The 57,671-nt window shown below is 59.7% G+C and carries 47 protein-coding genes (2 of these 47 cut by a window edge); 25 read left to right on the forward strand and 22 right to left on the reverse strand.

What is annotated here, in order from left to right:
* The 3 genes in view from HU806_RS10495 to HU806_RS10505 are tightly spaced (at most 57 nt apart) and all read left to right on the forward strand, a layout consistent with a single transcriptional unit that may run on beyond the window.
* Positions 1-359, forward strand: the 3' end of a protein-coding gene (locus HU806_RS10495; protein ID WP_186611308.1) for an iron-containing redox enzyme family protein. It extends 388 nt beyond the left edge of the window; the window shows 359 of its 747 coding nt (coding positions 389-747); its start codon lies off the left edge, out of view; its stop codon occupies positions 357-359.
* Positions 356-1,285, forward strand: a complete 930-nt coding sequence (rarD, locus tag HU806_RS10500; RefSeq protein WP_186611309.1) for an EamA family transporter RarD — start codon at positions 356-358, stop codon at positions 1,283-1,285. Before HU806_RS10495 ends, rarD begins: the two co-directional genes overlap by 4 nt.
* 57 nt (positions 1,286-1,342) lie before the next feature.
* A complete protein-coding gene (locus HU806_RS10505) occupies positions 1,343-2,332 on the forward strand; it encodes an aspartate-semialdehyde dehydrogenase (protein WP_186611310.1) in 990 nt (329 codons plus the stop codon).
* Between the two features lie 59 nt (positions 2,333-2,391).
* On the opposite strand, the gene HU806_RS10510 is transcribed toward HU806_RS10505, so the two are convergent.
* Positions 2,392-4,596, reverse strand: a complete 2,205-nt coding sequence (locus HU806_RS10510; protein WP_186611311.1) for a sulfatase-like hydrolase/transferase — start codon at positions 4,594-4,596, stop codon at positions 2,392-2,394.
* 230 nt (positions 4,597-4,826) lie between these two features.
* On the opposite strand from HU806_RS10510, the gene HU806_RS10515 reads away from it, so the two are divergent.
* The 4 genes from HU806_RS10515 (at position 4,827) to HU806_RS10530 (ending at position 9,914) form a co-directional block, all read left to right on the forward strand.
* Complete coding sequence (locus HU806_RS10515; RefSeq protein WP_186611312.1) at positions 4,827-5,729, forward strand: LysR family transcriptional regulator; 903 nt, start codon at positions 4,827-4,829, stop codon at positions 5,727-5,729.
* A gap of 125 nt (positions 5,730-5,854) precedes the next feature.
* Positions 5,855-6,481: a glutathione S-transferase family protein gene (locus HU806_RS10520; protein ID WP_186611313.1), complete on the forward strand. Its 627-nt coding sequence runs from the start codon at positions 5,855-5,857 to the stop codon at positions 6,479-6,481.
* A gap of 102 nt (positions 6,482-6,583) precedes the next feature.
* Positions 6,584-7,777 (forward strand): DUF3142 domain-containing protein, encoded by a 1,194-nt coding sequence (locus tag HU806_RS10525; protein WP_186611314.1) that lies wholly within the window; start codon positions 6,584-6,586, stop codon positions 7,775-7,777.
* Positions 7,764-9,914 (forward strand): hypothetical protein, encoded by a 2,151-nt coding sequence (locus tag HU806_RS10530; RefSeq protein WP_186611315.1) that lies wholly within the window; start codon positions 7,764-7,766, stop codon positions 9,912-9,914. Before HU806_RS10525 ends, HU806_RS10530 begins: the two co-directional genes overlap by 14 nt.
* Positions 9,915-9,978: 64 nt before the next feature.
* Here HU806_RS10530 and lpdA read toward each other — a convergent pair whose 3' ends face one another.
* Positions 9,979-11,379: a dihydrolipoyl dehydrogenase gene (lpdA, locus tag HU806_RS10535; RefSeq protein ID WP_186611316.1), complete on the reverse strand. Its 1,401-nt coding sequence runs from the start codon at positions 11,377-11,379 to the stop codon at positions 9,979-9,981.
* A 219-nt stretch (positions 11,380-11,598) separates the two neighbouring features.
* Between lpdA and hflK (HU806_RS10540) the strand changes: the two genes are divergently transcribed.
* The 5 genes from hflK (HU806_RS10540) (at position 11,599) to cfaB (ending at position 18,926) form a co-directional block, all read left to right on the forward strand.
* Complete coding sequence (gene hflK, locus HU806_RS10540; protein ID WP_186611317.1) at positions 11,599-13,563, forward strand: protease modulator HflK; 1,965 nt, start codon at positions 11,599-11,601, stop codon at positions 13,561-13,563.
* Positions 13,560-14,600: a protease modulator HflC gene (gene hflC, locus HU806_RS10545; RefSeq protein WP_186611318.1), complete on the forward strand. Its 1,041-nt coding sequence runs from the start codon at positions 13,560-13,562 to the stop codon at positions 14,598-14,600. The genes hflK (HU806_RS10540) and hflC overlap by 4 nt, the downstream gene beginning before the upstream one ends.
* The gene (gene hflK, locus HU806_RS10550; protein ID WP_186611319.1) at positions 14,597-15,649 is read left to right on the forward strand and encodes a protease modulator HflK; all 1,053 of its coding nucleotides are present in this window, start codon (positions 14,597-14,599) and stop codon (positions 15,647-15,649) included. The genes hflC and hflK (HU806_RS10550) overlap by 4 nt, the downstream gene beginning before the upstream one ends.
* Positions 15,646-17,541 (forward strand): heavy metal translocating P-type ATPase, encoded by a 1,896-nt coding sequence (locus HU806_RS10555; protein WP_186611320.1) that lies wholly within the window; start codon positions 15,646-15,648, stop codon positions 17,539-17,541. The genes hflK (HU806_RS10550) and HU806_RS10555 overlap by 4 nt, the downstream gene beginning before the upstream one ends.
* A 197-nt stretch (positions 17,542-17,738) precedes the next feature.
* On the forward strand, positions 17,739-18,926 hold the full coding sequence (gene cfaB, locus HU806_RS10560; RefSeq protein ID WP_186611321.1) for a C17 cyclopropane fatty acid synthase CfaB: 1,188 nt from the start codon (positions 17,739-17,741) through the stop codon (positions 18,924-18,926).
* Here the strand turns inward: cfaB and cls are convergent.
* Positions 18,923-20,362, reverse strand: a complete 1,440-nt coding sequence (gene cls, locus HU806_RS10565; RefSeq protein WP_186611322.1) for a cardiolipin synthase — start codon at positions 20,360-20,362, stop codon at positions 18,923-18,925. The two genes, cfaB and cls, sit on opposite strands and share 4 nt — an antisense overlap.
* A 140-nt stretch (positions 20,363-20,502) precedes the next feature.
* Here cls and HU806_RS10570 point away from each other — a divergent pair, with 140 nt between their 5' ends.
* The gene (locus HU806_RS10570; RefSeq protein WP_186611323.1) at positions 20,503-21,024 is read left to right on the forward strand and encodes a DUF3617 domain-containing protein; all 522 of its coding nucleotides are present in this window, start codon (positions 20,503-20,505) and stop codon (positions 21,022-21,024) included.
* A gap of 68 nt (positions 21,025-21,092) precedes the next feature.
* On the opposite strand, the gene HU806_RS10575 is transcribed toward HU806_RS10570, so the two are convergent.
* The 5 genes from HU806_RS10575 to HU806_RS10595 form a co-directional block, all read right to left on the reverse strand.
* Complete coding sequence (locus HU806_RS10575) at positions 21,093-21,968, reverse strand: metal ABC transporter substrate-binding protein (protein WP_186611324.1); 876 nt, start codon at positions 21,966-21,968, stop codon at positions 21,093-21,095.
* Positions 21,969-21,979: 11 nt separating this feature from the next.
* On the reverse strand, positions 21,980-22,846 hold the full coding sequence (locus HU806_RS10580; protein ID WP_186611325.1) for a metal ABC transporter permease: 867 nt from the start codon (positions 22,844-22,846) through the stop codon (positions 21,980-21,982).
* The gene (locus tag HU806_RS10585; RefSeq protein WP_186611326.1) at positions 22,846-23,514 is read right to left on the reverse strand and encodes a metal ABC transporter ATP-binding protein; all 669 of its coding nucleotides are present in this window, start codon (positions 23,512-23,514) and stop codon (positions 22,846-22,848) included. Before HU806_RS10585 ends, HU806_RS10580 begins: the two co-directional genes overlap by 1 nt.
* Positions 23,511-24,407: a GTP cyclohydrolase FolE2 gene (gene folE2, locus HU806_RS10590; RefSeq protein ID WP_186611327.1), complete on the reverse strand. Its 897-nt coding sequence runs from the start codon at positions 24,405-24,407 to the stop codon at positions 23,511-23,513. The genes HU806_RS10585 and folE2 overlap by 4 nt, the downstream gene beginning before the upstream one ends.
* A gap of 116 nt (positions 24,408-24,523) precedes the next feature.
* The gene (locus HU806_RS10595) at positions 24,524-24,880 is read right to left on the reverse strand and encodes a glutamine synthetase (RefSeq protein ID WP_527251143.1); all 357 of its coding nucleotides are present in this window, start codon (positions 24,878-24,880) and stop codon (positions 24,524-24,526) included.
* A 202-nt stretch (positions 24,881-25,082) separates the two neighbouring features.
* Here HU806_RS10595 and zigA point away from each other — a divergent pair, with 202 nt between their 5' ends.
* Together zigA and HU806_RS10605 are read left to right on the forward strand one after the other, a co-directional pair.
* A complete protein-coding gene (gene zigA / locus HU806_RS10600; RefSeq protein ID WP_186611329.1) occupies positions 25,083-26,291 on the forward strand; it encodes a zinc metallochaperone GTPase ZigA in 1,209 nt (402 codons plus the stop codon).
* A complete protein-coding gene (locus HU806_RS10605; RefSeq protein ID WP_186611330.1) occupies positions 26,291-26,932 on the forward strand; it encodes a DUF1826 domain-containing protein in 642 nt (213 codons plus the stop codon). Before zigA ends, HU806_RS10605 begins: the two co-directional genes overlap by 1 nt.
* On the opposite strand, the gene HU806_RS10610 is transcribed toward HU806_RS10605, so the two are convergent.
* Positions 26,929-27,282, reverse strand: a complete 354-nt coding sequence (locus tag HU806_RS10610; protein ID WP_186611331.1) for an NADH:ubiquinone oxidoreductase — start codon at positions 27,280-27,282, stop codon at positions 26,929-26,931. The two genes, HU806_RS10605 and HU806_RS10610, sit on opposite strands and share 4 nt — an antisense overlap.
* A gap of 29 nt (positions 27,283-27,311) precedes the next feature.
* Between HU806_RS10610 and HU806_RS10615 the strand changes: the two genes are divergently transcribed.
* Positions 27,312-28,277, forward strand: coding sequence for a CobW family GTP-binding protein (locus HU806_RS10615; RefSeq protein WP_186611332.1), 966 nt, complete (start codon positions 27,312-27,314; stop codon positions 28,275-28,277).
* Positions 28,278-28,289: 12 nt separating this feature from the next.
* Here HU806_RS10615 and HU806_RS10620 read toward each other — a convergent pair whose 3' ends face one another.
* A complete protein-coding gene (locus HU806_RS10620; RefSeq protein WP_186611333.1) occupies positions 28,290-28,712 on the reverse strand; it encodes a DUF3301 domain-containing protein in 423 nt (140 codons plus the stop codon).
* A gap of 118 nt (positions 28,713-28,830) precedes the next feature.
* Between HU806_RS10620 and pdxY the strand changes: the two genes are divergently transcribed.
* Entirely contained in the window at positions 28,831-29,703 is an 873-nt protein-coding gene (gene pdxY, locus HU806_RS10625; RefSeq protein ID WP_186611334.1) for a pyridoxal kinase PdxY, read from the forward strand.
* Positions 29,704-29,759: 56 nt separating this feature from the next.
* On the opposite strand, the gene HU806_RS10630 is transcribed toward pdxY, so the two are convergent.
* Positions 29,760-30,245: an acyl-CoA thioesterase gene (locus tag HU806_RS10630; protein ID WP_186611335.1), complete on the reverse strand. Its 486-nt coding sequence runs from the start codon at positions 30,243-30,245 to the stop codon at positions 29,760-29,762.
* 257 nt (positions 30,246-30,502) lie between these two features.
* Between HU806_RS10630 and HU806_RS10635 the strand changes: the two genes are divergently transcribed.
* Positions 30,503-32,266, forward strand: coding sequence for a cation:proton antiporter (locus HU806_RS10635; protein ID WP_186611336.1), 1,764 nt, complete (start codon positions 30,503-30,505; stop codon positions 32,264-32,266).
* Between the two features lie 22 nt (positions 32,267-32,288).
* On the opposite strand, the gene HU806_RS10640 is transcribed toward HU806_RS10635, so the two are convergent.
* The 3 genes from HU806_RS10640 to uvrD form a co-directional block, all read right to left on the reverse strand.
* Positions 32,289-32,696, reverse strand: a complete 408-nt coding sequence (locus HU806_RS10640) for an SMI1/KNR4 family protein (protein ID WP_003187120.1) — start codon at positions 32,694-32,696, stop codon at positions 32,289-32,291.
* 140 nt (positions 32,697-32,836) lie between these two features.
* Positions 32,837-33,712, reverse strand: coding sequence for a Tim44 domain-containing protein (locus HU806_RS10645; RefSeq protein ID WP_186611337.1), 876 nt, complete (start codon positions 33,710-33,712; stop codon positions 32,837-32,839).
* 229 nt (positions 33,713-33,941) lie between these two features.
* On the reverse strand, positions 33,942-36,125 hold the full coding sequence (gene uvrD, locus HU806_RS10650) for a DNA helicase II (RefSeq protein ID WP_186611338.1): 2,184 nt from the start codon (positions 36,123-36,125) through the stop codon (positions 33,942-33,944).
* Between the two features lie 261 nt (positions 36,126-36,386).
* Here uvrD and HU806_RS10655 point away from each other — a divergent pair, with 261 nt between their 5' ends.
* Positions 36,387-39,260: a putative bifunctional diguanylate cyclase/phosphodiesterase gene (locus tag HU806_RS10655; RefSeq protein WP_186611339.1), complete on the forward strand. Its 2,874-nt coding sequence runs from the start codon at positions 36,387-36,389 to the stop codon at positions 39,258-39,260.
* A gap of 72 nt (positions 39,261-39,332) precedes the next feature.
* On the opposite strand, the gene HU806_RS10660 is transcribed toward HU806_RS10655, so the two are convergent.
* Positions 39,333-39,647 carry a hypothetical protein gene (locus HU806_RS10660; protein WP_186611340.1) on the reverse strand — a complete coding sequence of 105 codons (315 nt, stop codon included), beginning with the start codon at positions 39,645-39,647 and terminating at the stop codon, positions 39,333-39,335.
* 437 nt (positions 39,648-40,084) lie between these two features.
* Between HU806_RS10660 and HU806_RS10665 the strand changes: the two genes are divergently transcribed.
* Both HU806_RS10665 and HU806_RS10670 read left to right on the forward strand, forming a co-directional pair.
* Entirely contained in the window at positions 40,085-40,951 is an 867-nt protein-coding gene (locus tag HU806_RS10665) for a transcriptional regulator HexR (RefSeq protein WP_003187110.1), read from the forward strand.
* A gap of 123 nt (positions 40,952-41,074) precedes the next feature.
* Complete coding sequence (locus tag HU806_RS10670; protein ID WP_186611341.1) at positions 41,075-41,284, forward strand: PA3496 family putative envelope integrity protein; 210 nt, start codon at positions 41,075-41,077, stop codon at positions 41,282-41,284.
* Here the strand turns inward: HU806_RS10670 and HU806_RS10675 are convergent.
* Positions 41,226-42,188, reverse strand: a complete 963-nt coding sequence (locus HU806_RS10675; RefSeq protein ID WP_186611342.1) for a LysR family transcriptional regulator — start codon at positions 42,186-42,188, stop codon at positions 41,226-41,228. The two genes, HU806_RS10670 and HU806_RS10675, sit on opposite strands and share 59 nt — an antisense overlap.
* A 188-nt stretch (positions 42,189-42,376) precedes the next feature.
* Here HU806_RS10675 and HU806_RS10680 point away from each other — a divergent pair, with 188 nt between their 5' ends.
* Positions 42,377-43,792, forward strand: coding sequence for an acetyl-CoA carboxylase biotin carboxylase subunit (locus HU806_RS10680; RefSeq protein WP_003187105.1), 1,416 nt, complete (start codon positions 42,377-42,379; stop codon positions 43,790-43,792).
* Between the two features lie 102 nt (positions 43,793-43,894).
* Positions 43,895-45,703, forward strand: coding sequence for a sodium-extruding oxaloacetate decarboxylase subunit alpha (gene oadA / locus HU806_RS10685; protein WP_186611343.1), 1,809 nt, complete (start codon positions 43,895-43,897; stop codon positions 45,701-45,703).
* A gap of 66 nt (positions 45,704-45,769) precedes the next feature.
* Here the strand turns inward: oadA and HU806_RS10690 are convergent, their stop codons facing one another.
* From HU806_RS10690 to HU806_RS10700, 3 genes are all read right to left on the reverse strand, one after another.
* Positions 45,770-47,866, reverse strand: a complete 2,097-nt coding sequence (locus HU806_RS10690) for an autotransporter outer membrane beta-barrel domain-containing protein (RefSeq protein WP_186611344.1) — start codon at positions 47,864-47,866, stop codon at positions 45,770-45,772.
* Positions 47,867-48,074: 208 nt separating this feature from the next.
* Positions 48,075-48,908 (reverse strand): amino acid ABC transporter permease, encoded by an 834-nt coding sequence (locus HU806_RS10695; RefSeq protein ID WP_186611345.1) that lies wholly within the window; start codon positions 48,906-48,908, stop codon positions 48,075-48,077.
* Positions 48,905-49,726, reverse strand: coding sequence for an ABC transporter substrate-binding protein (locus HU806_RS10700; protein WP_186611346.1), 822 nt, complete (start codon positions 49,724-49,726; stop codon positions 48,905-48,907). Before HU806_RS10700 ends, HU806_RS10695 begins: the two co-directional genes overlap by 4 nt.
* A gap of 114 nt (positions 49,727-49,840) precedes the next feature.
* On the opposite strand from HU806_RS10700, the gene HU806_RS10705 reads away from it, so the two are divergent.
* Together HU806_RS10705 and HU806_RS26470 are read left to right on the forward strand one after the other, a co-directional pair.
* Positions 49,841-50,740 (forward strand): homocysteine S-methyltransferase family protein, encoded by a 900-nt coding sequence (locus HU806_RS10705; protein WP_186611347.1) that lies wholly within the window; start codon positions 49,841-49,843, stop codon positions 50,738-50,740.
* A gap of 189 nt (positions 50,741-50,929) precedes the next feature.
* Positions 50,930-55,909, forward strand: a complete 4,980-nt coding sequence (locus HU806_RS26470) for an OTU domain-containing protein (RefSeq protein ID WP_238350153.1) — start codon at positions 50,930-50,932, stop codon at positions 55,907-55,909.
* Between the two features lie 60 nt (positions 55,910-55,969).
* Here HU806_RS26470 and HU806_RS10715 read toward each other — a convergent pair whose 3' ends face one another.
* The 3 genes in view from HU806_RS10715 to HU806_RS10725 are tightly spaced (at most 10 nt apart) and all read right to left on the reverse strand, a layout consistent with a single transcriptional unit that may run on beyond the window.
* Positions 55,970-56,641 (reverse strand): GNAT family N-acetyltransferase, encoded by a 672-nt coding sequence (locus HU806_RS10715; RefSeq protein ID WP_186611348.1) that lies wholly within the window; start codon positions 56,639-56,641, stop codon positions 55,970-55,972.
* A 10-nt stretch (positions 56,642-56,651) separates the two neighbouring features.
* A complete protein-coding gene (locus HU806_RS10720) occupies positions 56,652-57,098 on the reverse strand; it encodes a GNAT family N-acetyltransferase (RefSeq protein ID WP_186611349.1) in 447 nt (148 codons plus the stop codon).
* A 2-nt stretch (positions 57,099-57,100) separates the two neighbouring features.
* On the reverse strand, positions 57,101-57,671 hold the 3' portion of the coding sequence (locus HU806_RS10725) for an FMN-binding negative transcriptional regulator (RefSeq protein WP_186611350.1). The gene runs 71 nt beyond the window's last position; the window shows 571 of its 642 coding nt (coding positions 72-642); its start codon lies off the right edge, out of view; its stop codon occupies positions 57,101-57,103.

Consider the following 57,671-nt stretch of genomic DNA (forward strand, 5'->3'; position numbering starts at 1 on the left):
AGTGCCTGCCCAGCACCCAGGCATTGAACGACGGTATCTGCGCGCTCTACAGCAAACCACCGCTGCAAAAGGCCCTGGGCGGGTTGTTCGCGGACGAGGCGATGTCGGCATCGATGGTTTCCAAGTACAACGATGGATTGATCAAGGAAGGCGTCAGCGACCGTGGGCGGTTCTTCTGGACGCTGCACATGGAGGTGGAAGTTGGCCACTCCAACGCAGTGTTCAACGTCATGGAAAAGCATCTGCAAACACCGCAAGAGCGTCGCCTGTTCGCTGAAGGGATTGAACAGTACTTGCACCTGATGGAAGTCTACTGGGATGGCATCGAGCGCAAACTCAATGCTGGAGGACGCCAATGACCGCCAAGAACGAATCCGGACAAGGCGTCGCCTTCGGTCTCGGCGCCACGCTGCTCTGGGGCTCGTATCCGCTGTGGTACAAGCCGCTGGCTGGGCTCGACGCCTATCATCTGCTGTCTTGGCGGGTCGTGTTCGCCGAGTTGTTTCTCTTGGCGCTTGTGCTACTGACTGCGCGGGTAGGAACGCTGCGTTCGACCCTCAAGACGGTTCGCCCGGCCAATGTACTTACCGTGTCCGCCGTGTTGGGGTTGTGGTGGTTGATGTACATCTACGGGATCATGACCGGACGCGTGCTGGAGGTGGCTTTCGGCTATTTCCTCAGCCCGATCATGAGCATGCTGGTGTCGCGGGTGATCTTCAAGGAACGCCTCACTTCATTGCAGACCTGGGCGATCTTCCTGGCCGTCACCGGTGTGACATTGATGGCGTTCGAACTGCTGAACCTGCATTCCTTCCCGTGGATCGCACTGGTCATTGGTTTCTGCTATTCCTTCTACGGCATCTTCAAGAAGAAAGTACCTGGCGATCCGGTGGTCATCCAAACCCTCGAGATCGCCGTGCTGCTGCCGTTTGCGGCGCTGTTCCTGCTGCTCGCGCAGGCCCAGGGCGTGGGGCACCAGTTCCTGCAATCGGGCACCCGCGACCTGCTGCTGGTCGCGACGGGACTGATCACGGTGCTGCCGTTGTGGTGGTACAGCTTGGCGGCCAAGCAGTTGTCGATGATCACGCTGGGCTTTTTGCAGTTCGTCCCGCCAATTTGCAACTTCTTGTTGGCGGCATTCGTTTATGGTGAACCGGTCTCGTCGTTGAAACTGGCGGCGTTCTCGTTCATCTGGCTGGCGCTTGCGTTGTTCACGTTGAATTCCATTCGGGTCCAGCGTGCAGCGGCAGCCGCCAGATTGTCCGTGCAAATGCGTACGGCATGACCTACCCGCCCGCGCCGCCTTGAAACGGCGTGGGTTTTTCAGGATAAAGGAATTGAAATGAAGAAAGTCGCCGTAGTGGGCTGCACCGGTGCAGTGGGCATGACCATGCTGCAATTGCTTGAAGACACCGACTATGAAGTGGTCTGCATGGCCTCTGAACGTTCGGCCGGCAAGCGCTTGAAGGCGGGTAATACCGAGCACCTGATCGAGCCTTTTTCGGTCGAAGGCTGCGCTTCGTGCGATATCGTGTTCCTCTGTGTTTCAGGCTCATTTGCCTTGGAGTATGGCGAGCGTCTGGCTGAAAACTCCTACGTGATCGATAACTCATCGGCGTTTCGTTACCACCCGAACATTCCGCTACTGGTTCCGCCAATCAACGGTCAGCGCTACAAGGGCGAAAAGCTGATTGCCAATCCCAACTGCTCCTCAGCCATTGCACTGATGGTACTGGGGCCGTTGCACGATGCCTTCGGGTTGGAAAGCGCGATCATTTCCACCTATCAGGCCGCCAGCGGCGCGGGGCAACCCGCCATGCTCGAGCTGCGGGAGAAGGCCAAGGCGTTCAGTGACTACGGCGATCAGGACGACAGCGAAAACTTCGCCCATAACCTGGCATTCAACGTCATCCCTCAAGTCGATTCGTTCGAAGACAACGGTTATACCCGCGAAGAAATGAAAGTGGTCTGGGAGTTGCGCAAGGTCTTGGACGAACCGGACCTGGCCATCAGCACCACAGCGGTTCGGGTACCGACCCTGCGTTCCCATGCCGAGAGCCTGAGCCTGCGATTCAGGCAACCGGTGCATTCACTGGCCCAGGTGCGCGAGCTCCTGGCGGCTGCGCCGGGCGTCGAGGTGGTGGATGAGCCCAAGCAGGGCATTTATCCGATGCCAATGACCTCCACGTACAAGCATGCGGTGGAGGTTGGACGGATCCGCTATAACCTGATCTACGGGGAACATGGACTGGACCTGTTCATCAGCGGTGACCAGTTGCTGCGTGGCGCGGCGCTGAACGCGTTCGAGATCATGCAATTGGTCAATGACTGACCCATCGAGGCATAGCGTAAAAACGCGCAATCGCTTTTCGGCGGTTGCGCGTTTTTCATTCAGCTGGACTGAGGCTCGCTGTCGTCTTGCATGTCGTCCAGGTATTCCGGCTGGTCGGGCAGCTCCGTGATGACGCTGAAGTCACTGATTTCCACGGCACCCATTCCGTGACCGAGCAAGTGGAAAGAGAACGCCTTGCGCGGTTGCGGGTTATCGAAGTGGATGTCCATTACCAGCGGTTGATCAGCGGTCACCGCCACGTCAGTGGGCAAGTCCATCGGCACGTCCCGCTCGAATTCCTTGGCCTTCAGGGAGATATAGGCGGCGTGGTCCGTATCCACGGCGCGGATGGTCAAGCTCACACGCGTGCGGGTGCCTTTGGGCATTTCCAGGTATTGGGCGCCGATGAGGTTGTCGGTCCAATCGTTGGTGACCTGCGCGGGAAGGGGGATCTTTTCAGCACTGCCGAACTGATAGTGCTGGTTCAAGGGCGTGGTGAGCAACGTCTGGTCCAGTGCCGTCGCCCGTGCGTTGATCAGCCTGGCGCGCTGGCCGCTGTATTGCCCGGCGTAGGTGGCGCGATCGGCGATGAAGCCTTCGCTCTTGTAGTCGCGGCAACGCTGGAGGAAATCGCACTCGGTGAAGGTGCCTTTGCCATCGTGATAGCGCAGCTTGCCGTTGGTGAACGACATGATTTCACGGCCCGTCGCATAGTCCCGGAACATCGAGCGACCGGACAACGATGCCGGCACCGTGTAACCGAAGTAGTCGAGAATCGAGGCGGTCAGATCCACGTGGCCGTAGACGCCTGGCTTGATCCTGGGCAGTGGCTCGGGCGCCAGCGTCAGGTTGAATCCCCAGGACGATGCCAGGCGTACGTCGTCGATGCCATGGGACTCGTCCGAGGTGATGACCACCAGCGTGTTTTCAAGAATCCCCTGGCGTTCCAGGCCCGTCAGGAAGCTGTCCAAGGCGTCGTCCAGATAGCCCACGGCGGCCTGCTTGGCGGTGTCGTAGCGTTCCAGATAGTCTTCCGGCGCGGAATAGGGCTGATGCGTGCCCACGGTCAGCAGGGTCAGCATCCAAGGCTTGTCGGCCTGTTGCAATTGCCCGACATAGTCCAGCGCGCCTTCGAAGAAGGTCTTGTCATCCTTGCCCCAAGGAAACTCCAGATAGGCAGGGCGGGTGAACCAGTCCATGCCCAAGGTGGTATCGAAGCCGATGTGCGGCATGATCCGGTCCTTGGCCATGAACCGCAGGCCAGCGCCTTGCAGGAAGTGCGTGGAGAAGCCGTTCTTGCGCAACTGAGCGGGTAGGCAGGCTTGGTTGCGTTGGGTCTGATTCAACATCTCGACACCCTTGGGGGTGCCATCGTCGAGTTTGTCGTAGTCGCCACACAGCATCGCGTACAGGCCTCGGATGGTCTGGTGACTGTGCAGCACGTAATCAGGCGTGTTCATGCCGCGTTCGGCCCAGGCACTGAGGCGCGGCATGAGGTTTTCCTGATAACTGCTTTTCAGGGCCTGGCGGTTGGTTTCCAAGTAGGCGCCGGGGATTCCTTCCAGAGCGATGACGAGCACGTTGCGCGCTTGGCCCGGTGCAGCCAGCAGCTTTTGTCCATCAAGGTCCAGCCGGGTGAGTCCTTCCATGGGCGGAAGCTGATCCGGCACATCGCCGGCAAACCGTTGCTCGATATGCTCCTGACCGGCGGCGAGGCCTGCGGTGATGAGTTGATGGGGCAGGTTGAACAGGTTCCATTGGTCCGCCTCGTTGGGCCGCCAGGTTTGCACGGTGCCGTGGGCCAGCAAAAGCACGATCGGCAGCGCCCAGGCGCGGCGCGGCAACGGCGGCGCCTGGCGGCGCCGATTGGTCCACTGGACGATCAGCCACAGCGCCAGTGCGGCCAGCACGATGGCGGCAAGCCAAGGATATGCGAAGCCACCGCTGGTGGAATTCTCGACGAATTGCGGGTCGATCAGATACTGGATGTCCGCCGGTGTTGGCATCCGGCCCACGGCATTGACCAACTCGATGCAAGCCAGCGTCAGCGCACACCAGGCCAGCAGCACGGGCAATGCCAGCCACCAGGGGCGTCGATACAGCAGCGCGATCAACAAGGCACCAATGGCCAGGTCCGAAAGATAACCCAGCGGGTCGGACCAGCCCAATGCAAGCCGCAAGCCCATGGGGACCAGGAGAACGGCTACGGCCAGGGCGCTGAGCGGCGCGAATGGATGGGTGAGTGCGCGGTAAAGAGTGTTCACGGAAACGGGCCTTTCGGTTGAAGCCAATCGATCGGATAACCCACGGGATTTTCCTTTCGGTCATGAAAGTGTCATGACATCGTGCGTGATGGTACCAAGCGTAGCGGCCGGCGACCGCTCAACGTCCATGTGCCTGGCTGTGGTTCACTTGCAGGGCCTCTACAATGGCCATACGGCGCGGCTTCGAGGCGTGCGCAAAACTTGTATCAGGATTTCTCATCGGGGAATGGATGGACAGGTTCCAGGAAATGCAGGTATTCGTCGCCGTCGCCCAGGACTCTGGGTTTTCCTCGGCTGCGCGGCGGCTGGGGCTGTCGGCCGCCAGCGTGACGCGGGCAGTGGCGGCGCTGGAGCAACGCATCGGGACGCCGCTGCTGGTACGTACTACGCGCAACGTCTATCTGAGTGAAGCCGGCCAGCGCTTTCTCGACGACTGTCGGCGGATCCTCGGCGATTTGCAGGAAGCCGAGGATTCGGCGGCCGGCAGCCACGCACAGCCTCGCGGGCAACTGACCATTACCGCGCCCGTACTGTTCGGCCAACTGTTCGTCACGCCGGTGCTGGTGGATTACCTGGAGCGATTTTCCGAGGTTCGTATCAACGCCCTGCTGCTGGATCGCACCGTCAGCATGGTGGAGGAGGGCATCGACGTCGCCGTGCGCATCGGCGAGTTACCCGACAGCAGCTTGCACGCTGTTCGTGTCGGCGAGGTGCGGCGGGTGGTGTGCGGTTCTGCGCTATTTTTCGCCCGCCATGGCCGGCCCCAGCATCCACAAGACCTGGAGCGGATGCCCGTGGTGTCGTCATCAGCCATTGGCCAGATCAGGAACTGGACTTTCGTCGAGGCAGGCCAGCCGCTGTCAGTCCGGCCCGCGCCTCGGCTGGTGGTTACGGCCAACCAGGCGGCGATTGTTGCAGCGTGCCAGGGGTTGGGGATGACGCGGGTCCTGTCCTATCAAGTGGCGGCCAACGTTGCCGCTGGCGAGCTGGAAATCGTCCTGGCTGACTTCGAGCTGCCGCCGTTGCCGATCCATGTGGTGTACCAGGGCGGGCGCAATGCGCCGGCGCGGGTTCGCAGCTTCGTCGATTTCATCGTCAGCGCGTTGCGCGAACACCCGGCCTTGAAAGGCTGACGCATTGTTGCGCCGGCAGAAATGATGGATTGCGTTTTCAGGTGATTCTATAGATTCGGACTTGGGCAGAAGATGAAGCCATCGACGCCGCTTACCGATGGCGTCATTTCCCAGCGGAGTCGACCATGAACCCTATCAAGCTCTATCACTTCCCCCTCTCTGGCCACGCGCACCGCGTGCAGCTGATGCTGTCGCTGCTCGAGTTGCCTGTCGAAGTCATCTTCGTCGACCTGGCCAAGGGCGTGCACAAACAGGCTGATTTCCTCGCGATCAATCCGTTCGGGCAAGTGCCGGTGATTGATGACGATGGTGTGGTGCTGGCTGATTCCAACGCCATCCTGGTGTACCTGGCGCAAAAATATGGCCAAGGCCGTTGGCTGCCAACGGACCCGGTCGGCGCCGCTCGCGTACAGCGTTGGCTGTCGGTAGCGGCCGGACCTCTGCATGCCGGACCGGCCACGGCGCGGTTGATCACTGTATTCGGCGCGTCCCATAACGCCGAGGATGTTATTGCCCGTTCCCACAGCCTGCTCAAGGTCATCGACCATGAATTGAGCAACAGCGCTTATCTGGCCGGCGACACGCCAACCATCGCCGACATCGCTGGCTACAGCTACATCGCCCATGCACCAGAGGGCAATGTTTCGCTGCAGGACTATGCCCATGTGCGCGCATGGCTGGCGCGGGTCGAAGCCTTGCCCGGGTTCGTGGGGATGCCACGTACCGTGGTGGGCCTGCAAAAGGAGGCTTGAGCACCCGGCCGCTCGTGGAGGGGGCAAACGCCCTCGCCACGGTTTCTGTTGGACCTCGAAAGCGCTAATCTGCCAGCCTTTTCCCGCGGGTGGCTGCGCTTCATGACTTTTATCCACAGGCTGTCGCTGGCCCTTGCCGCGCTGTTCCTGAGTGGCTGCGATCAGCCGGCACCTCTCGTTCTCGATCAGCAACTCTACATCTGGCAACGCCAATGGACGCCGGCTCACGCGTTGGCGCTGCGCCAGAGCCGTGACGACTTTTCCAGTGTTCGGGTGTTGGCGTTGCAAGCATTTCCCGGCGCCGGCTGGAGCCGGGCGCGAATCGATCCGGCGATGCTCAAGGCTGACGGTCGGCCGCTGGTGGCTGTGATTCGCCTGGACGGTCAGCTTAAATCCCTCAACCAAGACGATGTCATCGCGCAGATCCAACGCGTGCTGGACGACTGGCAAGCCCAAGGCCTGGCACCGGTGGGAGTTGAGATCGATCACGATGCCGGTAGCGCACGACTGCCGGCCTACCGGACGTTCCTCGCACGATTGCGCCAAATCTTGCCCACCACGTTGCAGCTAAGCATCACGGCATTGCCGGCCTGGCTCGACAGCCCTGAACTGACCGAGTTGTTGCAGACGGTGGACAGCAGCGTGTTGCAGGTTCACGCGGTCAGCGATCCGCGGCAAGGACTGTTCGATGCCGGCCAGGCCAGGCGCTGGGCCAAGCGTTGGGGGGCCGTGACCACGCGGCCTTTTTATCTGGCCTTGCCGGCATATGGCGTAGCGCTTTTGACTCAGCAAACCGGTGCGCCGGTGGTGGAAAGCGAAGTGCCCATCGACCGGGGCGGCGAGCGCCGGGAGTTGTTGGCCGATCCGCAAACAGTGGCCGGGCTTGTTGCCGACCTGCGCGCCGAACCGCCAGAGCATTTAGCCGGGTTGATCTGGTTTCGCCTGCCGCTGGCGGGGGACCGACGAGTCTGGAGCCTGACTACGCTGGGCGCGGTCGCCCGTGGAGACAGCCTCGACAGTCGCTTGGGGCTGAACGTTAAAGAGCAAGACGGCCTGTACGATATCCGGCTGGTGAACCAGGGCAATCTCGACAGCCCCTGGCCCCAGCGCGTGACTCTTGCGGTAGGCGCCTGTGACGGGGTCGATGCCTTGGCGGGTTATACGTTGCAACAAACCCCCGGACTGCTTACCTTCACCCGCATTCAGGAAGGCCGCTTGGCTGCCGGTGCCCAACGGGCTATCGGCTGGGCGCGCTGTACGAAAATTGACCAAGGAGGATTCAATGTCTACCCGTAACTGGCCTCGTCGCCTGCTGTGCCTGAGCCTCAGCCTGCCGCTGGGCCAGGCACTGGCTTGTGGGCCGGATTTCCCGATGCGCCTGCTGGATAACCGTGCCCAGTCATTGGCTGAACTGCCCGAAGGCAGCTTTCGCTTTGAAGTCAGCCGCCTCGGCCAGGCCATCGCGGGGTTGAAGCCAGTGACCGAGGCCACGCGCAACCCGGATTACAGCTACGACGATGTTTCTTCCTACGTGGAACAACGCAACAAGGCCGAACAACTTGGCCTCACGCCACCGCAACAAGCCGTGGTGGAGCGTTTGCGGGCATCAAGCGATGTCGAGCTGGTCGTTGCCGAAGCGGCGAACCTGCCCGCCGAGTTGCGGTTGTATGCGATCGGCGCGGCGGCCTTCAATGCGGGCGATTTTCCGCGCGCTGTCGAATCGTTCCAGCAATTGCTCGCGTTGCCGGCCGACGAGCGCCGTTTGCGCAGCACCTGGGCCGCCTATTCCCTGGGACGTGCCTTGTTTGCCATGAGCGTCGAGGCCGGGCGCGGCGAACCGGCGGTGATGCAAGATCAGGCTCGCCAAGCGTTCCGCCAGGCTCGCGAGCTGAGTATCGCCGGCTTCAGCGATCCGCTGGAATTGGGTGTCGCCAGTCTTGGCGAAGAAGCCAGGGTCGCCTACACCGCCGACGACTGGGACGCCGCCATCGGCCTGTATGCGAGCCAGAACGCTCAGGGCTCCCCGGTCGGCTACAGCTCGTTGCTGCAGTTGGCGGGCGGCCTCAGCGTCGAGTCGGAAGAGCGCCTGGGCGAATTGCTCAAGGCAAAAGCGGTCCAGCGCTTGGTAACCGCCTATTTGCTCAGCCGCGTCGGCTGGTGGGACGGCGAAGAGCCGTCCGGTGAGAAAAAACTCGTCAAGCTCTTGCAAGCCAGCGCCCAGAGCAACCTGGAAGACGCTGATCGTTTGGCGGCGGTGAGTTATCAACACGCTGATTACGCCGGCGCAAAGGCATTTGCAGACAAGGCTGGCGACACCGGATTGGCCTGGTGGGTGCGGGCCAAGCTCGCCTTGCGCGAGGGCGACAAAGTCGCTGCGGCGGCGGCTTATGCCAAGGCCGCCCAGGCTTTTCCGCAAGACGAATCCTGGGGCGACCGCCGCACGCCGGACTGGGACTACGAGACGGTACAGCCCAAGTGCAGGATCGAGGGCGAAAGCGCGATCCTCGCGTTGCAACGGGGCGACTACCTGCAAGCGTTCGATCAGCTATATCGTGGCCAGAACAATTATTGGTATGACGCCGCGACGGTTGCCGAGCGCGTACTGACCGTCGAAGAGCTCAAGCAGTATGTCGATGCCCAGGTGCCGGCACCGCCGCCGTTGAGCCAGGAGGATCGAGACAACTACGTGCAGTTGTCGGTAGCCGCGAACCTGCGCAACCTGCTGGGGCGTCGCTTGCTGCGTGAGGGTCGCTACGATGAGGCACCGGTTTATTTCGATAACGCCGAGCTGCAGGACAAGGCTCGCGCCTACGGAAAATTGCGCCAGGATGCCGAGTCCAAATGGTTGCCGACCAGCCGTGCCGAGGCGTATTTCAACGCGTCCGTCATCGCGCGCAAGTCCGGCATGCAATTGCTGGGCTACGAGATGGCGCCGGATTACGCGAGCCTGGATGGCAACTACAGTTTTGAGTCGGTGGAGCTGAAAATCGGTCCGCTGGTAGCCGAAGGCGAAGTGCAACGGCAACAGGCCAGCGCAGCGCAACCAGACGTGCGTTATCACTACCGTTTTGTCGCCACGGCGTTGGCGAGCCAGGCTGCCGATCACTTGCCGCACACCAGCCAGGCGTTTGCGGCGGTGCTGTGCAAGGCGGTGGGGTACAACTCGAGTCTGGAAGAGCAAAGTGCGTTGTATCAGCGTTATGTGAAGGAAGGCCCCTACGTGGAATGGGCGTGGGACTTCGGACATCAATGTCCGGAGCCGGCGTTCGACCAGGCGAATAAACGCTACGTCACTCAGGCCCTGGCACCGATTCGCTCGGTCCTGCGGCCTTTCAAGGCGTGGTTGGAAGTGGCTGGCGCGGTGCTCGTGGTGGCCGTGGTGCTGGCACTCATCAGCCGCCGCAAGCGCAAGGCGCGGATGGCCGCCGAGTAGATCGATCAACCTGTGGCGAGGGAGCTTCCCCGCCGCAGGAATCTACCGCAATGCTCTTTGTTGCCTACATCTGCGTAGCCATGCCTTCCACATTCATCGCCGCCTGACGCAGTGCTTCCGAGCGAGTGGGGTGGGGGTGGCAAATCAGGGCGATGTCCTCGGCCGTTGCGCCGAATTCCATCGCGACGCAATACTCGCCGATCATCTCGCTGACACTCGGGCCAACCAGATGCACGCCGAGAATCTGGTCGGTGTGTTCGTCGGCCAATACCTTGGCGAACCCTTCGGTTTCGTGATTGATTTTTGCCCGGCTGTTGGCCGTGAACGGAAATTTGCCAACCTTATAGGCGCGACCTTCAGCCTTGAGTTGCTCTTCGGTTTTGCCGACGCTGGCCAGTTCCGGACGCGTATAGATGACGTTGGGGATCAGCTCGTAATTGACCTCGCCCGCCTTGCCGACGATTTGTTCAATGCACGCCATGGCTTCATCTTCCGCCTTGTGGGCCAGCATTGGCCCGGAGGTGACATCGCCGATCACCCAGACGCCCGGCACTTCCGTGCGGTGGCGCTGGTTGGCGAGCATGCCGCGTTTGTCGGTCGCCAACCCGACGTTCTCCAGCCCCAGCCCCTGGGTATAAGGGCGGCGACCGATGGCGACCAGCACGTAATCGGCGTCCAGCGTCTGCACCTCGCCGCCTGCGGCGGGTTCGACGTGCAACTGCACGCCGTTCGCCGAGGACACGGCGCTGGTGACTTTAGCGCTCAACTTGAACTGAATCCCTTGTTTGGCCAGGGCCCGTTGCAGGGTCTTGCCTGCTTCGCCATCTACGCCTGGGCAGATGCGATCGAGGTATTCCACCACGGTCACCTCGGCACCCAGGCGCCGCCAGACCGAACCCAGTTCGAGGCCGATGACGCCGGCGCCGATCACCACCAGATGCCGGGGCACTTCGTCCAGGGACAGCGCGCCGGTGGAGTCTAGGATTCGCCGGTTATCGATGTCTACGCCGGGCAGCGGGGTGGGTTCCGAGCCGGTGGCAATGATGATGTCCTTGGCGCTCAGTTCGGTCGTGCCGCCGTCCTCGGCGGTGACGGTCACTTTGCCCGGCCCATCGATATGGCCCCAGCCCTTGATCCAGTCGACTTTGTTCTTGCGCAACAGAAACTCGATGCCCTTGGTCAGGCCAGTCACGCTGTCGTCCTTCTGCTTCATCATCTGTACGAGGTCGAGGGTGGGGCTGACGTTGATGCCCAGGTTGGCAAACTCAGAACCCTTGGCCGCTTCGTACAGTTCCGAAGCGTGGAGCAACGCCTTGGAGGGCATGCAGCCGACGTTCAGACAGGTGCCGCCCAGGGTGGCGCGCCCCTCGACACAAGCCGCTTTCAACCCCAGCTGGCCGGCGCGAATCGCCGCGTTATAGCCGCCAGGACCGCCGCCCAGAATGATGACGTCGTAATTGCTCATACCGTTTCCCCGCTTGGCCTGATAAAAAATTATGCACGTAATATGAGCGTTTCCGAAGAATTCGGTCAAGGCTTACGTCAAGTGGCAGGCTTGTGCATTCCGTGAACAATTCAAAACAGAAATTTCACAGAAATGGTTATAAGGTAACGCCACGTAACGGAGCAGCATTGGGCGTCGGTTGCCAATGCAGATTTTGATCGCCACAAGCGCTGGGGTGACATGCAAGTCGATCTTGATATCCAAGGGGCACAAGTGGCTGAGTGGCCGCGCTTTCAGCAGGCGGCGTTGCAAGCGCGTCGCTTGACGCGGGTCGTTTTTGTGCTGGGCGGCCTGGCAAGCGTTGGGCTGCTACTGGCGTTTTTCACTGGGGTGTTTTCGCCGCAGTCGATATGGCCTGCGCTGTTGGTTAGCCAAAGTGCCGGCTTGATTGTGCTGGTGGCGGGCCTGCAATCGTCTGGCTGGGTGGCCAAATGGCGCAGCCAGGCGCTATTGCCTCAGGTCGAAACGCCATTTCTTGCCGCCACCGAGCCTATGGATAACGTGGGCTGGTATGAGCAAATGCTCGAGCGAATCAGCGCCCGCTCGATTGGTTTGCTGACGCATATCGGGGCGCCCGTCCTGTGGCTCGCCGGTTGGTCGCTCTTGGCCCTGTTGAGTCTGGAGCAGGCTTGGAACCTCGATCTTCCGGCTGCTTCGCTCGGCATATCGGCCAGTGTCGGCGCCGTGCTCGCATTGTCGTTGGCGTTTGGCTTGCTGGTGTTTGAGCGGCAACTGGCTCAACAATCTTCCCTCGAATGGCCGGAAGCATTGTCGCTGGCGCAACTGTCACGAGTCGCCATCACCGTTCTTGTGCTGACAGCCTTGTGCTTGCTCTTCGCCGGGGAATCGTCGATATGGCCGGTGCGCTTGGCGGTGCTGACCGGGGTCTTGCCAGGGCTGGTAGCGGTGGAGTTCCTGCTGCGCGCCGCGCTCTCGTTGTTCAGCCCGCGCCGGGACTCCCTGGAGCCGAGGTGGTTGGGGCGAAGCGTCGTCGCCGCCCTGCTGCGCTGGCCGCCGCAACCGTTGCTGGCCCTGCAACATGAGCTGCACAACCGCTTCGGCATCGACTTGCGCCAGATCTGGGCGTTCAGCTACATGCGCCGGGCCTTCTTGCCGGTCGTGGCGCTGGTGGCATTGGTGGGTTGGCTGCTGACGGGCGTGCATGAGGTGCCGCTGCAAGCACGTGGCATCTATGAGCGGTTTGGTAAACCGGTGGAAATCTTCGGCCCGGGCCTGCATGCCGGGCTGCCTTGGCCGTGGGGCAGGGTGCTCAGTGTGGAAAACGGTGTTGTGCATGAGTTGGCGACCAGTATTGGCGATAACAAGGCGGCCCCGGAAGCTGAGCCCGCGGAAGGGCCTGCCCCGACGGTTGCCAATCGCTTATGGGACGCCAGTCATGTGAACGACAAATCCCAAGTGATTGCCAGCCGGCGCGGCGATCAGCAAAGCTTCCAAATCGTCAACATGGACGTGCGCTTCGTATATCGCATCGGCTTGACGGACGCTGCCGCACTGGCGGCCACTTACAACAGTGCGGATGTGCCGGCGTTGATCCGCAGCACCGCCAGCCGCATCCTCGTGCACGAGTTTGCGTCGCGCACGCTGGACGGTTTGCTCGGTGCGGACCGTGTCAGCCTGGCGGATGAAATCGGCCGTGCGGTGCAGGCCGACTTGCAATCACTCGACAGCGGCGTTGAGATCCTCGCGACGGTGGTCGAGGCGATTCATCCACCGGCCGGTGCGGCCAATGCCTATCACGGCGTGCAGGCGGCGCAGATCGGTGCCCAGGCACTGATCGCCCGGGAGCGTGGCGCCGCTGCGGAACAAACCAACCAAGCGCAATTGCAAGCGAGCGTTGCCTATGACCGGGCCCAGGGCGCCGCCCGGGAAATCAGCGCCACCGCCCAGGCCGCGGACCTGCGCTTCAACGCCGAGCGCAAAGCCTACGCGTCGGCGGGGCGCGCCTTCGTCCTGGAGCAATACCTTAGCCAAATGAGCCAGGGACTTGGCCAGGCCAATCTGCTGATACTCGATCATCGCCTGGGCGGCAGCGGCAACGCGCCGACCATTGACCTGCGTAACTTCACGCTGCCGGCGGACCCCGCGTCGCCACGTAACCCTGTCCAGCCAGGAGCTGCCCATTGAGCCAGTCTTCGTCACACGATCATCCTGACCACGCCGGTCACGATCACGGCCATGCCGGTCATCACCACGGACATCATCACGCCCATCACGGCGATCCGCAGGAAGCCGGGCCGTTTCCCTGGCGACGGATGAGCTGGGCAGTGTTGCTGGTGGCCTTTGCCATCGCGGCCGCGAGCCTGGTGCAAGTGCGGTCAGGTGAAGCCACCGTCATCACTCGTTTTGGCAATCCGGCGCGGGTGTTGCTGCAGCCGGGCCTGGGCTGGCGCTGGCCAGCGCCTTTCGAAGCGGCGATCCCGGTGGATTTGCGCCTTCGTACCAGCTCCAGCGGTTTGCAGGACGTCGGTACGCGCGACGGGTTACGGATCATCGTCCAGGCCTACGTAACGTGGCAGGTGCAGGGTGACACGGATAATGTGCAGCGTTTCATGCGGGCCGTGCAGAACCAGCCGGACGAAGCCGCGCGGCAAATCCGCACGTTTGTCGGTTCAGCCCTGGAGACCACGGCCGCCAGTTATGACCTGGCAAACTTGGTCAACACCGATGCCAGCCAAGTGCGCATTGCTGATTTCGAAGCCCAGTTGCGCCAGCAAATCGAACAACAACTGTTGGCCACCTACGGCGTACGCGTACTTCAGGTTGGCATCGAGCGCCTGACGCTGCCGTCAGTGACGCTCACTGCAACGGTCGACCGTATGCGTGCGGAGCGCGAAACTATCGCTACGGAGCGCACGGCTATCGGTAAGCGTGAGGCCGCGCAGATTCGGTCTGCCGCCGAACGTGATGCACGAATCCTGCAAGCCGATGCAACGGTTAAAGCAGCTGAAATCGAGGCGCAGTCTCGGGTAGAGGCGGCTGAAATCTATGGCAAGGCCTATGCGGGTTCGCCTCAGCTTTACAACCTGCTGCGTTCACTGGACACCCTGGGCACCATTGTCAGCCCGGGCACCAAGTTGATCTTGCGCACTGACGCCGCGCCGTTCCGTGTCTTGGTAGACGGTCCCCCGACGGCGGAACTCAAGGGTGGAACACAGCCATGAGTTTGGTTCCACGTGGAACAAACGAGTTGTCCAGCCCGTGGATCCAGGCCGGGCGCTTAGCGTTTCTTGCACTTTATGCCGTTACGATTTTGGCTGCATTGGCTTGGGTTTTTTCCAATGTTCGGCAGATCGACCCGCAGAACCGGGCGGTGGTGACGCACTTTGGTGCCCTTGATCGAATCCAGAACGCCGGGCTCTTGATCGCCTGGCCTCGTCCCGTGGAACAGGTGATTCTATTGCCCGCTGCGGATCGCGTACTGGAGCGAAGGATCGACAATCTGTTGCGTTCGGACGCGGCTTTGCAAGCTGATCGTGTCGCCAGTTTCGCTTCCCCGGTCAGCGACGCATTGGCGGGCTCTGGTTATTTATTGACCGGTGACGCGGGTGTGGTGCAACTGGATGTGCGAGTGTTCTACAAGGTCACCGAGCCTTACGCCTACGTCCTGCAAGGTGAACATGTATTGCCGGCGCTGGACCGACTGGCGACCCGCAGCGCCGTGGCGCTCGCCGCCGCCCGGGACCTGGACACCATTCTGGTGGCCCGGCCTGAACTGCTGGGCACCGACAACCAGGCTGCGGAGCGCCGCGAACGCTTGCGTGGTGACTTGGTGCAAGGTATTAACCGCCGCTTGGCTGATCTTGCAGCGACAGGGCAGGGATTGGGGATCGAAGTGGTCCGGGTCGATGTGCAATCGAGCCTGCCGGGTCCAGCGGTGGGGGCGTTCAATGCGGTATTGACTGCCAGCCAGCAAGCCGACAAAGCCGTCGCCAATGCTCACACCGAAGCCGAGAAACAAACCCAGGCCGCCCGCCAGGATGCCGACCGTACGTTGGAAGTCGCCCATGCGCAGGCCGGCGAACGGCTCGCCAAGGCTTCGGCGGACACGGCTACGGTGTTCGGGTTGGCGAAAACCCAAGGCCAGGATCCTCAGATGTTGCTGCGTCTTTACCGCGAACGCATGCCTGACATCCTCCGTCGGGCGGGGTCAGTCACCACGGTCGACCCGAAAGACGACAGCCGTCTGATCATCCAGGGAGCAGGCCAATGAGCGCTCAAAACACAGCCATGCCGATGTTGTCTTCCGCCGAGCAGCGTACCGCCGCACGGCAACTGACGCTGGCTATGCTCGCCCTCGGCCTGCTTGCCTTGGGCCTTGCATGGCGCGGCTGGTCGCCGGAGCAAAGCGGGGTCAGCCAACTGCTGTTGGGGTTTGCCTCGCTGTTGGTGGCGGTGCCGGTGATGCGTTCCGCCTGGTACAGCTTGCGTTATCCAAGCCTGCACGGGATCACCGATCAACTGATCGCCCTGGCGATGCTCGGCGCTTGGGCCACTGGCGATCTGCTGACCGCAGCTCTGCTACCGATCATTATGATTTTTGGTCATGTCCTGGAAGAGCGCAGTGTCATTGGCTCCCAGGAAGCGATTCACGCCCTCGGCCAGTTGACCCGCAGCCAGGGCCGCAAGGTGCAGGCCGACGGCTCGATTGTCGAAGTCGATAACGGCACGTTGCGACCTGGCGATGTGGTGGAGGTTCGTGCTGGAGATCGGGTGCCTGCCGACGGTCGGGTTTTGTCCGGTCAGGCGAGTCTCGACACCGCGCCTATTACCGGGGAGTCAGTGCCATTGGAAGCGGTGGCCGGCGTCGAAGTGTTTGGCGGCGCGATCAATCTTGATGGCCTGCTGCGTTTGAAAGTGACGCGCACCGGCGAGGAATCGACGCTAGGCAAGGTGATTGCCTTGATGCAAAACGCCGAGCGCTCCAAGCCCCCGATTACGCGTTTGCTGGAACGATACGCCGGCAGTTACCTGGTATTGGTGTTGTTGCTGGCGGCGGTGACCTGGTTCGTGACCAACGACGCCCAGGCGATGCTCGCGGTTCTGGTCGCGGCGTGTCCCTGTGCCCTGGTACTGTCGGCGCCGGCCACGGCGATTGCCGGCATCGCGGTGGCGGCGCGCCATGGCATCTTGATTCGCAGCTCGGCCTTCCTTGAAGAGCTGGCGGACCTGACATCGTTGATTATCGACAAGACCGGCACTTTGACTTATGGCACGTTGCGCCTGCAGTCGATCCAAAGTGCCTCGGCTGATCGCACGGTGCTGCTGCCATTGGCCGCGAGCCTCGGCTCGGCCAGCAGTCATCCGGTCAGTCGTGCTTTGGCGAGCTTGGTGGAACAGCACAATTATCTGCCACTCACCGACATCCACGAACGCCAGGGTTTGGGTGTGGTGGCAATGACCGAGCAAGGGGAAGCTGCACTCGGCCGCCCCGAGTTGTTTGCCCAATTGGGTATCCAGGCTTCGACGGTTCCCGATCATGACGGCCCGATCGCTGGATTGGCCCTAAATGGACAATTTCTCGCCTGGTTGCTGCTGGCCGACAGCGTCAAGCCGGAAGCGGGGGCGGCCATGGAGCAATTGCGCGCGCTTGGCCTGGGGCGCCAGTTATTGTTGACCGGTGATCGCCAGAGCGTGGCCGCTGCCCTGGCGCACGAAGTTGGCATCAATGACGTTCAGGCTCAGGCCTTGCCGGAAGATAAGCTCAAACGGGTCATGACCGAAATTGGCCACGGGTTCCGGCCCATGGTGGTGGGGGACGGGATTAATGATTCGTTGGCGCTCAAGGCCGGCGTGGTGGGCGTTGCGATGGGTGCCGGCGGCGCGGACATTGCTCTCGCGTCGGCGGATATTGTCCTGATTGGCAGCGACCTGCGGCGCCTGGGCACTTGCGTGCGACTGAGTCGCCAATGTCGGCGGACGCTACAGGTCAATGTGATCATCGGCCTGGGCTGGACGCTGGCCATCGTCGCCTTCGCCGCATTCGGCTGGCTCGGGGCGGCGGGGGCGATGATCGCGGCGTTGCTGCATAACTTAAGCACATTATTGGTACTGGGTAACGCTGGACGGCTGCTGCGGTTCCAAGAGCCACTGCCAAGAATCTAGCGTGTCCGCTTGAGTACTTGAAGCGAACTGTTGATCGCTCCCACAGTCATTTACGAGAGGGGCGCACCACTTCAGGCGGTTACTGCTCAAACAGTAGATTTAGAAGACGATAGAAAAAGGCTATAAATTCGATAGCCTGCTATTTTTCTACCATGGTCTACCCTCATTTCAGACGTCTGAAACAAGGGGGTTACCTTATGCTCGCTCAACTTCCACCGGCCTTGCAGAATCTACATCTGCCGCTTCGGCTGCGGCTCTGGGACGGCCATGAAATCACGCTGGGCGCCGACCCCAGCGTCACGATTGTGGTCAAGGACCCACAAATGGTTGCGCAATTCACCCATCCCAGCCTGGACGCATTGGGAGCGGCATTTGTCGAAGGCAAACTTGAACTCGAGGGCTCGATCAACGAAGTCATTCGGGTCTGCGACGAGTTGAGCCAGGCCCTGGTGGAAGACGACGACAGTCATTTGCCGGTGCGCTCGGTCCATGACAAGGAAACCGACGCCAAGGCGATTTCCTACCATTACGATTTATCCAATGCCTTTTATCAGCTCTGGCTCGACAGCGACATGGCTTATTCATGCGCCTATTTCGAAACCGGCAGCGAAACCCTCGAACAAGCGCAGCAAGCCAAGTTTCGCCATCTGTGCCGCAAGTTGCGCCTGCAACCGGGTGACTACCTGCTGGACGTCGGGTGCGGGTGGGGCGGGTTGGCCCGCTTCGCGGCGCGAGAATTCGGCGCCAGGGTTTTCGGCATCACCCTGAGCAACGCGCAACTGGCCTTGGCCCGGGAGCGGGTCAACGCGCAAGGGCTGGCGGATCAAGTTGAGCTTCAGCTGATGGATTACCGGGACCTGCCCCAGGACGGTCGCTTCGACAAAGTGGTCAGCGTCGGTATGTTCGAGCACGTAGGGCACGCGAATCTGGCGCAGTACTGCAAGACGCTGTTCGGCGCCGTTCGCGAGGGCGGCTTGGTAATGAACCATGGGATTACTGCCAAGCACACCGACGGCCGCCCGGTAGGTCGCGGCGCGGGTGAGTTCATCGAGAAATACGTGTTCCCCAACGGCGAACTGCCGCACCTGTCGATGATCTCTGCCGAGATCAGCGAAGCAGGATTGGAAATTGTCGACGTGGAAAGCCTGCGCATGCATTACGCGCGCACGCTCGACCACTGGAGCGAGCGCCTCGAAGACAACCTCGAAGCCGCCTCCAGGGAAGTGCCTGAACAGGCGCTGCGAATCTGGCGACTCTATTTGGCCGGCTGCGCTTATGCGTTTGCCAAGGGTTGGATCAACCTGCACCAGATTCTCGCGGTGAAGGCCCATGCCGATGGCAGCCATGAGTTGCCCTGGACCCGCGACGACATCTACGCCCCTTAAAGGATCGGGGAAATAAGCCGGGCGATCCGCATGCCGACTTTCTGCAGGCGGTGGGTCTCCCGGCTTTCTTGCTTGGCGATTTCGTGGGCTTGGGCGAAATCGTTTTCCAGCATTTGCTCCACTTCGCCGGCAAAGGCGGCATCCACCGTCAGGAGCATCACCTCGAAATTCAATCGGAACGAACGGTTATCCAGGTTCGCGCTGCCGATGGCGCTTATTTCTCGGTCGACCAGAACAACTTTCTGATGCAAAAAGCCCGGCTCATAACGGAATACCCGCACGCCGGCCCGAACCGCTTCGAAGGCATAGAGGCTGGACGCGGCGTAGACAATCTTGTGGTCTGGCCGCGACGGCAGCAGGATGCGCACATCCACCCCGCGCAGGACCGCAAGGCGCAGTGCCGCAAACACTGCTTCGTCAGGGATGAAATACGGCGTGGTAATCCAGACCCGCTCGCTTGCGGCGTGGATGGCCTCGACAAAGAACAGCGAGCAGGTTTCGTAGGCATCGGCCGGGCCGCTGGACAACAGCTGGCAGAGTACGCCGCCCTCTGGATAAGTGTCCGGAAGAATCAACGGCGGCAACGCGCGAGCGGCCCAGAACCAGTCTTCGGCAAATGACTCCTGCATGCTGGCCACGACGGGGCCGCGGACTTCGACATGGGTATCGCGCCACGGGGCCAAGGGAGGCTTTTCCCCCAGATATTCATCGCCCACATTGTGGCCGCCGACGAAGCCCAGGACGCCGTCCACAGCGACAATCTTGCGGTGGTTGCGAAAGTTGACCTGGAACCGGTTGAGCCAGCCGCTGCGAGTGGCGAACGCCTTCACGTGGACGCCGCCGTCACGTAGCGACTGGACGTAACGGTGGGGAAGGGAATGGCTGCCGATACGGTCATAAAGCAGGTACACCGCGACGCCTTCGGCGGCTTTCTTTAAAAGCAGTGCCTGCAAGCGTTGTCCGAGACGGTCGTCGTGGATGATGAAGAACTGAACCAGCACCGCTTCCCGGGCGTTTTCAATGGCTTGGAAAATAGCCTCGAACGTTACCTGGCCGTCCACCAGCAACCGCACCTGATTGTTCGCCAGGCACGGTGCCCGGCCCAATTTAGGCATCGCCCGTAACGAAGCATAAGCCTGGGACGCGCGGGCGGTCAGCGCTTCTTCGACCCAGGGGCGCCAATTCAATTCGGAGATTGCCTTGCGCATTTCTTCGTTGGCTTGCCGGCGCGCCTTGATGTAACCGTCGAAGGTGCTGCGACCAAAAACCAGGTAGGGAATCAGTGTCAGGTAGGGAATGAACACCAGTGACAGGGCCCAGGCGATCGAGCCTTGGGCGGTTCGCACGGTAAGCACCGCATGAACGGCGGCAATGGAACCGAGGGTGTGAAGCAGCGCGATCAGGTAACCAAAAACATGCGGGCCGAAATAATCCATGGGGCAGCCGTGCTCCTGAGGTTCGATGCTTAACAGACCATGTTCTGCCGCGAATGTCGCTATTTAATTCACTCGCCCCGAGCCTGAACCGAAGTCTGCGGAAGGCGTCTAACGGCCACTTGTCCTCTGGAGTTTTTGCAATGAAAGTTCGTCTGCTGGGTTTGGCCTTGGCCGTTGGCTTGTCGGTTCCTGTGGCGGCTCAGGCGCAGATGCTTCAACCGGGCCTGTGGGAATTGACGACAAGCAATATGAAAGTCGACAACCAGAACCTGCCGGACCTGCAATTGATCCTCGGCCAGTTGCAAGGCCAGATGACGCCGGAGCAACGGGCAATGCTCGAGAAGCAAGGCATTACCATGGGCGGCAAAGGCATCCGGGTGTGCCTGACTCCGGCACAGGTCCAGACCAACGACATTCCATTGCAGGACCCGCAATCGGGATGCAAACAGCAGATCACCGAGCGAACCGGCAATCAGTGGAAGTTTCGCTTCAGTTGCCCTAAAGCCCAGGGCAACGGTATCGCGACATTCCAGAGCGATCGAGAATTCACCACTAAGGTCAACGGCACGTTCAACGCCACTGGCATCCAGCAGAACGGTAGCCTGGACACTCGAGCCGTGTGGCTGGGGCAGGATTGCGGCACGGTCAAGCCGAGGGCTTGACCTGTTTCAAACCAGCCCCTGGACGAGGGCGTTCGCTCGGCCGGGTTGCGTGTTGCTAGCCCAGCCGATCAAGGCCGGCTCAATGCCTCGTACAGCGTGTTGAGGTTGTACCCGAACAGGCCGGTGAAGGTACTGGCGGGGCCGCTGGCAGCGAGGGCGTCGGAGTACAGCGTACCGCCGATGTGTGCGCCGCTTTCGTCGGCGATCTGCTTGAGCAGACGTGCGTCCTTGATGTTTTCCATGAACACCGCTTTGACTTTCGCCTGGCGAATTTGAGTGATCAGGGCGGCAACTTCCGCCGCCGACGGCTCACGCTCGGTGGACAAGCCTTGGGGCGCCATGAAGTCGATGCCATAGGCTTGGCCCAGGTAACCGAATGCATCATGGGACGTAACGATCTTGCGATTGCCCGGAGGCAGTGCACCGAACTTGGCCTTGGCTTCGGCGAGCAGGGCGTAGATCTTCTTCAGGTAAGCCTGGCTGTTTCGTTCGTAGTCGGCCTTGTTGGCCGGGTCGGCGGCTATCAGCGCCTTGGTGATATTGCTGACGTACAGTTCGGCATTGGCAAGGTTATGCCAGGCATGCGGGTCGGGGATGGTCTCGCCATCTTCATCCAGCGAACGCGGGATCACGCCACGGCTGGCGCTGATAACCGGGGCGCTGGTTTCAGTGCTGGTGACCAGGCGGTCCAGCCACGGCTCGAAGCCCAGTCCGTTTTTGATGATCAGCTTTGCCGCGAGCAATGCCTTGGCGTCGTCCGGCGTGGGCTCGTAGGTATGCGCATCGGCGTCCGGTCCTACCATGTTGATGATCTGAATGTGTTCGCCGCCGACCTGTTGGGTCATGTCGGCCAGGATGGAGAAGCTGGTGACCACGTGGAGCTTTTCTGCGGCAGACAAGGACATGGACAGCATCAAGCTGAATATCAGAAACAGGACGCGCATCGGGAAACACCTCATTGGGATGTAAGCAGGGGCGGGCGGCGCAGCAAACCGTGCACCGGACCGAATATCACGGACAGCAGATAAGACGCGCCCGCCACCAGGACGATGGCCGGCCCGCTGGGCAGCGACAGATAGAACGACAGCAGCAGGCCCAGCCATACCGAGAGGCAACCGAGCAGTGCCGCGACCCCTATCAGCATGGGCAAGCGACGGCTCCAGAATCTCGAAGCGGCCGCTGGCAACATCATCAGGCCGACGACCATCAATGCGCCGATCGCCTGGAAGCCGATCACCAGATTGAGCACCACGAGGGTCAGGAATACCCCATGGGCCAACGGCCCGAGACGGCTGACGGTTTGCAGGAACAAGGGGTCGAGGGTATCGAGCAGCAGGGGACGATAGATCAGCGCCATTGCGGCCAGGCTGGCCACAGAGACCCAGAGCATCCCGGTGAGTGTCGGGCCGTCCACGGCCAGTGCCGAGCCGAACAATAAGTGCAGCAAGTCCAGGCGTTTACCGGCCATGCCGAGAATCAACACGCCCGCGGCCAAGGAGATTGGATAGATCGCCGCCAGGCTGGCATCTTCCCTCAGGCCAGTACGTCGGGTGATCCAGGCAGCCAACCCGGCCATGCTCAGGCCGGCGCCCAGGCCGCCCAGAGTCAAGGCCGGCAAGCTCAGCCCGGCGAACCAGAAACCGAGGGCTGCGCCTGGCAAAATGCCGTGAGCCACCGCATCGCCGATCAGGCTCATGCGCCTTAGGATAAGGAACACTCCCAGCGGCGCCGTGCTGCACGCCAACACCAGGCCGCCGAGCAAGGCTCGACGCATAAAGACGAATTCCTGGAAGGGTAGCCAGAGTTGAGCGGCGGCGAGCATCAAGCCACCTGTGTGTAAGTGGGCTGGGCGATGAGATCGGCGCTGCGACCCAACTCGCATCCGGTGGGTCTGATCAACAATGTGTGAGGGATGTGTCGGTGCACGGCAGCCAAGTCATGGCAGACCACCACCAAGGTGCGCCCCTCGCGATGCCATTGATGAATGTGTTTCCACAGCAAGGTCTGGCCCTGTTCGTCGAGGGCCGCGTGGGGCTCGTCGAGTAATAAAAGCGGCGCTTCGGCCAGGCTCAAGCGGGCGAGCAGGGCACGTTGCAGCTCGCCTCCCGAAAGCGCCATTAGCGGCCGTTGCTCAAGACCGCTCAATGCCCAATCGTCCAGGACAGCCTTGAGTCGCTGATTTCGTGTGGCTGGAGTATGTCTTGAGCCCCAGGAGCCAGCGGCCACCAACTCCTGCAGACTGATGGGAAACTGCCGATCCAGGTGTTGCTGCTGGGGCAGAAATGACACGCCGCCGCGCCGTGGAACCTTGATTAGCACGCTTCCCGACAGGGGCTTTTGCAGCCCGGCGATTACTTTCAGCAGACTGCTTTTTCCCGCGCCGTTCGCGCCAATAATCGCCGTCAGACTACCTTCCGGCCGCTCCATATGAAGGGGCGGCGTCAGGGGTTGGCCGGGTGCGCCCCAGCGTAGGTCTCGGCAGCGGATCATGATTGCTCCCCGTTCCAATGGCTTCGTGCAACAGCATCATGGGCATGCAGGCTTTCGGCATGAACCACTCGCACGTCGAATGAAGTGATTGAAGGCACGCTTCTCAGCGCCCTGTTCAATCGACGCGCAGCGTCCTCGCAGAACATCAGGTTTTGGCCATTGGCGAGGGCGAACGCTTGCTCATCGGCGCGTTTGACGGCGGTTTGTACAGCGGTGCCGAGGGCTTTTTCGGCCTCATCGATAATCGTGACTAACGGAAGCTCGGCGACGTTGGGGGTCAGCCGCACGGCAAGGGTGGCCACGCTGCGTTGGCTATGAGGGGTGGCAACGATGCCTTTCGTTGAGCCTAGCCAAGCGAGCACTTGCGCATGCTCAAGGGCTTTGTTGGCGAAATCGGCGACGAATTGTTGCTGGATCAACTGCCGCGCCAGCGCCGCAGAGCAAGGGCACGTCGATGAATAAGGAATCTGAATTTCGAGTTCCACGTGGAACACTGAGTTTTTCAAGTGAGCTTCGATGGAGATTGGATAACGCTTCCAGCCGGCCAATGGGCTGACCAGCGCGGGGCGCTTTAATAACAAGTCAGTATGCAAAGTCAGGGAAGCGTTACGGGACAGTCCATCATGGCTAACAAGAAATTGCTGGAGGATTTGGCGTAAAAGAACCGGAGAGAGCGGGGCCTCTTCTAGCGTTTGTAATGCCAGATACAAGCGTGACATATGGATGCCACGCGCCTCGCCGTCATCGAGACTGACACCGGCGTCTGCCGTTGCGCTCAATCTCTGGCCGTTCACCAATACCGGCACTGCGATGCCGCACATTCCTACCCACTCCAAAGGCAAAGCTTGGCGAGAGGCCTGCGCCGCTATATCCGGCAGAGTTAACGCGTTCATTTTTAAGGTCCGTGAGGGGCTCGTTTTTAATGTTATAGTATAACAATAAAAGCCACGACACCTTTTTTATGAACAGAGTTTCATTTACCTGCGGCTGGTCGGTCCACGTAAAAACATCAGCGCGCCGAATCCTGGCAGCCCATCATTCGCCCGCACACGAATTTCCCGGCGCTGCCCCCGGAGCTGGAGAAACGATTGATCGTTGTCCAGCCTACGCGACGACTGTATCCAACCCAGGCTTCGCCATCTGAAGCCAATCCCGTGAAAAAAGTCAGCTGTCCGTAACGGCTGTTTGTTTGGGCCCAGGAGCGGCGGCCCGATACCTCGAATCCGCGCAGATAGATCGTATTTCCAGCCGTTGAGACGCCATAGGCGTTGCCTTGTGCATCCGCACAAGCAAGCACATTGGCGCTGCGGGTGCATTTTGCCAACAAAGGACTTTGCGCGGATACGCCTGGGGCGACCAGCATCATCAAACACCCCGCGACCAAGTACCGACAGAGGTTGTGCATGGATTTAATTCTCAAACGGGCGGAGGAAAATTGGAAAGGTCGCTTTTGAGGTTATAGTATAACATCAACAAAACAGACCTTGGCCGAACCCAAGTCTGATAACGAGCCGTGACACGCCACAACTACGTCGCCAGCGGCCGCTGCCCTGATGAGGATAAACCTGATGCCCAAGCGCCTCCCAGTCACCGTGCTTTCCGGATTCCTCGGTGCCGGTAAAAGTACCTTGCTTAATCACGTCTTGCGCAATCGCGACAATCTGCGCGTCGCGGTGATCGTCAACGATATGAGTGAGATCAACATCGATGGCAGCGAAGTCCAGCGAGATGTCACGCTCAATCGAGCCGAAGAGCGATTGGTGGAGATGAGCAATGGATGTATCTGCTGCACGCTACGTGAGGACTTGTTGGTAGAAGTCGGCAAGCTGGCCAGGGAAGGGCGCTTCGATTATTTGCTGATTGAGTCCACCGGTATTTCGGAGCCGATGCCCGTGGCCGAGACGTTTACCTTTCGTGATGAAGAAGGTCGCAGCCTGGCCGATGTGGCGAGGCTCGACACCATGGTCACCGTGGTCGACGGTGTGAATTTCATGAAGGATTACCAGGCCGCCGAGAACCTTTCGACAAGGGGCGAAACCCTCGGGGAAGACGATGAGCGCTCGATCACCGATTTGCTGATTGAACAGGTCGAGTTTGCCGACGTGATCCTGATCAGCAAGATCGATCTGATCAGCCGTCACGAACGGGAAGAACTGACGGCAATTTTGAAGCGCCTCAACAGCCAAGCGCAGATTGTTCCAATGGTCATGGGCCAGGTACCGCTTGAAACGATCCTCGACACCGGCCGCTTCGACTTTGAGCGCGCCTCGCAGGCGCCCGGTTGGCTGCGGGAGCTGCGCGGCGAGCATGTGCCCGAAACCCAGGAATACGGCATCGCGTCGACGGCTTACCGTGCCCGCCGTCCGTTCCATCCGCAACGGTTCTTCAGCTTTATCGATCGCCCATGGACCAACGGCACGCTGTTGCGCTCCAAGGGTTTTTTCTGGCTGGCGAGCAAACACGAGGAGGCCGGCGGTTGGTCGCAAGCCGGCGGTCTGATGCGCCACGGCTTCGCCGGACGCTGGTGGCGATTTGTGCCCAAAGGCCAATGGCCGCGGGACGAGGAGGACACCGCCGCCATCATGAAAAACTGGCTGGCAACCACCGGCGATTGCCGCCAGGAGCTGGTGTTCATCGGTCAGGATATAGATTTTTCCCAGCTCACCACCGAACTGGACGCCTGCCTGCTCACCGACGTGGAGATGAGCCTGGGGGTTGAAGGTTGGCGTCACTTGCCGGACCCGTTCGGTCCCTGGCACGACGAGGTTGCGGCGTGATGCTGGCGCCTCGTTTGAAACAGGTACGGCAGGTCCACGGGCATACCCCGCTGACCTTGGCGCAGATTCTGGATGATGACATCAACCTGGCGGTCTGGCAGCGCCAGCTCCCGGCACATATTAGTGACTTCGCGGCCATGGTGGTTTCGATGAACCAGTCCGTGGCCGAGTCGATGGTTCTCGACATGCCGGATGAGGACACCCAGCCGACGCTGCACGGTCTTGCTGCAGGTTTCAGCGATCTGCAGGGATATGAAGGTTTTGTCGCGGACGTGGCCTGGCTGGTCAGCGCGTTTTCGTGCCTGCTGGGCGCCCGACGCGTAGGCGTGCGCCTGCGGGCGTTGGATTCGGCGATGTGCCCGCGTTTTCACGTCGACCATGTGCCGGTACGACTGATCACCACGTATGCCGGTGTAGGTAGCCAGTGGCTGATGGAGGCCGGTATGGACCGTCGACGACTGGGCCAGCCTGACGCCGAGCCTGACGATCCGGACGTGATCCAGCAGATGTGCAGCGGCGAAGTGGCCCTGCTCAAAGGCGAAAAATGGCACGGCAATGAAGGTTTCGGACTGATCCACCGCTCACCGCAACCGACGCCGGGCGACCGTCGGCTGATCCTCTCGCTGGATTGGCTGGCCTAAGGCTTGAGCCAGGTTCCTTGGCTTTTGCTCTCACAAAAGGGTTTCAGGTAAGCCGCATCGGTGGCCACGCCGTAATAGTGAATGTCCTGGCGATAAGGCATATTGGCGACCTGGGCGTTGCTGCAGATGCCAAAGGCGCCGCCGGGGCAATGTTCGACGTACTGCACGTCGACTTTCTGCCCGGCCAGGCTTGGCTGGCAGAAACCGTCGGCGAACAGCTTCTGCGGGATATTGCGGTTTTGTTGGCAGACTTTTACATCGAGCCGCTCAGCCTGGCTGTGCACCACGCAAGCCTGGGCCATGGCCTGGTTCGAAGTCAGGGCCAGCAACAACCAGCCAATCATTCGCATCGTTAACCTCCGTCGAAAAACTATCGATCATGTTGCAGAACATTCCCACCCATGTCATTGCCGGGCCCTTGGGGGCAGGCAAGACCAGCTTGATCAGGCAACTGCTGGCCCAGCGCCCGGCTGATGAACGCTGGGCGGTGTTGATCAATGAGTTCGGCCAGATCGGCCTGGACGCCGCGCTGCTGACCCAGGCTGCCGATGGTATCGCACTGGGCGAAGTGGCCGGGGGCTGTTTGTGTTGCGTCAACGGCGCGCCGTTTCAGATTGGCCTTGGCCGTTTGTTGCGCAAGTCGCGCCCACATCGTCTGTTCATCGAACCTTCCGGGCTGGGTCATCCTGCGCAATTATTGCGGCAGCTGAACCACGCGCCCTGGCTGGGTGTATTGGCGGTCCAGCCTTGCGTGCTGGTGTTGGACGCCCGGGCGTTGGCTGATGGCAAGCCATTGCCTGATGCGCAACGACAGGTCTTGGCTGATGCCGGTTTATTGGTATTGAACAAATCCGAAGGCCTGACCGAAACCGATCGCCAGCGCATCTCTGCGCAGCTGCCGGAGGTTGGGTTGTACTGGACGCACCAGGCTGCGTTGCCTGTCGATCGATTGCCTGGCCTTGGCACTCGCGGCAACGGTGTCGTGGGTAACTTGGCGCTGCCCAAAAGCCTCGGGCTAATGCCGTCCATTTGGAGTGACCCGACGTCGCCGATTTGCCTTTATCAGCAACAGGGCGAGGGATGGAGCATCGGATGGCGCTGGCATCCGAGCCAACGATTCAACGTGGCGGCGGTGTCTCGATGGGTGCGAGTCGCCACTTGGGAGCGGGCGAAAATGGTCATCCACAGCGATGGCGGTTGGGTTTCAGCCAATGCGTTGGAAGGCGGGACGTTGGAGTGGCAAGCAAGCGAGTGGCGGCAGGATTCGCGAATTGAACTGATTTTCTCCGAGCCGCAAGACCCGGAAGCGCTTCAAGCAGACCTGGCGAGTTGTCGCCTTCCCTGAGTCCGTCTTATTTCAGGGCTTCCACTTGTTGTGCTCCTGGCGCCACTGGCTCAGCTCGATGACTTCAGCCCTGGGGCGGGTCTGGACCGACTCGATCGGCGGAGGCGGCGTCTCTTCGAACGGCATGGGGTAGGGCGCGAGTTCGATGTGTGCACTGTGCGCCCCGAACTGGGTGATGGTACCCGAATGACGGGTCTCTCCCGTCACCGTGAACTCGAAATTATAGATCCGTGCCAACCGTCGTCGCCCGCCGGCGTCCTTTACGAAGCCGATCTTGCGCAGCGCCACGTTGCCGTCCAGCAACTCGATCTTCAGGTTGGAGCAATGTTGCATGACCCTTGCCAAGGCCCGTTCGCGCAAGCCATGGTTGTGCCACAGCCAAGCGCCACCGGTAGCCAGCAGCATCAGCACGAAAATGTTTCCAAGGGTCAGCATGAACGAGGTGCTCCAACAAGTTGCCGTCAGCTTAACTGTCTCGCCGGTCTGTCGTACAGGCTGTGTTTAGTCGCATACTGCGCGGCTTGAATTTCATTCGTTTTACGGAACCTGCCGCATGAAACGTACGCCTCATCTGCTTGCCATCCAGTCCCATGTGATATTTGGTCACGCCGGCAACAGCGCTGCCGTATTTCCGATGCAGCGGGTTGGCGTAAATGTCTGGCCGCTCAACACCGTGCAGTTTTCCAATCACACCCAGTACGGACAGTGGGCCGGAGAAGTGCTTGCGCCGGCCCAGATACCGCTTCTGGTAGAGGGCATCGCTGCGATTGGCGAGTTGGGCAATTGCGACGCGGTGCTGTCTGGTTATCTGGGTAGCGCCGCCCAGGGACAAGCGATTCTGGCGGGCGTAGCGCGGATCAAGGCATGCAATCCCAAGGCGCTGTACCTGTGTGACCCTGTCATGGGGCATCCGGAGAAAGGCTGCATCGTGGCGCCCGAGGTGAGCGAATTCCTGCTGGAAGAGGCGGCCGCCGTGGCGGACATCATGTGTCCGAACCAGTTGGAGCTGGACAGCTTTTCCGGGCGCAAGGCGCAATCCTTACTCGATTGCCTGGCCATGGCTCGCGCGCTGTTGGCCCGTGGACCGAAGGTAGTGCTGGTCAAGCACTTGGCTTACCTCGGCAAGCCAGACGACAGCTTCGAAATGCTGCTGGTGACAGCTGATGGCAGCTGGCATCTGCGCCGCCCATTGCTGGCGTTTCCCCGTCAACCAGTGGGGGTGGGTGACCTGACCTCGGGATTGTTCCTGGCGCGGCTATTGTTGGGAGACAGCCTGGTAGCGGCTTTCGAATTCACCGCTGCGGCGGTGCACGAAGTGCTGCTGGAAACCCAGGCGTGTGCAAGCTACGAGCTGCAGTTGGTTCGCGCCCAGGATCGAATCGCTCATCCGCGCGTGCGCTTCGAAGCCGTGCCGATCAACCTATGACCGAAAAAATCAATGTGAGAGCAAATTCGCTCCCACATTGATTTTTGACAGCCCTATCAAGGCCCGTCTGCCTTGATTTCCTGGTAACGCCGCTCCAGCTCCTGGCGGATCTGACGCCGTTGCTGGGCTTGTTCGTAACGGCGTTTTTCCTCGCCATTTTGCGGCTGCAAGGGAGGAACGGGCGCGGGCTTGCGCTGGTCATCCACCGCAACCATGGTGAAAAAGCAGCTGTTGGTATGGCGGACCGAGCGTTCACGAATGTTTTCGGTCACGACCTTGATGCCGACTTCCATCGAGGTATTGCCGGTGTAGTTTACCGACGCGAGGAACGTCACCAGCTCGCCAACGTGAATCGGCTCGCGAAAAATGACCTGGTCGACCGACAGCGTCACCACATATCTCCCCGCGTAACGGCTGGCACAGGCGTAGGCGACTTCGTCGAGGTATTTGAGCAACGTGCCGCCATGGACATTGCCAGAAAAGTTGGCCATATCGGGGGTCATCAATACCGTCATCGACAGCTGGGCGTTTCCGGGTTCCATAACATTCTCACGGTTCAAGGCAGCCAATCGGGAGTGCGCCTCTGCGGACGCTGGCGGATCATTCCAAAACCACCGATATCGGGACGTTGCGCCCGCAGTTGCCGTCACGCTTCGGTGGATCTGTTTCGATATATTGCACCGTCTTTCTGCCAGAAGTCGCGGTGTTACCCTTCAAAAGCCCCTCGCAAGGGCATTTCCTACAAAGGAAACGGACTTATCCACCAACGATGAGTCATTTTGAACAGGGAGCCGCGTATATGCATGCCATCAGTTTTATCCAGGATCTGGCGATCATCATGATGGCTGCGGGGCTGGTGACCGTACTCTTTCATCGTTTCAAACAACCGGTGGTGCTGGGCTACATCGTCGCAGGCTTCATCATCGGCCCGCACACACCGCCGTTCGGGTTCATCCATGACGAAGACACCATAAAGACCCTGGCCGAGCTTGGGGTGATCTTCCTGATGTTTTGCCTGGGCCTGGAGTTCAGCCTGCGCAAGCTGTTCAAAGTGGGGGCCACGGCATTCATCGCTGCGTTCCTCGAGATCGTGCTGATGATCTGGATCGGCTACGAGATAGGTCGCTGGTTCGATTGGAGCACCATGGATTCGCTGTTTCTCGGCGCTATTCTCGCAATCTCCTCGACGACGATCATCGTCAAGGCGCTCAATGACTTGAAGATGAAAAACGAGCGCTTCGCGCAGCTCATATTCGGCGTCCTGATTGTCGAGGATATCCTTGGCATCGGCATCATCGCCTTGCTGTCGAGCATCGCCGTCAGCGGCACGGTCAGCTCCGGCGAAGTTTTTTCGACGGTGGGCAAGTTGTCGCTGTTCATGATCGTCGCCCTGGTGATCGGCATTTTGCTGGTGCCGAGGCTCTTGGCCTATGTGGCAAAATTCGACAGCAACGAGATGCTGCTCATCACCGTGTTGGGCTTGTGCTTCGGCTTCTGCCTGCTGGTGGTAAAGCTCGAGTACAGCATGGTACTGGGAGCGTTTCTGATCGGTGCAATCATGGCCGAATCCCGGCAGCTGCTGAAAATCGAGCGACTGGTCGAGCCGGTGCGTGACTTGTTCAGCGCCATTTTTTTCGTCGCCATCGGCTTGATGCTCGATCCTGCGATTCTGCTGCAATATGCCTGGCCTATCGCGGTAATCACCGTAGCGGTGGTGTTGGGCAAGATGTTGTCCTGCGGCCTTGGTGCCTTTATCGCCGGTAACGATGGACGTACCTCACTGCGCGTTGGGATGGGGCTTTCGCAGATTGGCGAGTTTTCTTTCATCATCGCTTCGCTGGGGATGACATTGCAGGTCACCAGTGACTTCCTCTACCCGGTAGCCGTCGCCGTCTCGGTGCTGACTACGCTGTCCACCCCTTACCTGATCCGTGCTGCGGACCCCTTATCTGTGAAACTGGCGACGATGATGCCGCAACGGCTGGCACGGGTGTTAGGGATGTATGGCGAATGGTTGCGCAGCATCCAGCCTCAAGGCGAGGGCGCGTTGGTGGCGGCTATGATCCGGCGGATTTTGTTGCAGGTGGGCGTCAATCTGGCGTTGGTGATCGCGATTTTCGTTTCTGGCGGTTATTTCGCCGAGTGGATGTCGACGTATCTGCAAGCCTGGATCAGCGATCCAAGCTGGCAGAAAGCATTGATCTGGGGCGGGGCATTACTGTTGTCACTGCCGTTCCTGATTGCTGCGTATCGCAAGCTCAAGGCGTTGTCGATGCTGCTGGCAGAGCTGGGTGTGAAGCCGGAAATGGCCGGCCGTCACACTCACCGCGTCCGTCGGGTGATCGCCGAAGTGATCCCCATTCTTTCGCTACTGGTGATTTTCCTGCTGTTGGCAGCCTTGTCGGCCAGTATTCTACCGACCAACAAGTTGCTGGTATTGATCGCCGTGGTGGCGATTGCCGTGGCGGCGCTGCTCTGGCGCTGGTTTGTGCGCCTTCACACGCGTATGCAGGTGGCGTTGCTGGAAACCTTGGACAATCACAAGGAATCCTCCGGGCATTGACCGACGGCCGGCATTTGGCGGATCAGCTTTCCAGCCAGACGTCCCGCGCCCAGTGCCAGACTGATTCCCAGGTTTCCTCGGCGATCAGTTCTTCTTCGGCCTGCCACAGCACCACGGTGCCGTCCTCTTCGACGCAATAGTAATCGTCGCCGTCCTGGCAGATCGGAATCAGGCTGCGGTCCACGCCAGCGTCCCAGGCATTTGCCGCTACATCCGGCAAATAGGTGTGGGATTGCGGGTCGGTAACGGTTACCGGTTCCAGGCTGCCGTATACAACGTCGCTGACCGTCAGCAAGAACTCCCTGAACACGAACGGTATATCGATGAACAGCTGCTCTTCGATCTCTACCAGCAAATCTTCGTCGGGCAGCTCCAGCGGGACCGGTACGGGCTCGTTGGCTTCACGCAATTGTTCGATGATTTCTTCCACGTCCGGGGATCCTCTTTCTCGATGGCGCGGTTTTACATGGAGCGGTTTATACAGTAGCTCGCTATAGATGCAACCGCGAAATAGAAAACCCCGGCCTGAGCCGGGGTTCTTTTATTTCAACATGCAAAACGGGCAAAGGTTCAACCGTTCTGGCGAATGCCGGCCACCATCCAAGGCTGGTCATCGCCCTGGGCGCGTTCCATGTTCCAGCTTTCGCTGAACGCTTCGCCTTTGTCGAAGCGAGAATCCTTCGACACACCGCTGAAGGTCAGGGTGGCGATGGTCTTGTCGGCGCGATCGTCGACGCCGTCCAGTTGCACTTGCAGATTATCGATATAGGTGGACTGGAAGCCATCACCCAGCTCGGCACGTTCGCGCTTAAGGAACTCCAGCAGTTGCGGGGTCACGAACTCGGCAATTTTGTCCATTTCGTTCGCATCCCAATGTTGCTGCAGGGACATGAAATGGCTACGTGCTGCTTCGATGAAACGTTGTTCATTGAACCAGGCCGGCGCATTGATGACCGGACGAGCGGCCACAGGCGCTGCCGAACCACCGAAAATCGAACCGCTGGCTGGCGGCTGGTTGAACACCTCACGCTGCATTGGCGCGTGACCGGCTGGAGCCAGTTGCTCTTGCTGCTTGCGACGACGAGCGGCAATGAAGCGGAAGACCAGGAAGGCGATGACCGCCATGATCAGGATGTCGAAGATCTGCATGCCTTGGAAGCCGTCGCCCATGAACATGGAGGCGAGCAGGCCACCGGCGGCGATACCGGCCAGGGGGCCGAGCCAGCGCGATGCGCCGCTGGCCTTGGTGGCAGCGCCTGCGGCACCGGCCGCGCCTGCGGTGGCGGCAGTGGACCCGGCCGCAGAGGACGGCGCCATCTGGCTGGTCTGGTGAGTCGGGGCCGCGCCCGAACTTTTACCACCGCCAAAACGCTTGGCGGCATTGGCGTCGATTGCCATCGTCAGGCCGATGCACAGCGCCATGGCGATGCTAAGAAAACGTTTCATATAAAGGCATTCCCATTTGTGAGTAGCACGCGGCCCATGTTGCACAGGTGAGCTGTTGCTGGCTAGCGGCAGAGTGTTTCGGGCTTTTGCATGACAGCCGAGGTTCAGGTTCGGCTGCGCAAGAAGGCTTGTTCGCTTTGGGCTGTAGGAAAGGTAAACAAGTTCTATCGGAAAGCTCAGTGGATCACCTATGGGGGCGGGCCTTCGCTCCCATAGGGTCCTGCGAATCTTAGATTGCTTCCAGCTTGGCATACCCCAGCATCAGCCATTTGCTGCCTTCGCTGAAGTTGACCTGGACCCGAGCCTGGGCTCCAGCGCCTTCGAAATTGAGGATCACGCCGTCGCCAAATACCGAATGGCGCACAGCCTGGCCGAGGCTGAAGCCGGTTTCCGGTATATCGCTGCCGCCAAACAGGCTGCTGGTGCCTTGCTGCTGGCTGCCGCCGAACGGACGGCTGACGCTGTTGGAAAGTCGCACTTCCTGGATGAGACCCTTCGGCACTTCGCGTACGAAACGAGACACCTTGTTGTAGGTCTCGCTGCCATACAAGCGACGGGTTTCGGCATAGGTCAGCACCAGGTTCTGCATGGCCCGGGTGATGCCGACGTAGGCCAGACGCCGTTCTTCTTCCAGGCGGCCCGGCTCTTCCAGGCTCATCTTATGAGGAAACAGGCCTTCCTCCATGCCCACCAGGAATACGTACGGGAACTCCAAGCCCTTGGCGCTGTGGAGGGTCATCAATTGGATGCTGTCCTCGTGCTCATCGGCCTGGGTGTCGCCGGCCTCCAGGGACGCATGCCCCAGGAATGCCGACAAGGGGGACAGGTCCCCATCTTCGTCCGTGGTTTCGAAGTTGCGCGCAGCGCTGACCAGTTCCTCAAGGTTTTCCACCCGGGCCTGGCCTTTCTCGCCCTTTTCCGCTTCGTGGTAGGCAATCAGGCCAGACTGCTCGATGACGGTCTGGGTCATCAAGTGCAGGGGCATTTCGGCGCATTTGGCAGCCAGGTCCTCTATCAGATCGATAAACGCCTTCAGCGCCCCGGCTGCGCGGCCGGTTACGCCTTTGTTGTCGACCAACTGGCGCATGGCTTCCCACATCGACACATGGCCGTGGCGGGCATGGTCGCGAATCGCTTCGACGGTTTTCTCGCCAATGCCCCGCGTCGGCACGTTGATCACCCGCTCCAGGGCGGCATCGTTGCCGCGCCCTTCGATCAGGCGCAGGTAGGCCATGGCGTTTTTGATCTCCGCGCGCTCGAAGAAGCGTTGGCCGCCGTAGATCCGGTATGGGATCCGTTCGCGCAACAAGGCTTCTTCCAGGACCCGCGACTGCGCGTTGGAGCGATACAGGATGGCGATATCGCTGCGGGCCAGGCCGGTTTTCAACGCGCTTTCGATGGTTTCCACTACATAGCGGGCTTCATCGTGTTCATTGAATGCGGCGTAGAGATTGATCGCCTCACCTTCGCTGCCGTCAGTCCACAGCTCTTTGCCCAGGCGGCCGGTGTTGTTGGCGATGAGAGCGTTGGCGGCCTTGAGGATACCGGCGGTGGAGCGGTAGTTCTGTTCCAGGCGGATGACTTCGGCGTCCGGAAAGTCCGCCGAATACTGATGAATATTTTCGATTTTGGCACCGCGCCAGCCGTAGATCGACTGGTCGTCGTCGCCTACGACCATCAGGCTGTCGCCGCCCTTGGCAAGCAGGCGCAGCCACGCGTACTGAACGGCGTTGGTGTCCTGGAATTCGTCTACCAGGACATGCCGGAAGCGTTTCTGATAGTGCGCCAGCAAGCCCGGATGGTCGCGCCACAGGTCCAGCGCCCGCAGCAGCAGCTCCGAAAAGTCGATGACCCCGGCACGCTGGCATGCTGCTTCGTAGGCTTCGTAGATGCTGCGCATGGTCGCCAGGAACAAGTCGCCACTGGCCTGGATGTGTTGCGGGCGCAGGCCTTCGTCTTTCTGGCCGTTGATGAACCACTGGGCCTGACGGACGGGCCAGCGTTGTTCGTCCAGGCCCAGTTCGCGGATGACGCGCTTGACCAACCGCTGCTGATCGTCGCTGTCGAGGATCTGGAAGGTCTGGCTCAGGCCGGCCTCCTGCCAATGGGCACGCAACAGGCGGTGCGCCAGGCCGTGGAACGTACCGACCCACATGCCAGCCGGATTGAGGCCCATCAACTGTTCGATGCGATGACGCATCTCGGCAGCGGCCTTGTTGGTAAAAGTCACTGACAGAATCGAATGGGGCGAGGCGTTCTCGACCTGGATCAACCAGGCGATACGGTGCACCAGCACTCGGGTCTTGCCGGAGCCGGCACCGGCCAGGACCAATTGACGACCCACGGAGGCAGCAACTGCCTGGCGTTGGGCGTCGTTTAGGGAATTCAACAGAAGGGAGAGATCATCGCGCATCGAAGCATTCTAGGGTGCGGCGTCACCCCGGGCAAACCGAGCTTCGCATCAGCCGATAAAAAGACCGTTTGGTGATGACCGGCTGGTCAGCGTCTACAAGCCTCTGCAGGTCGGGCTTGACGCGACTGGCACTCAATGAAATGGCAGTTTTTTCGGCATTTTTATGAGCGAGAGCAGTGTGGGATGCCCTTTGGCTTGTGTATGCTCGGGGCTCGTTTCGGATGCACCATGCATCCTTGAATAAGAACAAGAACATCACCTATGACCTTCAATTCCGATCTGGCGGGCCCTTGTGTGGAGCCGCGGATCATCTGCAAGCAATACGCCACGGAAATGGCGGTTGAACGCACAAGGTTGTTGTACCAGGGCTCGCTGCTGCCCACCCTCTTCATGCTCATCAACGGGCTGGTCTGCGCCGCGCTGTTGTGGGAGCCGTCGCGTTATTTCCTGGTGAGTGTGTGGCTGGTCTGGCTGCTGTCACTGGTGGCGCTGCGGGTGATTCAGGTGGCCGCTTTCGATTCAGCGATGCCCAGCCGCCAGGCGCACCCGGTCTGGTTGCGTATGTTTTTGTTGGGCTCGGCCATGACCGGTCTGACGTTGGCGGCTGCCGGCATCGCCCTGGTGCCGGCCGACAGCTTTCAGCAGCAGGCATGGGTGTTTGGGCTGATCGGCGCAGCCACCCTCTCGGCCAGCGTCGCTTATGCCGTGAGCCTTCCGGCATTCCTATCCTTTACGCTGCCCTGTCTGCTTCCGGCCATCGGTTATCTTTTCTGGGGTGGTGATGAGCATCAGCGCGGATGGGGTTGGCTCGGGCTGATTGTGCTGGTGTCGCTCAGCGTGGTGGCTTGGCAGGTCAACCGAGTGATACGAAATGGAATGTTGCGACGGTTCCAGAATCAGGCACTGATCGAGCATCTGCAGCAGACGCAAGCCCGTAGTTCGCAGCTTAACGAGGCGTTGGGCAGGGAAGTCGAACAACGCCGCTCTGCCGAGGCCCTGCTGCGTACGGCGCAGGTTGGGCTGGAGGCGCGGGTCGAGCAGCGCAGCCTTGAGCTGGAGGCGGCCAGCCAAGCCCTGAGTAAAAGTGAAGCGCGTCTGGCGCTGGCCCTAAAGGCAAGCGAGCTGGGGTTGTGGGACTGGAACCTGCAGACCGATGAAGTCCATCACACTCAGCTCAAGGAGCTGTTTGGCCTGGAGCCCGAATACATCACTGCCATGCTCAGTCATCTCACTCCGCGCCTGCATCCTCAGGATCTCCCGGCGCTCAAGCGCGCCCTGATCGAGCATCTCAAAGGGCGCAGCGAGGATTATCAGATCGAATACCGAGTGCGCCATGGGGACGGTCATTGGGTCTGGATCGAAGATCGCGGCCGGGCGGTGGAGCGCAGCGCGAGTGGTCGGGTGCTGCGCATGGTCGGCACCCGGCGAAACATCAGCGCCAGCAAAGAGCTTGAACAACAGCGGCAACTGGCGGCCACGGTGTTCGAAGCCGCCAGCGAAGGCATTGTGATTTTCGACCCCAACTACGCGTTGCTTGCGGCCAATCAAGCGTTCACACGGGTGACGGGCTTCAATATCGCCGACATGCTGGGTTGCAATGTGGTTGATTTGCCGTGCAGTCGCGACGCGCGCCGGCACTATCCGATCATCCGCCAGGCCTTGAAGCAGCACGGTACTTGGCAAGGCGAATTGGTGGAGGCGCGCGCCAACGGCGAACTCTACCCGCAGTGGCTGCAGTTGAATGTTGTGCGAGACCTTCGGGGAAACATCAGTCATATAGTGGGCTTCTTCGCTGATCTTTCGGCTCGACGCGAGTCTGAAGAGCGGATGCGTTACCTCACCCATTACGATGAGCTGACCGGGTTGGCGAACCGCTCGCTGTTCCGCGAGCGCCTGAATGAAGCCCACCAGCGAGTGCGCCAGGGCGGGCGGCGGAGCCTGGCGTTGCTGCACATCAACCTGGACCGCTTCAAGCTGCTCAACGACAGCCTTGGTCATGACATCGCCGACCAATTACTGCAGAAAATGGCCCGGCGCTTGATCAATGCATTGCCCGAAGCCGACACCATCGCCCGGTTGTCCGGCGACGAGTTCGCGGTACTGTTCGACGCCTATGGCAACCTTTCGAGTCTCGCCCGGGTGGCGACCCGGCTGGCGGCCAAGCTGCGGGTGCCGCTGACCGTCGAAGGCCACGAGCTGGTGATCAGCGCATCCATCGGCATCAGCCTGTTGCCTGACAATGCGCGGGAAGTTTCCACACTGGTCAGCCAGGCAAACATAGCCATGCAACATGCCAAGCATCTGGGAGGTAATAACTTTCAGTTTTACACCGACAGTTTGCAGGCCAGCACGCTGGAGCGGCTGCAACTGGAAAACCAGTTGCGCAAGGCTCTCGAAGAAAAACAGCTGAAGGTCTTCTATCAGCCCAAGCTGTGCCTGGCGACCGGTCGCCTGAACGGCGCCGAGGCGTTGGTGCGCTGGGACCATCCAACCATGGGTCAAGTCCCACCGGGGGATTTCATTGGCTTGGCTGAAGAGACCGGGCTAATCGGTTCGATTGGAGAGTTCGTGTTGCGCCAGGCCTGTTGGCAGGCATGCGAATGGCAGCGCCAAGGGCTTGCGCCGATCAGGATGTCGGTCAACCTGTCGGTGCACCAATTGCGCCAGGGAAAGCTTGTCAGCCTGGTGCGGCAAGTGCTGGAAGAAACCGGCCTGGAGCCCCAGCACCTGGAGCTGGAGTTGACCGAGAGCCAGTTGCTCGACAGCGTCGAACACATCATTGCCACGTTCCAGCAGCTGCGCGACCTTGGGGTCAAGCTGGCGATCGACGATTTTGGTACTGGCTACTCATCCCTGAGCTACCTCAAGCGCATTCCGGTGGATTACGTGAAGATCGACCAAGCCTTCATTCGTGGGCTAGGGGAGGGTGGAGAAGACGCGGCGATTACACGAGCGATTATTGCAATGGCCCATGGGTTGTCGCTCAAGGTAGTCGCCGAAGGCGTTGAGCGGCAGGAGCAGCTCGACTTCCTCAGGAGCGAGCGTTGCGATGAGGTGCAGGGGTATCTGATCAGTCGGCCGGTGGAAGCCGAGGAGCTGGCTGGGTTGTTGCGGATGGAACACTTGGCTGGATAAACCTGATCGCCGATTGAAACTTCCCGTCTGACGCCGAATGCGTCAGGCGGGAAGTTGTTTGTGGCCGAATGCTTAGTCGGTAACTAGAACTTCATCAATGTGGTGTAGTAACTTCCCTTCAAAAAAGATACTTACGCCGGTGACGTTGGATGCACCCAGCTCTTTGTATTCGACAACCTTGTCTGTGAGCACTTGTAGCGAAACTCCGTCGGAGTTTTGAAGTATCAACTCCAACCGTAGATCAAAAGATTTGTCCTGTTTGTCGCTCCGGACCAGCGTCGGGATAACGCCGGAATTTACTACGGTTACGGTGCCGAAGGTGCGGAAAGATGCAGCGCCTGGCATACGATCGATTTGTGCTGTCCAATCTTTAGTTGAAATTTTCAAAGTAGTAACTCCTTTAATTAAAGTTGATTGCTTCCTGCGGGACCCAATATAACGGCTTTAACTTGATAGTGTTAGTTAAGTGGCGGTTGGTATTGTAAGGAGAAATGAGCTTTCGAAGGTCTACGTGGTTTTGGCTTGTGATTTACTGCCTATGGTTGTAGAGGTATGTTGTTGAGGGCTGTTATTGAGTGTTTGGCTCATTAGAAATAGACGCTATTGCTCACGTTGGAAGCTCTGGCCGGGTCGGGAAGTCAGGCGATCGACAGCGCAGAGGGTTTGCGCTACGGCCCAGGCTGCTACATCGGGCGATCCTCGGCCAAAACAAAGGGGCCGCGAGACAATCCAGTTACGTATTGGACAGGCAAAAGGCCAATTCTTGTAGTATAACTACAAGCTTGCTACATCCCGGCGCCCGCCCATAACAAGAGTCCAGCCCCTTGAACCTGTTGCAACACATCGCCCAATCACGCCACCTGCTGCGCAAGTCGGAGCTGAAAGTCGCTGATCACGTACTGCTTGATCCGGCGGCCGTGATGCACAGTTCCATGGCTGATCTTGCCCACAGCGTCGGTATCAGCGAGCCGACCATCGTGCGTTTTTGCCGGGCCATTGGTTGTTCGGGTTTCCAGGATCTGAAGCTCAAGTTGGCGCAGAGCCTGGCGGCTGGTGCGAGCTTCGGCCAGTTTGCCATCCATGAAGACGACTCAGTCGCCGACTACAGCCTGAAGATATTCGACACGACCCTGCACACGCTGATGGAGGTTCGCGAGAAGCTCGACCCGGTGGCGTTGCAAAAAGCCGTGACGGCCATGTCCCAGGCCCAGCGTGTCGAGTTCTACGGTTTTGGCGCTTCCGGTGCGGTGGCCGCCGATGCACAGCACAAATTCTTCCGTTTGTTGCTCACCGCAGCGGCGTATTCCGACCCGCACATGCAGGCGATGTCAGCGGTCACGTTGAAACCCACCGATGTGGCGATCTGTATTTCCCAATCGGGGCGTTCCAAGGATCTGTTGATTACCGCGAACCTGGTTCGCGAAAGCGGCGCCTCGCTGATCACCCTGTGCCCGAGCCAGACTCCATTGGCTGAACTGTCGACGGTGAATCTGGCGATCGATGTGCATGAAGACACCGAAATCTATACGCCATTGACCTCGCGCATCGCCCATCTGGTGGTTATCGATGTATTGGCAATGGGCGTGGCCATGGCGCGTGGGCCGAGCCTGGTCAATCATCTGAAGAGTGTGAAGCGAAGCCTTCGCAGCTTGCGATTGTCGCCCAAGTCGGTGAAGGCGCTGGACGACTGAGCGCAGATCCTGGAGCCTCGGGGTTCACCTGCCCAAATTCATCGTTCTGTAACCCTCGCGCCGCCAAATCGTCATCCCGCGCCGTCATCTTGAAGCTCCCGTATACGTCTTGGGAGTCTCGACATGACCCAGTCCTACGAAGAACGCAGCGCCTCCAAAACCCGTCGCCAACAGGAAGACCAGCGCCGCATGGCGTTCCGTCGTGCAATCGAAGACCGCTATGAACAGCGTCAGCTTCTGGCAGAGATCAGCGAATTTCCCGACGCGGTTGAGTTCAATTACTGGCAGGCGACACCGGCGGCTTCCCGTCGAAACGCTCAACCAGGCCGATGATCTGGGCGCGCTCGCTGCGAACGAATGCCAGGAAGGCATGCGCGACCGGTGACAAGCGCTTCGCCCTGGCCTGCACCAGGCACCAGCTGCGGTACAGCGGCAATTCCTCCACCGGCAACTCGATGAGCGCGCCGGACGACAGTTCCCGGCTTACGGCGTGGCGTGTCAACAGCGCCACGCCCAGCCCGGCTACCACGCATTCGCGCTGGGCCTCTGCCGACGCCACTTCCAGCGTCTGGGTGAAATGCACCCGTTTCTCCTTGAAGTATTCCTCGCAGGCCAGCCGCGTGCCGGACCCTGGTTCGCGCAACAGCAGGGTGTAGGGCTCCAAATCCTGCAATCGCAATGAGCCCATGTGGCACAGCGGATGGTCGGGCGGCGCCACGGCGACGATTGGATTGTTGAGAAACGGCAGGAATTCCAGCCCCATGTCCTGAGGCACCATGGACATGATCACCAAGTCGTCACGGTTGTCCGAGAGCCGCCGGATGACTTGACCGCGATTGACCACCGTGAGGTTCAGGTTCACCTCGGGATGCTGGCGCTTGAACGCAGCGAACAGGTGCGGGACGAAATACTTGGCGCTGGATTCCACCGCAAGCTTCAATTGGCCCTGCAGCGAACCCTGCATGTCCGAGAGCTGCATATCGAGGTTTTCCAGGCGTCCGAAAATGTCACGACTGGCACGTTGCAGGGCTTCGGCGGCCTCGGTCATGTAGAGTTTTTTGCCGACATATTCGAAGAGCGGCTGGCCAATTAGCTCTTCCAACGACCGAATCTGTAGGCTAACGGCCGGTTGTGTGAGAGACATTTCATCAGCTGCACGGCTGTAAGATCTCAGGTCGCACACCTCATTGAAAATTTGCAATTGACGCAATGTCATACGCATCAATGACTTACGCATTTTCTAAGGTCTCTCGCTTGGATGGGTGCGATCAACTATAAGTCTTTGCTTATGCACGACCCAATAAATATTCATTTTTGTTAATCAACGCCCCGGACTAGTGTGGAGCTGCGACCAATTGTTACATCTGGTCACGCATCGGCCTGAACCTCAGGCCGTGGGTATCACCGGCTCAAGGGAATCTCCAATTGATAACAAAAATCCTGATCGCCAATCGTGGTGAGATTGCCGTCCGCATCGTCCGCGCCTGCGCAGAGATGGGCATTCGCTCGGTCGCGGTCTATTCCGACGCTGACCGCCATGCGTTGCATGTCAAGCGCGCGGACGAGGCCCACAGCATCGGCGCCGATCCGCTGGCCGGTTATCTCAACCCGCGCAAATTGGTGAACCTCGCCGTCGAAACCGGCTGTGATGCGTTGCACCCTGGTTACGGTTTCCTTTCGGAAAACGCCGAGCTGGCAGACATCTGCGCTGAACGCGGGATCAAATTCATTGGCCCATCGGCGGAAGTCATTCGCCGCATGGGCGACAAGACCGAAGCGCGCCGCAGCATGATCAAGGCCGGTGTGCCGGTCACGCCGGGGACCGAAGGCAACGTAGCGGGCATCGAAGAGGCGCTGACCGAAGGTGATCGGATTGGTTACCCGGTGATGCTCAAGGCCACGTCCGGCGGCGGTGGCCGTGGCATCCGTCGCTGCAACAGCCGCGAAGAACTCGAACAGGCATTCCCACGCGTTATCTCCGAAGCCACCAAGGCGTTCGGTTCGGCGGAAGTGTTCCTGGAAAAATGCATCGTCAACCCCAAGCACATCGAGGCGCAGATTCTTGGTGATAGTTTCGGAAATGTCGTGCATCTGTTCGAACGTGACTGCTCGATCCAGCGCCGCAACCAGAAGCTGATCGAAATCGCCCCGAGCCCACAGCTGACGCCCGAGCAGCGCGCCTATATCGGCGACTTGTCGGTGCGCGCCGCCAAAGCCGTGGGCTATGAGAATGCCGGCACCGTGGAGTTTTTGCTCGCCGAAGGCGAGGTGTACTTCATGGAGATGAACACCCGAGTGCAGGTGGAACACACCATCACCGAAGAAATCACCGGTATCGACATTGTCCGCGAACAGATCCGCATCGCCTCCGGGCTGCCGCTGTCGGTCAAGCAAGAAGACATCCAGCACCGTGGCTTCGCGTTGCAGTTCCGCATCAACGCCGAAGACCCGAAAAACAATTTCCTGCCCAGCTTCGGCAAGATCACCCGTTATTACGCTCCGGGCGGCCCGGGCGTGCGTACCGACACAGCGATCTACACCGGCTACACCATTCCGCCGTTCTACGATTCGATGTGCCTGAAGCTGGTGGTCTGGGCGTTGACCTGGGAAGAAGCGATGGACCGTGGCCTGCGAGCCCTGGATGACATGCGCCTGCAGGGGGTCAAGACCACCGCCGCGTATTACCAGGAAATTCTGCGCAATCCGGAATTCCGCAGCGGCCAGTTCAATACCAGCTTCGTTGAAAGCCACCCTGAACTGACCAACTACTCGATCAAGCGCAAACCCGAAGAGCTGGCCCTGGCCATCGCCGCCGCCATTGCGGCACACGCAGGCTTATGAATAAGCAGCTGCAAGCCCCAAGCTGCAAGCGGCAAGTAAAAGCCGATTCGCTCTTACTTGCCGCTTGTAGCTTGCCGCTTGTCGCTATGAGGAGATCGTGAAATGCCCAAGAAAATCTTTGTAACCGACACAATCCTGCGCGACGCTCACCAATCGCTGCTCGCCACCCGCATGCGCACCGAAGATATGCTGCCGATCTGCGACAAGCTCGACAAAGTCGGCTATTGGTCGCTGGAAGTCTGGGGCGGCGCCACATTCGATGCCTGCGTGCGCTTCCTGAAAGAAGACCCGTGGGAGCGCTTGCGCCAACTGCGCGGGGCGCTGCCCAACACTCGCTTGCAAATGCTCCTGCGCGGCCAGAACCTGCTGGGCTACCGTCATTACAGCGATGACGTGGTCAGGGCGTTTGTCGCCAAGGCTGCGGTCAACGGTATCGATGTGTTCCGTATCTTCGACGCGATGAACGACGTGCGTAACCTGCGCGTTGCCATCGAAGCCGTGAAGGCTGCTGGCAAACATGCTCAGGGCACCATCGCCTACACCACCAGCCCGGTGCACACCATTGAGGCTTTCGTGGCCCAGGCCAAACAGATGGAAGCCATGGGTTGCGACTCGGTCGCGATCAAGGACATGGCCGGCCTGCTTACGCCGTACGCCACTGGCGAGCTGGTGAAAGCGCTGAAGGCCGAGCAATCGCTACCGGTGTTCATCCACTCCCACGATACCGCCGGCCTGGCCGCGATGTGCCAACTCAAGGCCGTCGAGAACGGCGCCGACCACATCGACACCGCGATCTCCAGCTTCGCCTGGGGCACCAGTCACCCGGGCACCGAGTCGATGGTCGCTGCTCTCAAAGGCAGCGAGTTCGACACCGGCCTGGACCTGGAGCTGTTGCAGGAAATTGGCCTGTACTTCTACGCCGTGCGCAAGAAATACCACCAGTTCGAAAGCGAGTTCACCGCCGTGGACACCCGCGTCCAGGTCAACCAGGTGCCGGGCGGGATGATCTCCAACCTCGCCAACCAGTTGAAAGAGCAGGGCGCGCTGAACCGGATGAACGAAGTACTGGCGGAAATCCCGCGCGTGCGCGAAGACCTCGGTTTCCCGCCTCTGGTGACCCCGACCTCGCAGATCGTCGGCACCCAGGCGTTCTTCAACGTGTTGGCCGGTGAGCGCTACAAGACCATCACCAACGAAGTGAAGCTCTATTTGCAGGGCGGCTACGGCAAGGCGCCGGGTTCGGTGAGTGAGAAGCTGCGTCGCCAGGCCATTGGTAGCGAAGAAGTGATCGACGTACGTCCGGCCGATTTGCTCAAGCCGGAAATGACCAAGCTGCGTGGCGAAATCGGTGCCCTGGCCAAGTCCGAAGAGGACGTGCTGACCTACGCCATGTTCCCGGACATCGGTCGCAAGTTCCTCGAAGAACGTGAAGCCGGCACCCTGACCCCGGAAGTGCTTTTGCCGATTCCGGAAGCGGGTAGCGTGAGTTCTGCGGGTGGCGAAGGTGTGCCGACCGAGTTCGTCATCGACGTTCACGGTGAAACCTACCGCGTCGACATTACCGGCGTGGGCGTCAAGGCCGAAGGCAAGCGTCACTTCTACCTGTCCATCGATGGCATGCCGGAAGAGGTCGTGTTCGAACCGCTCAACGAATTCGTCGGCGGCGGCAGCAGCAAGCGCAAGCAAGCCACTGCGCCAGGCCATGTCAGTACCACCATGCCGGGCAACATCGTCGATGTCCTGGTCAAGGAGGGCGACGTGGTGAAGGCCGGCCAAGCAGTATTGATCACCGAAGCCATGAAGATGGAAACCGAAGTCCAAGCGGCCATCGCCGGCAAGGTCACCGCCATTCATGTGGCCAAGGGCGACCGGGTCAACCCGGGTGAGATCCTAGTCGAGATCGAAGGCTGACTGAACAGCCTCGATACAACGCTTTAACCTCGGGGGGGCATGTGCTCCCCTTTTTTTTTTTGCCTGTCAGAACATCATCCGCCACTGGCCCATCAGCGCACCGTTGCGGTTGTCCTGGCCGGTTTCACCGCGATAGCTCAGCCCCAGGGTATGCCGGGGCGATACGGCCAGGTCCAGTCCGGCGTCCAGGAGCAGGCTGTCCCGGTCCAGTTCGATGCCTTTGACGGTGTAGATGCCACTTCCGCTGGCCATACGCTGAGCTGAGGTTCCCCTTACGTCGCCATACAGGTGCTTCCAGCCGACATCCAGTCGCGGCGTCAAGCGCATGCCGCGATCGAACATGAAGGAGCGGGCGAGGCGAAGGCCGAGGTCGCTGCTGTAGTGGTCCTGCGCCTGGCTGTTGTACTGCAACGCGGCGTCCCCACCTTTTTCGGTATAGGCATCGCGTTGATAGCGCTGGTAACCCACTTGGACATAGGGTTCGATATCGAAATGCCCAACATCCAGGTTATAGCCAACCTGTCCAAAGACCTGCTGTGTCGTGGCATCGTAACGACCCTTCAAGCGATCCCTGAATCCGTTGAAGGCAACGTGGCGATCGGTATTGCCGTCATGACTGCCATAGACAGCGCCCAGGCGCAGCGCCAGCGGCCCGTCCTGCCGCAAGGCGTATGCGCCGGCGAGCCAACTGTCCAGGGCTCCGTCGAACTGATAACTGTCCATCCGCGTCTGGGTCTTGCTGCCGATGAGGCCCAGCCGCCACTCAGGGCTGATAGCCCAGTCGGTTCCCAGCATCAGGCCCTTGGTCGAATGCTTCAGGGAAAAGCTACCCAATTGCTTGGCGAGGCTGCCGCTGTTGCCGATGGCCTGGACCCATACCTGGCCGTTGTGTGGCGCACCCGTCGGGGTATTTCGGCTCATGGCCGAAAGTATTCCGCTGCTGATCGGCGCGACGCTGCTCAAAGTGGCATTGCCCAGGTCCGCCGTGTCATAGCCACCCAGCTGATCGATGGCGTCGGCGGCGGTGGCCATGCTGGTGCCGAGCAGGGCGTTGATGGCGGCGTTGGGTTTGGCGCTGACAGCTACTTTCAGTGGTTTGGTAGAATTTGACGCTGAAAGACTGGTTTGCGATTTGGTGGCAGAAAGTTCTCCTATCGGTAAAGCTCCGACGGGGTCTGTCGGCGTTGATTCACCGTGTTTCTGCTCCAAGATAGTGTCTAAAACCTCCTGGCCATTTTTAGAGGGCGTGATTTCTTTTGACGTGACTTTCTTGAGCGTAAGGGCCAATCCTACTTCCGTCCCTGTGGTGTAGTCAGGTGTCGCTGTCACGAGGGCCAATTCGTTGATGACCTTCCCAAATTCACCATCGATTTTGGTTGCTTTTATCACGACGTGTTTGCTCTGGCCGACGGACTCGCCCGGCAAGGACGTGATTTTCAATGTCGCATTGCCTAACGTCGCGGTACCGCCAACCTTTATCGTCGCGCTTCCTTTTTCTGCATCGATTCCGTAAACCAGCATCGCGCTTTTGGAAAACTTGAGATCGTTGGTAATCGAAGGGGCGCCGACTTCAGGACCGACCTCCATCAAACCTGCAACGTCCAGTGCGTCGACCGTCCCGTTGCCGCTGAACTTGGCATTTTTCCCTACAAAAACCGGTCCGGCCACCGTGCCTTGGTTAGTGAACTCGCCAAGAACGTGCACCGCACCGCCGATAGCTCCGGTATTAATCAATTTAGCCTTGGGATCAATCAGGCTGTTTCCGCTGAAAACCCTGCTGTTCGACCATTCGCCTGGCTTTACATGCAGATCCTGGAAGTTGCGCGTTTCAGGCGACTCGCCTCCCTTGGCGTTATCCAGCTGCAAGACATTGATACCACCGCCGCCGTCGGTGATCCCGATGAGTTGGCCGCCGCTTTTTAAAATCACCAGATCGTTATCGTCGCCTTTCGACAGGGCTGCTTCTCGGGCTGTGGTGATTTTATCGATCTTCGTATCCTTCGTTGTCGCGAACGCCTTGAGACGAGCCTGCATCTGGGCGGTCGTTTCTACGGAGCGGGCTTGATCGGCAACTGACTGAGCCATCGAAACCTCGGCACAGCCAAGCGCCAAGGCGATCGCCAGAGCGAGGTGGTGGGGCAGGTACACGTGTTGGGTAGGCATCGAGTGCGGCCTCTCAGGAAATGAGTCCGCACTTTAAAAATTTTATCTAGGAGACGATGCCAGCCATCTCCGCGCCGTAGGCGAGACATGACGATGGAACCTGTAGGCTACTCGTGCCGCGATCACCGCATCGCTGCATTGGCATTCTTGATAATAGGCTTTGCCCTACACCATCCTCGGACCATTCCGTTTGACGACGTGCGGGCGATCAACTGCGCTTGAGATACGCCTTCCCATAATGCCGCTCCATCCGCGCCTGTATCAGCTCCAATGCAATGGACATCAACCAATAAATGATCGCCGCTGTAGTCAGCATCTCAATGTAGCGATAACTGGAACGACCATAAGACTGCGCCAAAAACATCACCTCCCAAACCCCCATCACCGAGATCAGCGAGGAGTCCTTGAGCATGGAGATGAACTGGTTGGTCGTCGGCGGGATGATGGTGCGCATGGCCTGGGGCAGGGTGACGCGCCAAAAGATCACGGTTTCGCTCAGGCCCAGGGCGAGGGAGGCTTCGCGTTGGCCGTGGGGCACGCCGAGGATGCCGGCGCGAAAGATTTCGCTCAGGTAGGCACCGTAGTTCAGCGACAGGGCGATGATTCCGGCGGCAATGGCGCCGGGAACCATGCCCAGTTGTGGCAGACCCAGGTAGATCAGCAGGATCTGGATCAGCAGCGGCGTGCCACGGAAGAACGAGGCGTAGAAACTGGCGATGCCGAACGCCACCGCGCTGCTGGACAGCCGCGCCAGGGCGGTGATGAAACCCAGCAGTGAGGAAGCGAAGATCGAGCACACGCATAGGAACAACGTCAGCACCGCACCCTGCAAGAAGCCATTGGGCGCCAGGTGCACGCCCAGCAGGTTCGGCAGTTTGTCGAGGATGATCGAGAACTTCAGGTCGAAGCTCAGGAAGAAACTCGCGAACAGTACCAACATCGCCGCCCAGGTCAGGTACAACCGGGTGCGAAAGCCGAAGATTTTTTGCAGGCGTGATTCAGCCACCGTAGGCGGTAGCTGAGGCGGTGGAAAAGAAGTCATTGGGTGATGTCGGCGCCGATCCATTTCTGCGAGAGTCTGCTCAAGGTGCCGTCCTGTTTCAACTGAGCGAAGACTTCACGCACTTTGCTGTTCCATTCGGCGTCACCCTTTTCGATAGCGACCGAGTTGGGCTCGGAATACAGCGCCTCGCCCGCCAGTTTGAAACGCTTGTCTTCGGTCAGGCGCGGCTGCGCGGTCACCAGATTGGTCAGCACTGCATCCAGTCGCACCCCGGCGCCGAGCCCCAGGTCTTGGAACGCTACGTTGTCGGTGTCGTACGGGGCGATCTGCACGCCCTCGAACGGATAGCTCAGTTGGGTGTCCTCGGCGCCTTCGATCACCAAGTTCTTGTTCAGGTAACTTTCGTAGCTGGAGGCGCTGGTCAGACCGACCTTCTTGCCGCTCAGGTCCTTGGCGCCGTGGATACGGTCGTCCTTGGCGTTGACCACGATCACCGCTGGCGACGCGTAATACTGCACGGGAAAGTCGAACACTTCGGCGCGGGCCTTGCTCGGCGTCATGGAGCAGACGCAGATGTCATAGCGCCCGCTCCAGTGACCGGCCGCGATCACGTCCCAGGATGGGGTTTCCAGGCGCAGCTTCACGCCCAGTTTCTGCGCCACGGCCCTGGCGACGTCCACGTCAAAACCATCGAGTTGGTTTTGATCGTTGAGAAACGAGAACGGTGGATAGCTTTCCATCAGCACGCCGACCAGCTCCTTCTTCTGTTCGATGCGATCCAGCGTGGCGCCGGCGAACGCTTGCGAAGAGGCGGCCAGAAGAGTCAGGCCCAGGCCCAGCATCGGTTGTAATTTCATGTGGCGTGCCCTGTTGGAAAAATAAGTTGTAGTTCTCGGAATGGTGCGTATTAAATAGTTATAAGAACGACTCCGGTAGTGAGTATTTTTCATAAGCTTATGAGTGAATCGCATATGGCCGCAGCAACTACAGTCATTCTCGATGGCGGCATGGGCCGCGAGCTGCAACGCCGGGGTGCGCCGTTCCGACAGCCCGAGTGGTCGGCCCTGGCCTTGAGTGAAGCGCCCGAGGCGGTAGAAGCCGTGCATGCGGCCTACATTGCCAGCGGCGCCAACGTAATCACCAGCAACAGCTACGCCGTGGTGCCATTCCACATTGGCGAGGCGCGATTTGCCGCCGAAGGCCAGGCCTTGGCCGCGCTGGCGGGCGAGTTGGCGCAACGGGCGGTACAGGCTTGCGGCAAAGCGGTTCGCGTGGCCGGGTCGCTGCCGCCGCTGTTCGGTTCCTACCGGCCGGATTTGTTCGACGCTTCCCGCGCCAGTGAACTGCTGACGCCCCTGGTGAACGGCCTGGCGCCTAATGTCGATTTGTGGCTGGCCGAGACTCAGAGCTCCACGGTCGAAGCGCGGGCGATTCACGCCGGGCTGCCGCAGGATGGCAAGCCGTTCTGGCTGTCGTTCACCTTGAAAGATGAAGACACCGATGAAGTACCACGCCTGCGTTCCGGCGAGCCGGTGGCGGACGCCGCGGCGGTGGCGGCCGAACTGGGTGTCGAAGTGCTGCTGTTCAACTGCAGCCAGCCGGAAGTGATCGGCGCGGCCATCGACGCGGCGCGGGACACCTTCGAGCGCTTGGGGTTGAAGATCGGCATCGGTGCCTACGCCAACGCGTTCCCGCCGCAACCGAAGGAAGCGACGGCCAACGACGGGCTTGATCCGTTGCGCGAAGACCTTGATCCGCCGGGATATTTACAGTGGGCGGCCGATTGGCGCAGGCGCGGGGCCAGCCACTTGGGCGGCTGCTGCGGGATAGGGCCGGAACACATCGCGGTGTTGGCACAACGGTTGGGTTAAGTCGCGCTAGGGGCAATCATTTGGACTGACGATTGCCCCTCGGCCCGGCAAACTTTTACCTGTCCGCCACGTTGAAGATCATTGCTTACGGTTTTTCCGGGCTCGGTCGCGACGCAAATATATATGTATGTCATTTCTGATCGAATAGCGCGCTAGGTTCTGCACCTCCAATTCACCATGGACGGTCAAATGCCTATTTACTCAGAAACCGGATCCGACGATTCGTCGGTCTCTATCGTTCCCCAACTACCCGCCGACGGCCAGGTCACCGATCAACCCACGAGTGCCCAGGAAAAGGAGCAGCTCAGACAGTTGAACTTGCTGGCCGCTAACCAAGCGGCACTGATCCGTTTGTTCGCCGGCCTGCCAACGTTCGATTCAGTGCTCAAGGACCTGTTGGCTAAAGCCATCAAGGCAACCGTTCCAGCGCACAAGTTTTCTGTCTCACTGCTTGAGCGTATCGATCCGGATCATTGGTATGTGAGTCACTACACTACTGATTCGAACGGTGAGCGGTCGTGGACAGCCTCGAAGAGCTTTTCTGAGGTTATGTGGAGCTGTGTATCAACTGATTCGCCTCCAACGTACAAGCTGGGGGAGGTGGGTTTTTTCACCCGTCCGGATGACGTGGATGAAACCCACAGCGTATTTGCCGTTCCTGTGGACGTGCACATGCTCCGAGCCATGGAATCGGCATTATATATTGCCAATCCGACAACCAATGACCTGGTAAAGCGTCAGCTCCGTGATGAGCTTGCGCGCTTTCGTAGTCTCTTACCTCGCGAAAACTTACTCGATTCAACGGCCTTGAAGACGGTAGAGGCAGCCTTCGCCCATCTGCTTGCTCAACGGTTTCTACATTTTTTCGACTTGTACAAGGCTAATCGGGATCCCGCTGTCAAATCAGTCCAGGGCCTACGCACTTTGCACGCCGATGAAGATCGCTTGTTAGACCTCATCACTACCCACCCTGAGAAAGCGGACAGAAACCGATTGATGCGAGCGCCCATACCGCATGTGTATGCGGTGATGCTCGACATGGGCACTGATACACCGCGGGAATGGCCTGGCGCCATGGTTATAAAGCGAGCTGACCAACAGGCGTTGTTTCTTTATTCCCTGGAGCGCGGACTGCAGCGATTCGGTTCTTTCCAACAGTTAGTCACGGACGTGCTGCCTGTCTACAAGGATCAAGAACGTAAGATCCTGAATATCTCCACTGAGCGCTCTGGACATGTATTTGCCGTCGCGGCGCAAGAGCTGTTGGACTTGCAAGGCGCTGCTCTCGAGACGGCATTGAATGCGCCGGGAAGCGTGGAGGTCGCGGTAAGGACATTTGCAAGTAACGTCGAGAGTGCACTGGTCTTACCCATGTTATCGCTCGTCGGGCCATTGATTTTTCGCGCCGCAACACAGATCGAAAACAAGCGCCCCAACTTCTATAAAACCGCGACCCCTTTGGAGCAAACCCACTATCGCCATTTGGAAAGCAAGGTCATGGACGCGGCCCATCGACTGGGCGACAGCCTCGAGACGTTGGAGCAATTCGCCCGGGCAAAGATCAAACGCTATCTCCAGCAAACGGTACACACGGATCTAAATCCCGATCCGGACAAAACAATGATCACCCTTTTTTCTGGCAAAAGTGTCGATCCAAGGCATTCCCGCATCACCAGCTTGACCCAGTTGATGCTCGACAACGTTCGCACGCCTCAATATCCGAACGCGATGAGAGAGGTATCGACTGTCTATCTGGTGGATCAACATGGCCAACGAATCCGGCACCCGGCTACCGGCGTGCTGGTCACGTTGACGGGGAATGAACTTGCTCGGATGGCTACCACACTCGACGTCGGCGGGAGTTATGAAATCCTGCTTCGCGAGAAATTGAACAAACCTGCCTATAAGGCGGCGTGGCAGGCAGCGTACCTGGCCAATATCAAGCTCAAGGGTTACGAGGCGACACTCAGAGGCAGCGACGTGTTCAGCACCGATGTACTGGACGAGACCCTCAAACCACCGAAGTTCAAAAAGCAACTCGCTCTCTGGCTGAAGACCATTGTGAAATCGCCGACGGCAGAAGCGCGTACCCAAGTGTGCGGGCGACGGGTGAATGTTCATGGTCTTCTTCTGGGGGGAAGCGTAGGCGTTGGTGGACAAAACGGGACGATGGGTAACGCGGTCAGCATCGATGGCGCGCTGATCTTTTCCGATCAGGACGGGCCGGTGATCAAGGGCACAGTCGGTGTCTATTTTCCTGACAGCCCAAAGGGTAACGATCTCCATGAGTTTTCTGATCTGAGCGACGGCGTTACAGCACTTCTAAAACAGGAAGAATGGCAGGTGTATTTCCGTTCGCGCATTGCCAGTGCCGATCAAGAGGAAATAAAAAAACTACTGGGGCAGCAGCGCAGTCGCCCCCTGATTCGGGGGGCGCTGATCACCGGCGACTTTCTCGAGACTTTTCACCGGGCGCACGTCAACTTCCACAGCGCCTATGCGGATCACCGTTCCACCAGTAATCGGGACATGCAACGTCAAACCGCGTTCAGGGTCGGCATGGCGGTGGTCGAAAGCATGATGGATCTGATCGGTTTGCTGTTTACCCCTGGCTTTCGATTACTCAGGAGCGCGGTAGAGGTTGGCTACGGGGCGTTCAGGACAGGTATCCCAATGGATCTGAAGACCTTGATACATCTGCATAATCTCTCATCGCGTAAAAACCAACGCTCCGTCCATGGGGTGGTCCTTGCGCTAAGGGGGCAGGCCTCGCCCGCGACGGTGGCGGCTCGTCAGAGCCAGGGAGACGCACTGGCCGGCCTGCCATTGGAAGAGGCGCTCTATCGCCGCTATGCCGTGCCGGATCCATCCTTGATTCAAGGGTGGTCGCCGGATGCTCAGGGTTTTTACCGTCCTTCCTTTACCGATAGCGCCACTGGTAGCGTTACTCGTGGTGTGTATGTGCGACAACCTGACGGGACGGTTTTGCGCGTGCACGATCACACCCGGCTGAACGCCTCTGAGGCGACCCTTGTCGATCCGATGACGGGCTTGAGCATTCGCTCGAGCGGCGTGATGAGAAGTACGATCGCACGGATGCCCGATGGCGAATGGCGCGCCGTAGGGTTCGGCCAGGGGGGAGGAAAACGACGAGCAGGCAGCGCTCCCGGACCAGGCCCCTCAGATCCCAAGGTGCCTGCTTTGACGAGTGTTTCCGATGTGATCCGCACGCCGGGTAGTTGGGACAATCAAATCATGGACCTGGTCCCTGCGATCATGACGCGCCTTCCGAGTTGGCCGCGTAACCGAAGTCTTCTGATCAGGGACGACATATCGGCTGATCATCAGTGGTCCGTACGTTTTACCCCGGGCCAGACTGAGCGTGTCTATCCCCTGCGCCTTCATCCTGAACAAGCGGCCAACGATGTAGTCCTGATCCGAACAGGTCTAAATCACTATCGCTTGGTCCTGAGCGATCGCGTGGTGGATATTCCTCGTGACGGAAACTGCTTCTTCAATGCCATTGCCCAAGGGCTTAACGACGGCCAAGGGCAGGGTACTTTTTCGATGCAGGGATTGCGTAATGAGGCCGCTCTTTACATCGATCAGCATCCAGAGTTAATGCAGTATGTGCCGGCACAACAAGGTTCCGGTATGCAATTGGCACTCTTTCATAACGCTTCGACTCTAAAAGATCTGTTGGGAATTGCTGCGTTCAGCGATTTAACGCGGATCATTGACGGAGGCCCTAACCCCCATCAACTCTTCCAGCCCGCAGTGGGTTACTTGAATCAAGTGGTCAATGAAGTGGGCAGTAGGGCGTTGGACCGAGCGCGAGGTGGCGATTTACCCGTGGAAATGTACCGGTATATCGCCGGCTATTTATCGGCGCGCTCCCCAGGCCCGTTACGCCGTTGGTATGGACCTTTATCGCCGCCGGAACAACAATCGCTGCAGAATTTTTTGCAAGGTGTGTTGTTGGAGCCCGTTCAACACCGATATATCACCGAACTGCTTGAAAAAGATAACTTTATCTTGAGCCACAATCTGATCCATATCCTGCTGGAATATGGTGTCACCGCTCAAGATTTGGCGTGGAATCACCCGGTCTCCGAGGATGCCTTTATCCTGTTCGACCAAGCCACCCATGGTCATCTCGATGACGATCAACTGGATGAATTGCTCGACGGCGTTTCGCTGGTGACAAGCGATGAGTTGGATGAGTTGGCGCAAAGGCTCGAGCAAACCACCGGCCAGGTGCTCGATGACCAGGCGGAGCTGCTTGAAGCATTCATAGACCACACCAATGCGGACAACACCCGAAGCCTGTACCGTAGAGCGCTTAGTCGCTTTCCTGCGTTGCGCGGGCGAGCCGAAATCCTTCTGGGATCGCCGATTATTTCCTGGACATTGGGCGACAGGCTGAGTGTGAGTTCTTTCGCGAGTTGGTTGCGCGATCCCGCACTGTCCAATGAGCGACTTCGTCTTATTGCCGAGTATGCCAATAGTCGTTACTCGGAGTTATTGAATACGGCTGAACTTGATGTTGACTGGATGCGCCCGTTCGATGACCGGAATCTGCAGAGCATCATCACTCGACAGGAAGAATTGCAGGCCTTTTGGGTTTTTTTGAAGGACCAGCAGGAGATTGGCGACGCGCCTGTTTTCCTGAGCCTTTTTAGCGCTCTTGGACAACGTGCTTCAAACACCAGGATCGGTATCTTGTTCAACACCCCTGATTTGTGGCGTTCGTTGCGGCGGTTTTCTCTCGAAAATGCCAGGCAAGTCTGGGAGGATCTGGTTGGACCGCACTTTAGCGACACCCATATTCGGCTAGCGCTTGGGCGGCCTACGGCATTGCGTTCTGAATTGGATTTTGCATTGGCGGTGGAGGCCAGTCTTAGTCCAGAAGAGACCCGTGCGAATCAGATTGTCCGGAGCCTTCTAAGCCTCAGCCAACGGCAGGCACAGCAATATTTATACAGCTTTGACTTTCCCGCCGATCACTTGGGGCATAGCCGTCTGGATTTTGCTTTGCACCTGGAAACCCATCTGCAAATACCCGATTGGGCTTGGCAATATGCCAGGGAGGGCGTGACGGCGGACTCGCTGAGGTCGTTTGGAAACCTTAAAGCTCGCAAACCAGACACGGATAAGCCGACTGACTGAATCCGGCGTCGGCTCCTATCGCGGGCGAGCCCGCGATAGGGGCCGAATGGTGTCGGTAAGTTACGCTCGACATTGCGCCAAGCTGTGGACTTGTCCGCCCTCTCGCTGATTTTCTTCACTCAGCCACCGCTCGAACGCCGCCTGGATCACTGGCCATTCCGAATCCAGCATCGAATACCAAGCGGTGTCGCGGTTCTGCCCCTTGACCACCATGTGCTGGCGGAACACCCCTTCAAAGGTGAATCCCAGTCGTTCGGCGGCGTACTTGGAACGGGCATTGCCGTTATTGCATTTCCATTCGAGACGCCGATAACCCAAGGCGAAACTCTCTTTTGCCAGTAGATAGATCGCCTCGGTACTTTTCGGTGAACGCTGCATCGGCGCGCCGAAAGTGACGTGGCCGATTTCGATGCGACCGTGAGCCGGCACAATGGACATCAAGCTGAGAATGCCCTGGACGTCGCCGCTGGCGCGGTCGATCACGCTGAAAAAGTACGGGTCGATATTGGTCGCATGGTTGTTCAGCCAGGCATCGAAGGCGCTGCGATCCTTGAACGGACCGTAGGGCAAATAGTCCCAGAGTTTCGGGTCGGCGCCGGGGCCTTCCAGCGCTTGCCACAAATCGTCGGCGTGACGCGCCGGGTCGAGTTTCTCAAGGCGAATGAAACGCCCTTCGAGCAATCGTGCAAAAGGTGCGGGTGCGCCTTTCCAGTTGGCCAGTGATGTCGACATGCTGTGCTTCCTACAGGGCTTTGCGAAATTGAATGAAGCCGGGACGTTCAGCGATGCGCTCGTAGAGCCGGATCGCGGTCGCGTTGGTCTCGTGAGTCAACCAGTGCACCTTGCGGCAACCGTCGGCCTTGGCGGTGGCGTAGACGAATTCGATGAGCTGGCGGCCCACACCGCTGCCACGGCTTTGTTCCGTTACCAGCAGGTCTTGCAGGTAGCAAGAATTCTCGATGCTCCAGTTCGAACGGTGATAAATGAAGTGCACCAGGCCCACCGCCGCGTCGCCCTGCCAGGCCAGGGCAGCATGGGTCGGCTCACGCTCATCGAGCAAGCGCTGCCAGGTGCTTTGGGTCACCGCGTCCGGCAATTCGGTGTTGTAGAAGCGCAGGTAGGCTTGCCACAGCGGCAGCCAGGCGGCGTGGTCGTCGGCGCTGACGCGGCGGATGTCGAGTAGGCTCATGTTCACTCCTTGGACAGTTGTTCAGGCATCAGGTGGGCGAGCGCCCGGTCCTGCGGGTCGGGGCTGGCGGCGAGCCCGTTGCGTACCCCGGCGGCATCCGCGGGGCTGCGGTTCTGACTGAGCTTGCGCTTGCCTTCCAGGCGCTGGATGGGCAGGGCGAAGCCGACGATGGCCTTGAGCATGCTGTCGATGTACTCGGTTGGTGCGTCATCGATTTTCCACGGCTGCTCGCGGCCGCTTTCGTGGCGGTCGGTGAGGGCGCCTACCAGGTTGCGCAAGCGATGCGCGTCGCTGAATACTTCAGCGCTGCCATAGGCGTGTACGGCCACGTAGTTCCAGGTCGGCACGACCTTGCCGTGTTCGGCCTTGCTCGGGTACAACCCAGGGCTGACGTAGGCTTCGGCACCAGCGAATATCACCAGGGCTTCGGCCCCGGCTTCTAAATCGCGCCATTGTGGATTGGCCCGGGCCATGTGCCCGTAAAGGCTGCCGTTCGGCCCCTGCTGCGTGTCCAGCAACAGCGGCAAATGGCTGGCCTGCAAACCGTGTTCGCCCTGGGTGACCAACACGGCC

Origin of the sequence: Pseudomonas sp. SWRI154 (assembly GCF_014268645.1) — a bacterium.
GTDB lineage: Bacteria > Pseudomonadota > Gammaproteobacteria > Pseudomonadales > Pseudomonadaceae > Aquipseudomonas > Aquipseudomonas marvdashtae.

Bases quoted from the DNA above. Each gene is read 5' to 3' on its own strand.
- HU806_RS10620 (WP_186611333.1), bottom strand. From the start codon at position 28,712: ATGCTGACCCTTGGAAACATTTTCGTGCTGATGCTGCTGGCTACCGGT.
- HU806_RS10585 (WP_186611326.1), bottom strand. From the start codon at position 23,514: ATGATCCGCTGCCGAGACCTACGCTGGGGCGCACCCGGCCAACCCCTG.
- hflK (WP_186611319.1), top strand. From the start codon at position 14,597: ATGAGTTTGGTTCCACGTGGAACAAACGAGTTGTCCAGCCCGTGGATC.
- HU806_RS10555 (WP_186611320.1), top strand. From the start codon at position 15,646: ATGAGCGCTCAAAACACAGCCATGCCGATGTTGTCTTCCGCCGAGCAG.
- HU806_RS10515 (WP_186611312.1), top strand. From the start codon at position 4,827: ATGGACAGGTTCCAGGAAATGCAGGTATTCGTCGCCGTCGCCCAGGAC.
- HU806_RS10525 (WP_186611314.1), top strand. From the start codon at position 6,584: ATGACTTTTATCCACAGGCTGTCGCTGGCCCTTGCCGCGCTGTTCCTG.
- pdxY (WP_186611334.1), top strand. From the start codon at position 28,831: ATGAAACGTACGCCTCATCTGCTTGCCATCCAGTCCCATGTGATATTT.
- HU806_RS10695 (WP_186611345.1), bottom strand. From the start codon at position 48,908: ATGACTTCTTTTCCACCGCCTCAGCTACCGCCTACGGTGGCTGAATCA.
- HU806_RS10720 (WP_186611349.1), bottom strand. From the start codon at position 57,098: ATGAGCCTACTCGACATCCGCCGCGTCAGCGCCGACGACCACGCCGCC.
- hflK (WP_186611317.1), top strand. From the start codon at position 11,599: ATGCAAGTCGATCTTGATATCCAAGGGGCACAAGTGGCTGAGTGGCCG.
- HU806_RS10670 (WP_186611341.1), top strand. From the start codon at position 41,075: ATGACCCAGTCCTACGAAGAACGCAGCGCCTCCAAAACCCGTCGCCAA.
- HU806_RS10570 (WP_186611323.1), top strand. From the start codon at position 20,503: ATGAAAGTTCGTCTGCTGGGTTTGGCCTTGGCCGTTGGCTTGTCGGTT.
- HU806_RS10705 (WP_186611347.1), top strand. From the start codon at position 49,841: ATGGCCGCAGCAACTACAGTCATTCTCGATGGCGGCATGGGCCGCGAG.
- HU806_RS10655 (WP_186611339.1), top strand. From the start codon at position 36,387: ATGACCTTCAATTCCGATCTGGCGGGCCCTTGTGTGGAGCCGCGGATC.
- HU806_RS10520 (WP_186611313.1), top strand. From the start codon at position 5,855: ATGAACCCTATCAAGCTCTATCACTTCCCCCTCTCTGGCCACGCGCAC.
- folE2 (WP_186611327.1), bottom strand. From the start codon at position 24,407: ATGAACGCGTTAACTCTGCCGGATATAGCGGCGCAGGCCTCTCGCCAA.
- HU806_RS10610 (WP_186611331.1), bottom strand. From the start codon at position 27,282: ATGCGAATGATTGGCTGGTTGTTGCTGGCCCTGACTTCGAACCAGGCC.
- HU806_RS10595 (WP_527251143.1), bottom strand. From the start codon at position 24,880: ATGATGCTGGTCGCCCCAGGCGTATCCGCGCAAAGTCCTTTGTTGGCA.
- HU806_RS10690 (WP_186611344.1), bottom strand. From the start codon at position 47,866: ATGCCTACCCAACACGTGTACCTGCCCCACCACCTCGCTCTGGCGATC.
- HU806_RS10505 (WP_186611310.1), top strand. From the start codon at position 1,343: ATGAAGAAAGTCGCCGTAGTGGGCTGCACCGGTGCAGTGGGCATGACC.
- rarD (WP_186611309.1), top strand. From the start codon at position 356: ATGACCGCCAAGAACGAATCCGGACAAGGCGTCGCCTTCGGTCTCGGC.
- cfaB (WP_186611321.1), top strand. From the start codon at position 17,739: ATGCTCGCTCAACTTCCACCGGCCTTGCAGAATCTACATCTGCCGCTT.
- cls (WP_186611322.1), bottom strand. From the start codon at position 20,362: ATGGATTATTTCGGCCCGCATGTTTTTGGTTACCTGATCGCGCTGCTT.
- HU806_RS10675 (WP_186611342.1), bottom strand. From the start codon at position 42,188: ATGCGTAAGTCATTGATGCGTATGACATTGCGTCAATTGCAAATTTTC.
- zigA (WP_186611329.1), top strand. From the start codon at position 25,083: ATGCCCAAGCGCCTCCCAGTCACCGTGCTTTCCGGATTCCTCGGTGCC.
- HU806_RS10575 (WP_186611324.1), bottom strand. From the start codon at position 21,968: ATGCGCGTCCTGTTTCTGATATTCAGCTTGATGCTGTCCATGTCCTTG.
- HU806_RS10605 (WP_186611330.1), top strand. From the start codon at position 26,291: ATGCTGGCGCCTCGTTTGAAACAGGTACGGCAGGTCCACGGGCATACC.
- HU806_RS10645 (WP_186611337.1), bottom strand. From the start codon at position 33,712: ATGAAACGTTTTCTTAGCATCGCCATGGCGCTGTGCATCGGCCTGACG.
- HU806_RS10615 (WP_186611332.1), top strand. From the start codon at position 27,312: ATGTTGCAGAACATTCCCACCCATGTCATTGCCGGGCCCTTGGGGGCA.
- HU806_RS10580 (WP_186611325.1), bottom strand. From the start codon at position 22,846: ATGCTCGCCGCCGCTCAACTCTGGCTACCCTTCCAGGAATTCGTCTTT.
- HU806_RS10715 (WP_186611348.1), bottom strand. From the start codon at position 56,641: ATGTCGACATCACTGGCCAACTGGAAAGGCGCACCCGCACCTTTTGCA.
- lpdA (WP_186611316.1), bottom strand. From the start codon at position 11,379: ATGAGCAATTACGACGTCATCATTCTGGGCGGCGGTCCTGGCGGCTAT.
- uvrD (WP_186611338.1), bottom strand. From the start codon at position 36,125: ATGCGCGATGATCTCTCCCTTCTGTTGAATTCCCTAAACGACGCCCAA.
- HU806_RS10630 (WP_186611335.1), bottom strand. From the start codon at position 30,245: ATGGAACCCGGAAACGCCCAGCTGTCGATGACGGTATTGATGACCCCC.
- HU806_RS26470 (WP_238350153.1), top strand. From the start codon at position 50,930: ATGCCTATTTACTCAGAAACCGGATCCGACGATTCGTCGGTCTCTATC.
- HU806_RS10530 (WP_186611315.1), top strand. From the start codon at position 7,764: ATGTCTACCCGTAACTGGCCTCGTCGCCTGCTGTGCCTGAGCCTCAGC.
- HU806_RS10700 (WP_186611346.1), bottom strand. From the start codon at position 49,726: ATGAAATTACAACCGATGCTGGGCCTGGGCCTGACTCTTCTGGCCGCC.
- oadA (WP_186611343.1), top strand. From the start codon at position 43,895: ATGCCCAAGAAAATCTTTGTAACCGACACAATCCTGCGCGACGCTCAC.
- HU806_RS10635 (WP_186611336.1), top strand. From the start codon at position 30,503: ATGCATGCCATCAGTTTTATCCAGGATCTGGCGATCATCATGATGGCT.